The organism is Micromonospora sp. CPCC 205558, from assembly GCF_036902955.1.
In the GTDB taxonomy this organism is placed as follows: domain Bacteria; phylum Actinomycetota; class Actinomycetes; order Mycobacteriales; family Micromonosporaceae; genus Micromonospora.
Genome location: NZ_JBAKHR010000016.1, coordinates 113,931 through 171,345, shown reverse-complemented (window position 1 = coordinate 171,345; position 57,415 = coordinate 113,931). Strand labels below are relative to the sequence as shown.

The 57,415-nt window shown below is 72.1% G+C and carries 51 protein-coding genes, 5 tRNA genes and 1 pseudogene (2 of these 57 only partly in view); 31 read left to right on the top strand and 26 right to left on the bottom strand.

Annotation, left to right across the window (positions count from 1 at the left end; genetic code table 11):
- The 4 genes from V6U86_RS19710 to V6U86_RS19695 all read right to left on the bottom strand — a co-directional run.
- Nucleotides 1–467 carry the 5' portion of a sporulation protein gene (locus V6U86_RS19710; protein ID WP_334505305.1) on the bottom strand. It extends 484 nt beyond the left edge of the window, so the window shows 467 of its 951 coding nt (coding positions 1–467); its start codon is at nt 465–467; the stop codon falls past the left edge of the window.
- A 62-nt stretch (nt 468–529) separates the two neighbouring features.
- Nucleotides 530–1,024, bottom strand: coding sequence for a hypothetical protein (locus tag V6U86_RS19705; RefSeq protein WP_334505304.1), 495 nt, complete (start codon nt 1,022–1,024; stop codon nt 530–532).
- A gap of 39 nt (nt 1,025–1,063) precedes the next feature.
- Nucleotides 1,064–1,840: a DeoR/GlpR family DNA-binding transcription regulator gene (locus V6U86_RS19700; protein ID WP_334505327.1), complete on the bottom strand. Its 777-nt coding sequence runs from the start codon at nt 1,838–1,840 to the stop codon at nt 1,064–1,066.
- Between the two features lie 37 nt (nt 1,841–1,877).
- The gene (locus V6U86_RS19695) at nt 1,878–3,869 is read right to left on the bottom strand and encodes a beta-galactosidase (protein WP_334505303.1); all 1,992 of its coding nucleotides are present in this window, start codon (nt 3,867–3,869) and stop codon (nt 1,878–1,880) included.
- A gap of 283 nt (nt 3,870–4,152) precedes the next feature.
- On the opposite strand from V6U86_RS19695, the gene V6U86_RS19690 reads away from it, so the two are divergent.
- From V6U86_RS19690 to V6U86_RS19660, 7 genes are all read left to right on the top strand, one after another.
- The gene (locus V6U86_RS19690) at nt 4,153–5,481 is read left to right on the top strand and encodes an ABC transporter substrate-binding protein (protein WP_334505302.1); all 1,329 of its coding nucleotides are present in this window, start codon (nt 4,153–4,155) and stop codon (nt 5,479–5,481) included.
- A gap of 21 nt (nt 5,482–5,502) precedes the next feature.
- The gene (locus V6U86_RS19685) at nt 5,503–6,459 is read left to right on the top strand and encodes a carbohydrate ABC transporter permease (protein ID WP_334505301.1); all 957 of its coding nucleotides are present in this window, start codon (nt 5,503–5,505) and stop codon (nt 6,457–6,459) included.
- Complete coding sequence (locus V6U86_RS19680) at nt 6,456–7,370, top strand: carbohydrate ABC transporter permease (protein ID WP_334505300.1); 915 nt, start codon at nt 6,456–6,458, stop codon at nt 7,368–7,370. The genes V6U86_RS19685 and V6U86_RS19680 overlap by 4 nt, the downstream gene beginning before the upstream one ends.
- The gene (locus tag V6U86_RS19675; protein ID WP_334505299.1) at nt 7,367–9,502 is read left to right on the top strand and encodes an alpha-galactosidase; all 2,136 of its coding nucleotides are present in this window, start codon (nt 7,367–7,369) and stop codon (nt 9,500–9,502) included. The genes V6U86_RS19680 and V6U86_RS19675 overlap by 4 nt, the downstream gene beginning before the upstream one ends.
- A gap of 105 nt (nt 9,503–9,607) precedes the next feature.
- Nucleotides 9,608–10,009: a YciI family protein gene (locus tag V6U86_RS19670; protein WP_334505298.1), complete on the top strand. Its 402-nt coding sequence runs from the start codon at nt 9,608–9,610 to the stop codon at nt 10,007–10,009.
- A gap of 3 nt (nt 10,010–10,012) precedes the next feature.
- Nucleotides 10,013–11,275 (top strand): RNA polymerase sigma factor, encoded by a 1,263-nt coding sequence (locus V6U86_RS19665; RefSeq protein ID WP_442934974.1) that lies wholly within the window; start codon nt 10,013–10,015, stop codon nt 11,273–11,275.
- A 934-nt stretch (nt 11,276–12,209) separates the two neighbouring features.
- Nucleotides 12,210–12,530, top strand: a complete 321-nt coding sequence (locus V6U86_RS19660; protein WP_334505296.1) for a DMT family transporter — start codon at nt 12,210–12,212, stop codon at nt 12,528–12,530.
- Between the two features lie 55 nt (nt 12,531–12,585).
- Here V6U86_RS19660 and V6U86_RS19655 read toward each other — a convergent pair whose 3' ends face one another.
- Nucleotides 12,586–13,962, bottom strand: coding sequence for a cellulase family glycosylhydrolase (locus V6U86_RS19655; RefSeq protein ID WP_334505294.1), 1,377 nt, complete (start codon nt 13,960–13,962; stop codon nt 12,586–12,588).
- A gap of 379 nt (nt 13,963–14,341) precedes the next feature.
- Here V6U86_RS19655 and V6U86_RS19650 point away from each other — a divergent pair, with 379 nt between their 5' ends.
- From V6U86_RS19650 to V6U86_RS19640, 3 genes are read left to right on the top strand one after another with little or no spacing between them, the layout of a single operon-like run.
- Complete coding sequence (locus tag V6U86_RS19650; RefSeq protein ID WP_334505292.1) at nt 14,342–15,304, top strand: TIGR03557 family F420-dependent LLM class oxidoreductase; 963 nt, start codon at nt 14,342–14,344, stop codon at nt 15,302–15,304.
- Nucleotides 15,301–15,522, top strand: coding sequence for an alpha/beta fold hydrolase (locus tag V6U86_RS19645; protein WP_334505290.1), 222 nt, complete (start codon nt 15,301–15,303; stop codon nt 15,520–15,522). The genes V6U86_RS19650 and V6U86_RS19645 overlap by 4 nt, the downstream gene beginning before the upstream one ends.
- The gene (locus V6U86_RS19640; RefSeq protein ID WP_256443305.1) at nt 15,519–15,647 is read left to right on the top strand and encodes a hypothetical protein; all 129 of its coding nucleotides are present in this window, start codon (nt 15,519–15,521) and stop codon (nt 15,645–15,647) included. Before V6U86_RS19645 ends, V6U86_RS19640 begins: the two co-directional genes overlap by 4 nt.
- Nucleotides 15,648–15,660: 13 nt before the next feature.
- On the opposite strand, the gene V6U86_RS19635 is transcribed toward V6U86_RS19640, so the two are convergent.
- From V6U86_RS19635 to soxR, 7 genes are all read right to left on the bottom strand, one after another.
- A complete protein-coding gene (locus V6U86_RS19635) occupies nt 15,661–16,470 on the bottom strand; it encodes an endonuclease/exonuclease/phosphatase family protein (RefSeq protein WP_334505288.1) in 810 nt (269 codons plus the stop codon).
- A gap of 11 nt (nt 16,471–16,481) precedes the next feature.
- The gene (locus V6U86_RS19630; RefSeq protein WP_334505286.1) at nt 16,482–17,972 is read right to left on the bottom strand and encodes a phosphatase PAP2 family protein; all 1,491 of its coding nucleotides are present in this window, start codon (nt 17,970–17,972) and stop codon (nt 16,482–16,484) included.
- Nucleotides 17,973–18,086: 114 nt separating this feature from the next.
- Nucleotides 18,087–19,088, bottom strand: a complete 1,002-nt coding sequence (locus tag V6U86_RS19625) for a YihY/virulence factor BrkB family protein (RefSeq protein WP_334505283.1) — start codon at nt 19,086–19,088, stop codon at nt 18,087–18,089.
- Nucleotides 19,081–20,085, bottom strand: a complete 1,005-nt coding sequence (locus tag V6U86_RS19620) for a diacylglycerol/lipid kinase family protein (RefSeq protein ID WP_334505281.1) — start codon at nt 20,083–20,085, stop codon at nt 19,081–19,083. Before V6U86_RS19620 ends, V6U86_RS19625 begins: the two co-directional genes overlap by 8 nt.
- A 93-nt stretch (nt 20,086–20,178) precedes the next feature.
- Complete coding sequence (locus V6U86_RS19615) at nt 20,179–20,754, bottom strand: Clp protease N-terminal domain-containing protein (RefSeq protein WP_334505325.1); 576 nt, start codon at nt 20,752–20,754, stop codon at nt 20,179–20,181.
- Nucleotides 20,754–20,990, bottom strand: a complete 237-nt coding sequence (locus V6U86_RS19610) for an HTH domain-containing protein (protein WP_030336062.1) — start codon at nt 20,988–20,990, stop codon at nt 20,754–20,756. Before V6U86_RS19610 ends, V6U86_RS19615 begins: the two co-directional genes overlap by 1 nt.
- 32 nt (nt 20,991–21,022) lie before the next feature.
- Nucleotides 21,023–21,502 (bottom strand): redox-sensitive transcriptional activator SoxR, encoded by a 480-nt coding sequence (gene soxR, locus V6U86_RS19605; protein WP_334505278.1) that lies wholly within the window; start codon nt 21,500–21,502, stop codon nt 21,023–21,025.
- Between the two features lie 83 nt (nt 21,503–21,585).
- On the opposite strand from soxR, the gene V6U86_RS19600 reads away from it, so the two are divergent.
- From V6U86_RS19600 to V6U86_RS19585, 4 genes are all read left to right on the top strand, one after another.
- Nucleotides 21,586–22,473, top strand: coding sequence for an NmrA/HSCARG family protein (locus tag V6U86_RS19600; RefSeq protein WP_334505276.1), 888 nt, complete (start codon nt 21,586–21,588; stop codon nt 22,471–22,473).
- 233 nt (nt 22,474–22,706) lie between these two features.
- Nucleotides 22,707–23,567, top strand: coding sequence for a universal stress protein (locus V6U86_RS19595; RefSeq protein WP_334505274.1), 861 nt, complete (start codon nt 22,707–22,709; stop codon nt 23,565–23,567).
- A gap of 67 nt (nt 23,568–23,634) precedes the next feature.
- Nucleotides 23,635–26,028 (top strand): phosphoketolase family protein, encoded by a 2,394-nt coding sequence (locus V6U86_RS19590; RefSeq protein WP_334505324.1) that lies wholly within the window; start codon nt 23,635–23,637, stop codon nt 26,026–26,028.
- An 11-nt stretch (nt 26,029–26,039) separates the two neighbouring features.
- On the top strand, nt 26,040–26,897 hold the full coding sequence (locus tag V6U86_RS19585; RefSeq protein WP_334505273.1) for a universal stress protein: 858 nt from the start codon (nt 26,040–26,042) through the stop codon (nt 26,895–26,897).
- A gap of 49 nt (nt 26,898–26,946) precedes the next feature.
- Here V6U86_RS19585 and V6U86_RS19580 read toward each other — a convergent pair whose 3' ends face one another.
- Nucleotides 26,947–29,292: a heavy metal translocating P-type ATPase gene (locus V6U86_RS19580; protein ID WP_334505272.1), complete on the bottom strand. Its 2,346-nt coding sequence runs from the start codon at nt 29,290–29,292 to the stop codon at nt 26,947–26,949.
- A 228-nt stretch (nt 29,293–29,520) separates the two neighbouring features.
- Between V6U86_RS19580 and V6U86_RS19575 the strand changes: the two genes are divergently transcribed.
- The gene (locus tag V6U86_RS19575) at nt 29,521–30,504 is read left to right on the top strand and encodes an Acg family FMN-binding oxidoreductase (protein WP_442934971.1); all 984 of its coding nucleotides are present in this window, start codon (nt 29,521–29,523) and stop codon (nt 30,502–30,504) included.
- Between the two features lie 98 nt (nt 30,505–30,602).
- A complete protein-coding gene (locus V6U86_RS19570) occupies nt 30,603–32,276 on the top strand; it encodes a GAF domain-containing protein (RefSeq protein ID WP_442934973.1) in 1,674 nt (557 codons plus the stop codon).
- A 15-nt stretch (nt 32,277–32,291) separates the two neighbouring features.
- Here V6U86_RS19570 and V6U86_RS19565 read toward each other — a convergent pair whose 3' ends face one another.
- On the bottom strand, nt 32,292–32,930 hold the full coding sequence (locus V6U86_RS19565) for a response regulator (protein ID WP_030336079.1): 639 nt from the start codon (nt 32,928–32,930) through the stop codon (nt 32,292–32,294).
- 195 nt (nt 32,931–33,125) lie between these two features.
- On the opposite strand from V6U86_RS19565, the gene V6U86_RS19560 reads away from it, so the two are divergent.
- Entirely contained in the window at nt 33,126–34,100 is a 975-nt protein-coding gene (locus V6U86_RS19560; protein ID WP_334505269.1) for an Acg family FMN-binding oxidoreductase, read from the top strand.
- 16 nt (nt 34,101–34,116) lie between these two features.
- Here the strand turns inward: V6U86_RS19560 and V6U86_RS19555 are convergent.
- From V6U86_RS19555 to V6U86_RS19545, 3 genes and pseudogenes are all read right to left on the bottom strand, one after another.
- Nucleotides 34,117–34,921: pseudogene (locus V6U86_RS19555) on the bottom strand (reductase).
- A 131-nt stretch (nt 34,922–35,052) separates the two neighbouring features.
- Complete coding sequence (locus V6U86_RS19550) at nt 35,053–35,517, bottom strand: hypothetical protein (protein ID WP_334505268.1); 465 nt, start codon at nt 35,515–35,517, stop codon at nt 35,053–35,055.
- A complete protein-coding gene (locus V6U86_RS19545) occupies nt 35,514–36,032 on the bottom strand; it encodes an RNA polymerase sigma factor (RefSeq protein WP_334505266.1) in 519 nt (172 codons plus the stop codon). Before V6U86_RS19545 ends, V6U86_RS19550 begins: the two co-directional genes overlap by 4 nt.
- 193 nt (nt 36,033–36,225) lie before the next feature.
- Between V6U86_RS19545 and V6U86_RS19540 the strand changes: the two genes are divergently transcribed.
- The 4 genes from V6U86_RS19540 to V6U86_RS19525 are packed head-to-tail and all read left to right on the top strand — an operon-like array spanning nt 36,226 to nt 43,811.
- Nucleotides 36,226–37,158: an ABC transporter ATP-binding protein gene (locus V6U86_RS19540; RefSeq protein WP_334505264.1), complete on the top strand. Its 933-nt coding sequence runs from the start codon at nt 36,226–36,228 to the stop codon at nt 37,156–37,158.
- Nucleotides 37,155–37,877: an ABC transporter ATP-binding protein gene (locus V6U86_RS19535; RefSeq protein ID WP_334505262.1), complete on the top strand. Its 723-nt coding sequence runs from the start codon at nt 37,155–37,157 to the stop codon at nt 37,875–37,877. The genes V6U86_RS19540 and V6U86_RS19535 overlap by 4 nt, the downstream gene beginning before the upstream one ends.
- A gap of 7 nt (nt 37,878–37,884) precedes the next feature.
- Nucleotides 37,885–41,061, top strand: coding sequence for an FtsX-like permease family protein (locus V6U86_RS19530; RefSeq protein ID WP_334505260.1), 3,177 nt, complete (start codon nt 37,885–37,887; stop codon nt 41,059–41,061).
- The gene (locus V6U86_RS19525; RefSeq protein WP_334505258.1) at nt 41,058–43,811 is read left to right on the top strand and encodes an FtsX-like permease family protein; all 2,754 of its coding nucleotides are present in this window, start codon (nt 41,058–41,060) and stop codon (nt 43,809–43,811) included. The genes V6U86_RS19530 and V6U86_RS19525 overlap by 4 nt, the downstream gene beginning before the upstream one ends.
- 67 nt (nt 43,812–43,878) lie before the next feature.
- On the opposite strand, the gene V6U86_RS19520 is transcribed toward V6U86_RS19525, so the two are convergent.
- A tRNA-Val gene (locus V6U86_RS19520) sits at nt 43,879–43,953 on the bottom strand.
- Nucleotides 43,954–44,001: 48 nt separating this feature from the next.
- Nucleotides 44,002–44,074 (bottom strand) — tRNA-Gly (locus V6U86_RS19515).
- Between the two features lie 148 nt (nt 44,075–44,222).
- Between V6U86_RS19515 and V6U86_RS19510 the strand changes: the two genes are divergently transcribed.
- Nucleotides 44,223–44,465, top strand: coding sequence for a DUF6458 family protein (locus tag V6U86_RS19510; protein ID WP_334505257.1), 243 nt, complete (start codon nt 44,223–44,225; stop codon nt 44,463–44,465).
- Between the two features lie 169 nt (nt 44,466–44,634).
- On the opposite strand, the gene V6U86_RS19505 is transcribed toward V6U86_RS19510, so the two are convergent.
- A complete protein-coding gene (locus V6U86_RS19505) occupies nt 44,635–45,591 on the bottom strand; it encodes an NADP-dependent oxidoreductase (protein ID WP_334505255.1) in 957 nt (318 codons plus the stop codon).
- 45 nt (nt 45,592–45,636) lie between these two features.
- Nucleotides 45,637–46,218, bottom strand: coding sequence for a TetR/AcrR family transcriptional regulator (locus V6U86_RS19500; protein WP_334505253.1), 582 nt, complete (start codon nt 46,216–46,218; stop codon nt 45,637–45,639).
- A 117-nt stretch (nt 46,219–46,335) separates the two neighbouring features.
- Here V6U86_RS19500 and V6U86_RS19495 point away from each other — a divergent pair, with 117 nt between their 5' ends.
- Entirely contained in the window at nt 46,336–47,070 is a 735-nt protein-coding gene (locus tag V6U86_RS19495; protein WP_334505252.1) for a GNAT family N-acetyltransferase, read from the top strand.
- Nucleotides 47,071–47,176: 106 nt separating this feature from the next.
- Nucleotides 47,177–47,668: a winged helix-turn-helix domain-containing protein gene (locus tag V6U86_RS19490; RefSeq protein ID WP_442934972.1), complete on the top strand. Its 492-nt coding sequence runs from the start codon at nt 47,177–47,179 to the stop codon at nt 47,666–47,668.
- A 64-nt stretch (nt 47,669–47,732) separates the two neighbouring features.
- On the opposite strand, the gene V6U86_RS19485 is transcribed toward V6U86_RS19490, so the two are convergent.
- From V6U86_RS19485 to V6U86_RS19475, 3 genes are all read right to left on the bottom strand, one after another.
- A tRNA-Val gene (locus tag V6U86_RS19485) sits at nt 47,733–47,807 on the bottom strand.
- A gap of 13 nt (nt 47,808–47,820) precedes the next feature.
- Nucleotides 47,821–47,891: transfer RNA gene (locus tag V6U86_RS19480), tRNA-Cys, on the bottom strand.
- A 34-nt stretch (nt 47,892–47,925) separates the two neighbouring features.
- Nucleotides 47,926–47,998 (bottom strand) — tRNA-Gly (locus tag V6U86_RS19475).
- 387 nt (nt 47,999–48,385) lie between these two features.
- On the opposite strand from V6U86_RS19475, the gene V6U86_RS19470 reads away from it, so the two are divergent.
- From V6U86_RS19470 to V6U86_RS19460, 3 genes are all read left to right on the top strand, one after another.
- Complete coding sequence (locus tag V6U86_RS19470; protein ID WP_334505251.1) at nt 48,386–48,988, top strand: TetR/AcrR family transcriptional regulator; 603 nt, start codon at nt 48,386–48,388, stop codon at nt 48,986–48,988.
- 82 nt (nt 48,989–49,070) lie between these two features.
- Nucleotides 49,071–49,652 carry a TIGR03086 family metal-binding protein gene (locus V6U86_RS19465; RefSeq protein WP_334505250.1) on the top strand — a complete coding sequence of 194 codons (582 nt, stop codon included), beginning with the start codon at nt 49,071–49,073 and terminating at the stop codon, nt 49,650–49,652.
- Nucleotides 49,653–49,792: 140 nt separating this feature from the next.
- On the top strand, nt 49,793–52,723 hold the full coding sequence (locus V6U86_RS19460; protein ID WP_334505249.1) for a M36 family metallopeptidase: 2,931 nt from the start codon (nt 49,793–49,795) through the stop codon (nt 52,721–52,723).
- A gap of 109 nt (nt 52,724–52,832) precedes the next feature.
- On the opposite strand, the gene V6U86_RS19455 is transcribed toward V6U86_RS19460, so the two are convergent.
- Together V6U86_RS19455 and V6U86_RS19450 are read right to left on the bottom strand one after the other, a co-directional pair.
- Nucleotides 52,833–53,702 (bottom strand): hypothetical protein, encoded by an 870-nt coding sequence (locus V6U86_RS19455; RefSeq protein WP_334505247.1) that lies wholly within the window; start codon nt 53,700–53,702, stop codon nt 52,833–52,835.
- A gap of 152 nt (nt 53,703–53,854) precedes the next feature.
- Nucleotides 53,855–54,043 carry a hypothetical protein gene (locus V6U86_RS19450; RefSeq protein ID WP_334505245.1) on the bottom strand — a complete coding sequence of 63 codons (189 nt, stop codon included), beginning with the start codon at nt 54,041–54,043 and terminating at the stop codon, nt 53,855–53,857.
- A gap of 277 nt (nt 54,044–54,320) precedes the next feature.
- Between V6U86_RS19450 and V6U86_RS19445 the strand changes: the two genes are divergently transcribed.
- The 4 genes from V6U86_RS19445 to V6U86_RS19430 all read left to right on the top strand — a co-directional run.
- Entirely contained in the window at nt 54,321–54,989 is a 669-nt protein-coding gene (locus V6U86_RS19445) for a class I SAM-dependent methyltransferase (RefSeq protein WP_334505244.1), read from the top strand.
- A gap of 9 nt (nt 54,990–54,998) precedes the next feature.
- Nucleotides 54,999–56,177, top strand: coding sequence for a cytochrome P450 (locus V6U86_RS19440; RefSeq protein ID WP_334505243.1), 1,179 nt, complete (start codon nt 54,999–55,001; stop codon nt 56,175–56,177).
- 35 nt (nt 56,178–56,212) lie between these two features.
- Nucleotides 56,213–57,061: a polysaccharide deacetylase family protein gene (locus V6U86_RS19435; protein WP_334505242.1), complete on the top strand. Its 849-nt coding sequence runs from the start codon at nt 56,213–56,215 to the stop codon at nt 57,059–57,061.
- Nucleotides 57,062–57,150: 89 nt separating this feature from the next.
- Nucleotides 57,151–57,415, top strand: the 5' portion of a protein-coding gene (locus tag V6U86_RS19430) for an ABC transporter ATP-binding protein (RefSeq protein WP_334505240.1). Its footprint extends 668 nt past the window's final position; 265 of the gene's 933 nt are visible here — the first part of the coding sequence; it begins with the start codon at nt 57,151–57,153; the stop codon falls past the right edge of the window.

Here is a 57,415-nt window from a genome sequence, read left to right as displayed (position 1 = left end):
CCGAGCCGCTGGAACGCCTCCAGGATCCGCTCGTGCACCGGCAGCGGGTGCACGGCCACCTGGTCCAGGTCGGTCTTGTCGACCGCCCGGGCGATCGCCAACTCGGTGCGCAGGCCCATCGTCATGCCGTGCAGGCGCTGGCCGTACACGTCGGTGATCGGGGTTTCCCACGGCACCGGCATCTGGAACGGGATCGAGAGCTGCTGCTTCGGGGCGAGCTGGAGCGGACCGCTGACCGCCATGCGGTGGAACTCCATCGTGCCCGCGTACTCGGTGTCGTGTCCTTCGACCTCGACCCGGGTGACCAGGCCGATCACCACCTGCTCGATGGCTGCCTCAGCGTCGCCACCGACGAGGTTGACCTGCCCGTCGAGGGTCAGGCCGGGCCGGGTGTTGGGGTTGGTCAGCACGGTGTCCACGCTGGGACCGCCCACACCGAACGCGCTCAACATCTTCTTGAAGACCATCGGAACTCCTGTGCGACGCCGACCGCTCCAGGTTGGAGTCGGACGTTGACTCGGACGGCACCCTATCGAGAACCCCTGTGAGATGGCTGTGAAGCGCGGCCGCGCCGGCAGCCCCGACTCTCCTTGACCGTCGCGGTAATCAGCCAGGCGAGCGCGGCCAACAGCGCCACGAGGCCGGCGGGGACCACACCCCAGGGCAGGGCACGCGGCGACAACGTCCATGCCTGCCGGTTGTCGGCGAGTACGCGTGGCTGTCGAGCCGAGGCCGGGACGGCCACCTCCCACTCGTACGCGCTGCTGGGCTCGTCGTCGATGATCTTCCAGGACTCCTGGACGTCGACGCCGTGGATCGGCCCCTGCCGCCCCCGGCCGCCGCGGGTCCAGTTGCCGACGCACCGACTGTGCATGGCCTCCAGCCGGTCGTGGGTCACATAGCAGTGATCGACGGTCGCCCGGCTCTGGTCGGCGGGCCACGAGCCGGACACCCAACTCAGCATTCCGACGAGGGCCAGGCCCACGACGACGATCGCCGCGAGTCGCACCTTGACCGCAGTCATGACCGTGCTCCTCTCACTCAAGGCGCCGGGACCGCGCCACTAATCGGGTTCCACGATGATCAGCTCGCCGACCTGTTCGCCGATCGTGGTGCGCGCCTCGGCTGGCAGCCCACGGTCGGTGATCAGCACGTCGGCGGCCTCCAGCGGGGCGATCGTGGCGATGCCGATCGTCTCCCACTTGGTGTGGTCGGCGAGCACCACGAGCCGGCGGGCCGCGCCGATGAGGCACCGGTTGACCCCGGCCTCCAGCAGGTTGGGCGTGGTGAAGCCGGTGCGTGGGCTGAGGCCGTGCACACCGAGGAACAGCAGGTCGACGTTGAGCGCGCTGATCGCCGCCTCGGCCACCGGCCCGGTCAACGCATCCGACGGGGTACGGATGCCGCCGGTCAACACGACGGTCTGGTCGGCGCGCGGGTTCTGGTAGAGCGCGTCGGCCACCGGGATCGAGTTGGTCACCACGGTCAGCCCGCGTACGTCGGAGAGGAGCGTGGCCAACGCGGCGGTGGTGGTCCCGGCGGAGAGCGCGATGGCCATCCCCGGTTCCACCATTGTCGCGGCCCGCTCCGCGATGGCCCGCTTCTCCGCCTGCTGGCGGATCGACTTCGCCGCGAAGCCGGGTTCCTCGGCGGAGCCCGGCCCGGCGAGGGTCGCGCCGCCGTGCACCTTGTCGACCAGGCCGCGCTCGGCCAACACCTCCAGGTCACGCCGGATCGTCATGTCGGACACGCCGAACCGGCTGACCAGGTGACTCACCCGCACCCCGCCACTTTGGCGGATCAGATCGAGGATGGCGGTCTGCCGCTGCTGGGCGAGCATGTGGGGAACCTCCTTCGCGCCGTGGCTGTCGTCGGAATCAGGCCCGATCCTCACGGACGACCGCCACCTCACCCGCCGGCAGCGTCAGCTCACCGGCGCAACGTCCGCCGGTGAGCAGGTCGACGCCGTGCACCGGCAGGCGTACCTCGGTGTCAGTGTGGTTGATCGCGAACAGCCAGGTCCGGTCGTCGTCGCGGCGGCGGACCACCTCCACCCCGGACGGCGCCGACGCCGCCGGGCGGACGCCGGCCTCGGCGACCAGCCGGGCGACGAGCCGATCCGTGGCGGGCTCGTCCAGGCGGGTGCCGACATACCAGGCCGCGCCGTCGCCCACCTGGTGCCGGGTCAGCGCCGGCACGCCCGGCAGGGGCCCATCGGTGTACGACGCGAGCACCTCCGCGCCGTCGACGTGCAGCCACTCGGTCCACACGTCGGCGGTGCCGCCGTCGTCGAGATGGACCTGCTCACCCTCGCGCAGCGGGAAGAACTCCTCGGTCCGGACGCCGAGCAACTCCCGGAACGCGCCCGGGTAGCCGCCCAGCCGGATGTGGTCGTTGGCGTCGACGATGCCGCTGAAGTAGGTGACCGCCGTCGTGCCGCCGGCCTCGACGTAGCGGTGCAGCGCGTCGGCGTCGGCGTCCCGGACCAGGTAGAGGGTCGGCACGAGAACCAGCCGGTAGCCGCTGAGGTCGGCCGACGGGTGGACGATGTCGGCGGTCACGCCGGCCCGCCAGAGCGAGCCGTACAGGGCGTTCAGCCGGTCGGCGTAGGTGACGTCGACGCTGGGGTGCGAATCCAACTCGACGCCCCACCACGCCTCCCAGTCGAACAGGATCGCCACGTCGGCGTCCACCCGACTGCCGCGTACCTCCGCGAGGGCCTTGAGGTCCGCGCCGAGCTGGCAGACCTCGCGGAACACCTTGGTGTCCGGCCCGGCGTGCGGCACCAGCGCGGAGTGGAACTTCTCCGCGCCGGCCCGGGAGGCCCGCCACTGGAAGAAGAGCACCCCGTCGGCGCCGCGGGCCACGTGCGCGAGGCTGTTGCGGCGCAGCTGCCCGGGCAGTTTGGCCACGTTGCGCGGCTGCCAGTTGACCGCGCTGGTGGAGTGCTCCATGAGCAGCCACGGTTCGCCGCCGGCGACGCCCCGGGTGTGATCGGCGGCGAGCGCCAGCCCGAGGTGCGCCTGCGGGTCGGCGGCGGTGAGGTAGTGGTCGTTGGAGACCAGGTCCACGTCGGCGGCCCAGGAGTGGTAGTCCATGTGCTTGACGCCCAAGCCGATCATGAAGTTGGTGGTGACGGGCTGCCGGACCATCGTCGTCAGCACCTCGCGCTCGGCGCGCAGTTGGGCGCGCTGCTCGTCGGAGGAGAACCGCAGGAAGTCCAACTGCTGCGTGGGGTTGGCGAAGGTCGGCGCGGTGCGCGGCGGGTTGATCTCGGCCCAGTCTCCGTAGCGCTGGCTCCAGAACGCGGTGCCCCACGCGTCGTTGAGCCGGTCCAGGTCGCCGTAGCGTTCGCGCAGCCAACCGCGGAACGCCTCGGCGCTGACGTCGCAGTAGCAGTGCACGTTGTGGCAGCCCAGCTCGTTGGAGACGTGCCACATGACCACGGCGGGATGCTCGGCGTACCGGCCGGCCACCGCGCGCACCAGCTCCAGCGAGCGCTCGCGGAACACCGGTGAGCTGGGGCAGTACGCCTGTCGTCCACCCGGATGGAGGATCGCGCCGTCGGCGCGGCGGGGCAGCGTCTCCGGGTGCGCGCGGGCCAACCACGGCGGTGGGCTGGCCGTGGCGGTGGCCAGGTCGACCTGGATGCCGCCGTCGTGCAGCAGGTCCAGCACCCGGTCCAGCCAGCCGAACTCGAAGCGCGCGGCGCTGGGCTCCAGCAGGGCCCAGGAGAAGATGCCGACGGAGACCAGGTTGACCCCGGCCCGGCGCATCAGGTCGATGTCCTCCGACCAGGATTCCTCGGGCCACTGCTCGGGGTTGTAGTCGCCACCGAAATAGATGCTGTCACCCTGCCATCGCCGCATGACAGCTGAGGGTGCACCCGCTGGTGCACGGAAGTCAACAGGTTCCAACATCGAGCTTCTTTCCAACGTTTACCTGGTAACGGCCGTGTCACGACTGGGTTATCAGAGGCGAACAGCCCTCTTGACAGCGCCTGACCGCAGGGTAGCTTGAGGCCCCAATGGCCGTTCGTGTTCGCCAATGTGGATTCTCGGTGGATCTCAATGTGTGATCACGGCGCCGGACCTGCCTTCACCACCCTGACGGCCCTTGGGCGTAGCACCTCTTCATCCGCAGGAGGCACAGATGTCCCGTCCCCAATCCCAAGCCGAGTACCTGGCTCGGCTCGTACCGCCCTCAGTCGCCGGCATCAACCGACGATCGTTGTTGGCCGGAGCGGCCGGCACGGGCGCGCTGCTCGGCACCGGCCTGCTCGCCGGCTGTGGCGACGACTCCGGCTCCGGCGGGTCCAGCAAGGACGTGTCGCTCGGCTCGAACCAGTCCGACCCGAAGCCGAAGGACGTCCTCGTCAAGGTCACTGACGGCTTCAAGACCTCGTCCGGGGTGCAGGTCGCGGTCAACACGGTCGACCACAACACGTTCCAGGAAAACATCAACAATTACCTACAGGGCAAGCCGGACGACGTGTTCACCTGGTTCGCCGGCTACCGGATGCGCTTCTTCGCGCAGAAGGGCCTGGCCAGCGACATCAGCGACGTGTGGGGCAAGCTCTCCGGCTACTCCGACGCCTTCAAGAAGGCATCCACCGGCGACGACGGCAAGCAGTACTTCGTACCGGCGACGTATTACCCGTGGGCGGTCTTCTACCGCAAGTCGGTGTGGCAGCAGCACGGCTACCAGGTCCCCACCACCCTGGACCAGTTCACCGCACTCGGCGAGCAGATGAAGAAGGACGGCCTGACCCCGATCGCCTTCGCCGACAAGGACGGCTGGCCGGCGATGGGCACCTTCGACATCCTCAACCTGCGCATCAACGGCTACCAGTTCCACATCGACCTGATGGCCGGCAAGGAGGCCTGGACCTCCGACAAGGTCAAGAAGGTCTTCGACACCTGGGCCGGTCTGCTCCCCCTGCACCAGCCGGACAGCCTCGGCCGCACCTGGCAGGAGGCCGCGCAGTCGTTGCAGCAGAAGAAGAGCGGCATGTACCTGCTCGGCCTCTTCGTCGGTCAGCAGTTCAGCAACGACGAGCAGGACGACCTCGACTTCTTCACCTTCCCGGAGATCGACCCGGCCATCGGCGCCAAGGCGCTGGACGCCCCGATCGACGGCTACATGATGGCGCGCAAGCCCAAGAACGAGGACAACGCGCGCAAGCTGCTGGAGTACTTCGGTGGCAAGGCCGCTGCGGACATCAACCTCAAGAACGACCCGGCCGTCCTCGTCGCCAACAGTGGCGCTGACGTCGGCGGCTACACCGCGCTGCAGAAGAAGGCCGCAGAACTGGTCGGCTCGGCCACCGAGATCGCCCAGTTCCTCGACCGGGACACCCGGCCGGACTTCGCCTCCACGGTGATGATCCCGGCGATCCAGCAGTTCATCAAGAACCCCAAGGACATCGACGGGCTCACGTCGTCCATTGAGAACCAGAAGAAGTCGATCTTCACTGACTGACGGCGGAAGGGGGAGGACATCGTGTCCGACCTGCCCCTGATCCAAGCGGATCGCGCCGTGCCGCCGCCGGCGACGACCACCTCAACCGGTGGCCGTCGCCGGCGGCTACGGCTCCTGTCCCGCACCGACCGCGTGGTCATCACGCTGATGGTGCTCGTCCCGCTGCTGCTCGTCACCGGGTTCGTCTGGTTGCCGGCGGCAGCCACCGTGCTGCTCTCCGGCACCAACTGGGACGGCATCGGCCCACTCAACGAGATCGAGTTCGTCGGCGCGCGCAACTACAGCGACGTGGTGAACATCTACCCGCCGTTCGTGCCGGCGATCCAGCACAACCTGCTCTGGCTGGCGGTGCTCTTCCTGGTCGCCAGCCCGTTCGGCATGTTCCTGGCCGTGCTGCTGGACAAGGAATTGCGTGGCAGCCGCTTCTACCAGACCGCGCTCTACCTGCCGGTGGTGCTCTCGCTGGCGCTCATCGGCTTCGTCTGGCAGTTGCTCTACTCCCGCGACCAGGGGCTGATCAACGCCGTCTTCGGCAGCAGCATCGACTGGTACGGCGACTCGAACGTCAACATCTGGGCGGTCATGGTCGCCTCCGGGTGGCGGCACGTCGGGTACATCATGCTGCTCTACCTGGCCGGCCTGAAGGGTGTCGATCCATCGTTGCGCGAGGCCGCAGCGGTCGACGGCGCCTCGGAGAGCCGGACGTTCTTCCGGGTGGTGTTCCCGGTGCTGCGGCCGATCAACATCATCGTGCTGGTGGTGACCGTGATCGAGTCGCTGCGCGCGTTCGACCTGGTCTGGGTGGTCAACAAGGGCCGCAACGGGCTGGAGCTGATCTCCGCGCTGGTCACCCAGAACGTGGTGGGCGAGGCGAGCCGGATCGGCTTCGGCTCCGCACTGGCAACGATCATGCTGGTCGTCTCGCTGGTCTTCATCACCATCTACCTGGCGACCGTGATGAGGGAGAACCGGGAATGAGCACCGCGACCATCACCCGGCGTACCGAGGGTGAGCCCGACGCGCCGCCGCGGCGCCGCAAGCTGACCCCGATGCGGATGCTGCTGCACGGCTTCCTCATCGTCGTCTCGTTGGCCTGGCTCTTCCCGATCGCCTGGGCGGTGCTGACCTCGCTGCGCTCGTACGACTACACCGCCCAGCACGGCTACGTCTCGTTCGGCGGCTGGACCTTCGACAACTACCTCACCGCCTGGCGGACGGCGGAGTTCGGGCAGCACTTCCTCAACTCGGTGTACATCACCGTGCCCGCGGTGCTGCTGACCCTCTTCCTCGCCTCCTGCGTGGCGTTCGTCATCGCCCGGTTCAGTTGGAAGCTCAACCTCGTACTGCTGGGGGTCTTCACAGCGGCCAACCTGCTGCCCCAGCAGGCGCTGCTCATCCCGCTGTTCCGGCTGTTCACCGAGGTGCCGCTGCCGGAGTTCATGAGCGACTCGGAGCTGCTCTACGACAGCTACTGGGGCCTGATCCTGATCAATGTTGCCTTCCAGTGCGGCTTCTGCGTCTTCGTGCTCAGCAACTACATGAAGGCGCTGCCCCGTGACCTGTACGAGGCTGCGATGGTCGACGGGGCGAGCATCTGGCGGCAGTACTGGCAGGTCACCATGCCGCTGTGCCGGCCGGCCCTGGCCGCGCTGGCGACGCTGGAGGTGACCTGGATCTACAACGAGTTCTTCTGGGCCACCGTCCTCATGCGCACCGGTGACAAGTTCCCGGTGACCAGCTCACTCAACAACCTGCGCGGTGAGTTCTTCACCGACAACAACCTGGTCTCGGCGGGCAGCGTGCTCGTCGCGATCCCCACCCTGGTGATCTTCTTTATGCTCCAGCGGCACTTCGTTCGGGGCCTGACCTTGGGAGCCTCCAAAGGATGACGATCCTGCACCTGCGCCGCGCGCGGACCAGCCTGGTGCTCGACGCGCGCGGCCCGGGGCTGCCCCGGGTCGTGCACTGGGGCGGCGACGTCGGCGACCTCGACGACGACGGCCTGCGCCAGCTCACCGACGCGACAGTGCCGCCGGTGGTGCCGAGCAGCTTCGACGAGCCGACCGTGCTGTCCCTGCTGCCGGAGGCGAGCGCCGGTTGGAGCGGCCGACCGGGGTTGGCCGGGCACCGCGACGGACGAGACTGGTCCACCTCCTTCCGCCTCGACGGGATGGACGTGCGCGACACCGACCCCGACGCGGCGCTACTGACGGTGCGGGCCTCGGATTCGGCCGCCGGGCTGACAGTGACCATCGAGATCACCCTCGACCCGTACGGCCTGCTGACCGTTCGGCACCGGCTGCGCAACGACGGCGACAGCGCGTACGAGCTGCGGGAGCTGACGCCGGTGCTCCCGGTGCCGGCGGTCGCCACCGAACTGCTCGACCTGACCGGCCGGTGGTGTCGGGAACGGTCCCCGCAGCGGCACCCGTGGCAGCACGGCACCTGGGTCCGCGAGGGCCGGCACGGCCGCACCGGGCATGACGCCACACTCCTACTGGTGGCCGGCACCACCGGCTTCGACTTCGGTCACGGCGAGGTCTGGGCGGTGCACACCGCGTGGAGTGGCGACCACGTCACGTTCGCCGAGCGTCGACCCACCGGCGAGTCGACAGTCGGTGGCGGCGAGCTGCTGGCCGCCGGGGAGATCCGGCTCGGCCCCGGCGAGTCGTACGAAACGCCCCTGCTCTACGCGGTCTGGTCCGACGCCGGGCTGGACGGGCTCAGCGACGTGCTGCACAGCCACCTCCGGGCCCGCCCCGGGCACCCGCGCTCCCCGCGCCCGGTGACACTCAACGTCTGGGAAGCGGTCTACTTCGACCACGACCTGGACCGCCTGCGGGCGCTCGCCGACCGGGCCGCGCAGATCGGCGTGGAGCGGTTCGTGCTCGACGACGGCTGGTTCCGCGGTCGGCGCGACGACACCGCCGGGCTCGGCGACTGGTACGTCGACGAGGGCGTCTGGCCGGACGGCCTGCAACCGCTGATCGACCACGTCACCGGCCAGGGCCTTCAGTTCGGCCTCTGGGTCGAGCCGGAGATGGTCAACCCCGACTCGGACCTGTTCCGCGCGCACCCCGACTGGCTGCTCGCCGTGCCGGGGCGGCTGCCGCCGGCCTGGCGTCACCAGCAGGTGCTCGACCTGGGCCGCCCCGAGGCGTACGACTATGTGCTGGCACGCCTCGACGCGCTGCTCACCGACCACCCCGGCATCCGGTATCTCAAGTGGGACCAGAACCGGGACCTCAGCGAGGCCGGGCATCAGGGCCGTCCCGGGATGCACGGGCAGACCCTGGCGGTCTACCGGCTCCTCGACGAGTTGCGCGCTCGCCACCCGGGCGTGGAGATCGAAAGCTGTTCGTCCGGTGGGGCCCGGGTGGACCTGGCCATTCTGGCGCGCACCGACCGGGTCTGGGCCAGCGACTGCAACGACGCCCTGGAGCGGCTCAGCATCCAGCGCTGGACGGGGCTGCTGCTGCCACCGGAGCTGATCGGCACCCACGTCGGCCCGGAACGCTCGCACACCACCAAGCGCGTACACGACCTGGGCTTCCGGGCGGCGACGGCGCTCTTCGGCCACCACGGCATCGAGTGGGACATCGCCTCGGTCAGCGCCGCCGAGCAGACCGAACTGGCCGCCTGGGTGGCACTGCACAAGCGGCTACGCCCGCTGCTGCACGCCGGTCGGGTGGTCCGGGTCGATCACCCGGACCCGGCCGTCTGGGCGCACGGCGTTGTCGATCACGACAACACCCGAGCGGTGTACGCGGTGGCCCGGCTGACCACCTCGGTGTCGCAGGTACCTGGCGCGGTACGGCTGCCCGGCCTCGAACCGGGCCGGCGGTACCGGGTGCGGCCGGTGTCGGGCGTCCCCGCCCCGGCGACCATCGACCTGTCCGCGCCCACCTGGCTGGCTGGCGGTGTGACCCTCAGTGGGGCGGCGCTGGCCCGGGTGGGTGTGCAGCTGCCCGCCCTGCACCCGGAGCAGAGCCTGGTGCTGGAGGTCGAGGCCGTCGACTGACAAGATTTTGGGAAAATTTTCGGCCGGGGTGTCGAGAACGGCAGGGCCTGCTTCTACCTCAGTGTGAGAGCACCGACGAGGGTGCGCGGGCGTGAGGAGCCAACCATGAAGTACATGCTGCTGATGCAGTTCAGCGCCGCCGGGGCGGACTTCCCGAGCATCGACACCTGGACCCAGGACGAGGTCCGGGCGCACATCGCCTTCATGGGCGAGGTCAACGACAAACTCACCGCCGCCGGCGAGTGGGTCGACGCCCAGGGCCTCGGCGGCCCGCAGCAGGCCCGGATCGTCCGGGCTGGTGAGGGCGGGACGCCGGTCGTCACCGAGGGGCCGTTCGCCGAGACGAAGGAGTTCCTGGCCGGCTTCTGGATCGTCGACTGCGAGAGCCCGCAGCGGGCCGTGGAGTTGGCCGCGAACATCTCCACGGCACCCGGCCCCGGCGGTCGGCCGCTGAATATGCCGATCGAGGTGCACCCGGTGATGTCCGCGCCGCCAGCGGAGCTGTGAGGGCTGAACACCGATCTCCGCATCGAGGACCTGCTGCGCGAGCTGGCGCCGCAGGTCCTCGGCGTGCTCAGCCGCCGCTTCGGTGACTTCGCCACCGCCGAGGACGCGGTGCAGGAGGCGCTGCTGGCCGCTGCCACCCAGTGGCCGACCGAGGGGCTGCCGGTGAACCCCCGGGGCTGGCTGATCCAAATCGGTTACCGCCGGATGATCGAGCTGGTCCGCGGTGAGCAGGCCCGACGCCGCCGGGAGGACCTGGTCGCCCGCCGGGACCCGGACGACCGGCGGTACGCGCCGACCCCGGACGAGCAGTTGACCGCCGAGCGGGACGACACGCTGGTCCTGCTCTTCCTCTGCTGCCACCCGGCGCTCGCGCCGACGTCGGCGGTGGCGCTGACCCTGCGCGCTGTCGGTGGGTTGAGCACCGCCGAGATCGCCCGCGCGTTCCTGGTGCCCGAGGCGACGATGGCGCAGCGGATCAGCCGGGCCAAGCAGCGCATCCGGGCATCCGGGCTGCCGTTCCGGATGCCCGAGCCAGCGGAGCGGGCGGACCGGTTGATCGCCGTCCGGCAGGTGCTCTACCTGATCTTCACCGAGGGGCACACCAGCACCAGCGGCCCGCACCTGCGCCGGGTCGACCTCGCGGCGGAGGCGATCCGGCTGACCCGCGCGCTGCACACGCTGCTGCCCGACGACAGCGAGTCAGCCGGGTTGCTGGCGTTGATGCTGCTCACCGAGGCACGCGGACCAGCGCGCACCGGCGCCTCCGGCGAGCTGATCTCACTGGCCGATCAGGACCGCAGCCGCTGGGACGCGGCGGCGATCGCCGAGGGCATCACCCTGGTCACCCGGGCCCTGCCGCGTGGGCCGGTCGGCCCGTACCAGGTGCAGGCCGCCATCGCCGCCCTGCACGACGAGGCGCCGAGCACCGAGCGGACCGACTGGCCGCAGATCCTGGCGCTCTACCAGGTGCTGGAACGGCTGGCCGCCAGCCCGGTGGTGGCCCTCAACCGGGCCGTGGCGACGGCCATGGTGCACGGACCCGCCGCCGGCCTGGCCGCCCTCGACGCGCTGGCCAACGACCCGCAGTTGACCGGACACCACCGGCTGGCCGCCGCCCGCGCCTACCTGCACGAAATGGCCGGCAACCAGACCCAGGCGATCGCCGACTACCGGGCCGCCGCCGCCCGCACGAGCAGCCGCCCCGAACAGCTCTACCTGACCATGCGGGCAGCCCGACTGGCCGCCGAACCCGGCGCTCCCCCGTGACCAACCGCTCCCACGCCGCCCCACGGACGGCCCACCGCCGGCCCACCGCCCGCCCACGGCCGGCCCACCGCCGGCCCACCGCCGGCCCACCGCCGGCCCACGGCCGGCCCACGGTTGTCAATCTTGGACAGTTTCCGTTAGCCCCGAACGGAAACTGTCCAAGATCTACGCTGCCATGCCCGGGGGCGAGCGTGATGGGCGAGGCTGCCCACGGCGAGCCGACACCGGAGGCGACAGCACGAGGACGCGGCGGCCCGGACCAGGCCAGGGGCACGGACCAGGCCGGCGCGGACCGGCAGCGGCGCGGACCAGGGGCAGCGCGGACCAGGGGCAGCGCGGACCAGGGGCAGCGCGGACCAGGGGCAGCGCGGACCAGGGGCAGCGCGGACCAGGGGCAGCGCGGACCAGGGGCAGCGCGGACCAGGGGCAGCGCGGACCAGGGCGGGCTCGTGTCCCGAGCCGCCTTTGGAGCTGATGCCGTAAACGATTCATCCATCGGGGCGCACGGGTGCCGGGGCCCTGCGCATCCGATTCGTTTGTGACATCAGCTCCAAAGGGGTCCTGTGACAGATGTTGGGGCCGCACGGATGCTGGGGCCGTCGGATGTTGGGCCGCACGCACGCTGGCACCGCACGCACGCTGGCACAGCACACACGCTGGCACCGCACACACGCATGCCGGCACCGCACACACGCTGGCACCGCACACACGCACGCTGGCGCCGCACACACGCACGCTGGCGCCGCACGCACGCTGGCGCCGCACGGACGTCACGCCGGCGGGTCGCGCGGACGTCGGCATCGCCGACACCGGTGCCTGTTCCATTAGGACTGGCAGGCCTGCGGCGGGCCCGGCTCGGCTCGACCGCCCTTGTGAAACGAGCACTAGCCTGGGCAGCGTTGGGTTCGTCGACGACGAAGGACCAAGGGGACGCATGGCGTACGTGCTGCTGGGGATCGCCATCCTCGCCGAGGTGCTGGCGACCAGCCTGATCAAAAGCACCGCCGGGTTCACCCGCCTCTGGCCGACGGTGGCGTGCCTCGGCGGTTACGCGTTGGCCTTCGTCCTGCTGGCCCAGGCCGTCAAGGAGATCCCCGTGGGTGTGGCGTACGCCCTCTGGTCGGGTCTGGGCACGGCGACCATCGTGGCGATCGGGGCGGTGTTCCTGGGCGAGTCGGTGGGGCTGGCCAAGCTCACCGGCATCGCACTGATCATCGCCGGGGTGGTCATCGTGAACCTGGCTGGGGAGCACTGACCAGGGTGGATTCCGGTGGTCGGGCCCGACGTGGACCCGACCACCGGCCCGACGGTCAGCTCGCCGTGCAGCTCAGCGCCGGCAGGCTGTTGGTGCCGGTCCAACTGCCGAGGAAGCCGAAGGTGGCACTGGCCCCGGCGGCCAGCCGCCCGTTGTAGTCGGCATTGCGGGCGGTCACCGTGGTTCCGCTGCTGGTGAGGGTCACATTCCAGGACTGGGTGACACGCTGGCCGTTGGCGAAGGTCCACCCGGCGGTCCAGCCGGTGATCGCCCTCGCGCCGGCGGTCACCCGTACCTCAGCCTGGAAACCACCCTGCCACTGGTTGGTCACCGTGTACGTCGCCGTGCAACCACCGGCGGGCGGGGGCGTGGTCGGCGGGGGCGTCGTGGGCGGAGGTGTCGTCGGTGGTGGCGTGGTCGGTGGTGGCGTGGTCGGCGGGGGGATGCTGTCGAAGATGCTGGCCTGCCGGGCGGTCTGCCGGATGCCGTTGGCGCCGTTGAAGATCCGCTGACCCCAGCTGGTCAGGTTGGCCGGGTTGAAGTTGGTGGCCATGTCGAGGTACTCCACCCCACCGCCGTTGCCGCTCCACGACCAACCCAGCCAGCCGATCCCGTTGGCCTGGCTGTAGGAGAGGATGGTGTCCTCGTCCGGGTCGCCGTCGGAGTGGTTGAAGCCGAACTCGCCGACCACGATGGGCAGGCCGGCGGTACGGAACCGGCCCAGGTAATCGCTGATCTCCGCGGCGGTGTCGAAGACGCCGTACATGTGGATGGAGAAGATCGTGTTGCGGGCGGGGTCGGCGGCGAAGACCGACGCGGCGTTGTCGCGCATGGTGAACGACCAGTCCTGCCCCCAGTTCGGGGCGTCCACCATGATCGTGTGGGTCAAGCCGCCGGTACGCAGACGCTTGATCGCATCGGCGTTGTCGGTGGCCCACGAGGCGTAGTTCTGGTTGCCGTACGGCTCGTTGCCGATGTTGACGATGACGTACTTCTCCTGGCCGGCGAGGACGTCGGCGAGGCTGAGCCAGTAGTCGACGGCGCGGGCCAGGGTGATCGCACCGCTCTGCTCGCCGTACCCGGTGGTGTCGTGCACCTCCAGCACGCAGATCAGCCGGTTGGCCTTGCAGAGCGAGATGACGTTGGCAACGTCGGCGTTGGTGTTGCGGGTCCAGCGGTCACCGCTGGAGAGCACCACCCGCACAGTGTTCGCGCCGAGCGCCTTGACGTCGGCGAACGAGCTGGTCTGCTGCGGATACCAGGTGTGCGCGTGGTTGACGCCGCGCATGATGAATTCGGCGCCGTTGGCGTCGTACAACTTGCCGCCAGCGACGGAGAAACCGGCCGCGGCGTGCGCCGGCTGGCCGAACGCCAGCACGGTGACGAGCAACGCGAGCAGTGTCGCGCCTGCGGCGGAGAGTCGAGTCTTCATGGCCTTCCTCAGGGAGGACCCCCGGTGCCCGACAGGGGTGGGGATGTGACAGGGGAAGGCGGCTGCAGCCCGGCAGCCGCGCCCGGCTCCCCGGCGCAGGCATCAGCGTAGGACGATGGAATGGCCATCGCAACCGGTTCAGTTCACGGCCCCGATGCCCCGGACAGCCGCAACGGCCCACGCGGACGCGGGCCGTCACGGGGCGGTCATCCCCACCACAGGATGTGCGCCACACCCCGGCTCTTAACCGGTTAAGACCGACGGTAGGCAGGTGACTGACGATCCGTCAAGCACCGCGGCGGCCGAACCGGACGAGAGGGTTGACCGCCTCGCACCGGGGTACTCCGGGAACGATCCGTCGGCGAGAGGGGATACCAGGATGGTCAGCGTCGGCTACACCCTGATGAGCGAGCAGGCCGGGCCCAAGCAACTGGTGGACCACGCGGTACGGGCGGAGGCGGCCGGTTTCGACCAACTGGTGGTGTCCGACCACTACTACCCCTGGCTGGACTCCCAGGGCCACTCCCCGTACGCCTGGTCCGTGCTCGGTGCGGTCGCCCACGCCACCTCCCGCGCGCAACTGATGTCCTTCGTGACCTGCCCGATCCGCCGCTACCACCCGGCCGTGGTCGCCCAGAAGGCCAGCACGATCGGGGCGCTCTCGGACGGCAGGTTCACCCTCGGGCTGGGCGCCGGGGAGAACCTGAACGAACACGTGGTCGGCGGCTGGCCGCACGTCCAGCAGCGGCACGAGATGTTCGAGGAGGCGTTGCAGATCATCCGGCCGCTGCTCAACGGGGAGACGCTGACCTTCTCCGGCAACCACTTCGACGTGCCCGACGCCTACGTCTGGGACCGCCCGGAACGGCCGGTGCCGATGGCCGTCGCCGCGTCCGGTCGACAGTCCGCGACACTGGCCGCCGAGTACGGCAACGGCCTCATCTCCACCGAACCCGACCGGCACATCATCGAGATGTACGACGACGCCGGGGGTGCCGGCCAGCCCCGCTACGGCCAGGTGGCCATCTGCTACGGCCCGGACGAGGCCGAGTGCCGCAAGATCGTGCACGACCAGTTCCGCTGGTTCGGGATGGGTTGGAAGGTCAACGCCGACCTGCCCAGCCCGGACTCCTTCGCCGCCGCCACCCAGTTCGTCCGCGAGGAGGACGTCGCCGAGGGCGTCTCCTGCGGTCCGGACGTGGACGCGCACGTCGAGGCGTTCGCCAAGTTCGTCGACGCCGGCTTCACCCACGTGGCGATCATCCAGGTCGGCGGGGAGACCCAGCCGATGTTCCTGGACTGGGCGCAGGAGCAACTGCTGCCCCGGTTGCGCGAGCTGTGACCCGAGACGTCGCCGACCGGCCGCCCGGGTCGCCCCGCCGCACCGCCGTCGGCCGGTTCGGGCTGGCCGCGTACCAATTGCCGCCGGTCTGCCTGCTGGGGCACTCGTTCGGCGCGGAGGTGGCCGCCGCCGTCGCCGCGACCCACGCCGATGCGGTCGGCGCGCTGGTGTTGGCCGGGCCGACAAGTGACCCTCAACCCGCACTCTCGGACAGGTGACCATCATGCGCTTCGGCAACACGGAGATCCGCCCGCTCGGCGGTGGCCTCGGCTGCCTCCTGATGATCCTCTTCTCGATCGTGGCGTCGGTGGTGCTGACCGTCCTGTTGAATCTGGTGCTCTGAGGACCAGACGGCCTCAGTCGGCGGACAACTCCAGCGTGGCGAGCAGCGGATAGTGGTCGGAGGCGGTGGCCGCCGCGCCACCGCGGATCACCCGACAGTCGTGCGCGCGCTGCGCCACCGCCGGGCTGCCGAGCAGGTAGTCCAACCGCATTCCGGCGAACTCGGCCCCGCCGAGCCGGGTGGGCACGGTGTGGCCCTCGGTCTCCGGCGCGTCGATGTTGCCGGACGGCCAGAGGTCCACCAGGCCGGCCGCGAGCAGCCGGGCGATCGCGCGGGTGTCCACGGCGCCGCCGGAGCGACGCAGGTGCCGCCGCCGGTAGAGGGTGGGCATGCCAGCCAGCCGAGCGGTGTGGTCGACGGTCGGGTCGAGCGAGTTGAGGTCACCGGTGACCAGTGCCAGCGGCCCCTCGTCGCGGCGCATGGCCGCGACCAACCAGTCGACCTCCATCCGCCGCCGGCCCCCGGAGTACGGGTTGAGGTGGGTGCCCAGCACGGTGAACGGGCCGGCGGAGGTGGCCACCACGACGCGGGCGGCGGCGTGGTGGAACGGGCGACGCACCGACCCCGTGTCGACGACCCGGTACGGCGGCCGGACCAGCACGGCCACCGGCTGCCCGAAGCAGGACCGGGCCAGGTGGGGCGTCATCCCCACCCGGCCCGCCACGGTGGCCATCAGCCCGTCCCGGTCGAAGCCGCGCAGCTCCTGTAGGGCCAGCACGTCCGGCGCCTGCTCGTCGATGACCTGCACCACCTGATCCAGCCGGTCGGGGCCGCCGCGATCCCGCCCGCCGGTGCGGATGTTCCAGGTCATCACCCGCAGCACGACGGCGACGCCTAGTCGGCTCGGCCGGCCCGCGCCAGCTCGTCGTCGAGGGTGTCCACGTCCTCCGACTCGATGGCCGGCTGGTTGCCTTCCTTCAGGTCCTCGTTCGGGCGGATCACCAGGTAGAGCAACCCGATCCAGAGCGCGGACAGCAGGATCGCGCCCATGAAGTCGGTCGGGTGGTGCATCCCCCGGTACATCCGGGAGGTGGCCACCCCGACCGGCATGAGCACGGCCAGCGCCACGAAGACCCAACGCCACCACCGGTCGGTACGCGGAAAGACGATGAGGGTGATCGCCAACCAGACGCAGATCGTGGCCGCGATGTGCCCGGACGGGAACGACGAGGTGGGCATCTGCCCATCCAGGTTCTCCACCGGGGGGCGTGGCCGGTCGACCACGTGAGCCGACGCGAGGAACAGGGTCAGCTCACCCACCATCGCCAGTGCCACGAACAGCACCGGGCGCCAGCGCCGCCACACCGCCAGCACCAGCGGGCAGAACACCAACGAGATCAGCAGGATGGCGTGGGTGTCACCGAACTTGCTCCACCACCAGCTGACCTCGGTCAGCACCTCGGTGTGCCGCTCGGCGAACCACTGCGGCACCTCGGTGTCGAGGGTGTCGAGGAAGGTGCCCTTGGCGTGGTAGCTGACGTACGTGCCGAAGCCGTACAGCGCCCCGAACACGATCACCCAGCCGACCAGCAGTTCGGCCACCGCCGAGCGGGGATGGGCCAACACGTGTTCCTCGGCCGGGGCGGGGGCGATGTCGTGCCCCGCCTCCGGCTCCAGGCCCTCGGTCAACGGCGGCACCGGCCTCCCCCGCTCCCGCCGCCACAGCCGGAAGGCGTACGCGGTGACGCCCAGCCACGCCGCGCCGAGCAGCCAGGCGGCCAGCACGTCGGAGACGAAGTGCACGCCCAGCGCGATCCGGGTCAGGCCGACCAGTGCCACCAGCACACCGACGCCGACGATGGCCGGCTTGCGCCAGCGCGGCGCCATCGCCGGAAGGAACACCAGCAGCAGCGCTCCGTACGCGACGAACGAGCCGAGCGCGTGCCCGCTCGGGAAGCTGTTGCCGGGCGCGCTGGCGATCGGTACGTCAACGATCGGGCGGAGCCGGCCGACCAGCGTCTTCAGCGACGGGTCGAGGATCAGGCCACCGACCCCGGTGATGATCAGATAGACGGCGAGTCGGGGCTGCCGCCGGATCAGCAGCCCGACGACGGCGATGGTGACCAGCCAGATGAGGATCGGCCGGCCGCCCAGGTCCGTCACCGCCTGGAGGACCGTGACCAGCGCGTGGTGCGGGGCGACGAGCCCGTTGAACCACTCGGCGAGCGCGTGGTCGGCGTCCTGCAGAGGACTCCACCGCACCCGGACGAGTAACACCAGCAGCCCGAAGGCCACACCGGCACCGGTGACGGCCAGCAGGCCGGCGATGCTCCGCTCGGCGAAATGACCGATCGGACGGCGTGCCACCTCTTTGAGCGCGGTCACCCCGCACCTCCTTTGTCGCTCCTGGCGAGGCGCAGTACCCGATTCGCGGTCGTCGTACACGCCGGGTACCGCCAAGGCCCGCGTCGAAGCCCCCGGACCGATCTGACGCCGGCTTCAGAGCGCCGACATGTCCCCGGTGTCGTACAGCTCGGCGCGGTCCGGGTCGGGCTCCCACAGGTCCGGTTGGGCGGGCTCCTGCACACCGATGCGCAGCGCCTCCAGTTGGGCGGCGAAGGCCAGCCCACCGAAGAGCGCCATCCCGGTCAGGTTGGCCCAGAGCAGCAGCGCCATCATGCCGGTCAAGGCGCCGTAGGTCTGCCCGAAACCGTCACTGAACCGCACGTACGCGGCGAGCAGCAGGCTGGCCAGCCACCACAACGCCGTGGCGATGCCGGCGCCGAACAACAGCCAGGACAGCCCGGGCTGGTTGCGGCGCGGCGCGTGTCGGAACAGCACGGCGACGGCGACGACGGTCAGCCCGAGGCTCAGCGGGAAGCGGATCACGTCCCAGATGCCGTTGGCGACCGCGCCCCACTCGTAGTGTCTGCGCACCGAGTCACCCATCGCGCCGCCGCCGACCAGGATCAGGAAGCCGGCGAGCGCGGGCAGGCCGGCGGTGACGGCCAGGACCGCTGCCCGCAGGTATTTCCGCAGCGCCGGGCGGTCCCGCTCGACGCCGTAGATGCGGTTGGCGCCCCGCTCGATCTGGGCCATCGTGGTGGTGAGCGCGAACAGGCCGGTGAGCAGACCGAGGGTGAGCGCCAGCTCCCCCGCGTCCTCGACGCGTTCGCCCTCCCCGAGCAGCTCGGCGACCATCTGTGCGCTCTGCCCGGGGGTGAGCGCCAGCACGGTGTCGGCGACCACCTGGCCGCCCTCTTCGACGCCCAGCTCACTGATCAGACCGGTGAGGGCGATCAGGAACGGCACCACGGCGAGGCAGAGTTGCAGCGCGAAGGCCCGGGAGTGGCTGAACCCGTCGCCGTAGCGGAACCGGATGAACGCGTCCCGCAGCAGGTGCCAGCCGCCCTGCCGGCGCAGCGTGTGCCAGGCGTCGTCGGCGGAGAGTTCCTCGTCGGCCATCAGCCGGGTCTCCGGCACGATTCGGGTGCTACTCACGGCGTGCTTCCTCGATCAGCTGCTCGCCTCGCTCCCCGGCGCTCTGCACGTCGACGGCCAGGTCCGGGGCGTCCTCGGGCTGGGGGACGCAGAGCCAGAGGGCCTGGGGCCGGACCTCCGCCCGCAGCTGCCGGCCCGGGGAGATCAGGTCGCCGTCCAACTCCCGAGGCTGCGCCCGGTTGCTGGTGATCACCACACGCCGGCCCCGGAACACCTCCAGCTGCGGCACCTGGCCGCGGCGGCGGAGCACCGCCCAGCCGAGTGCGAGCCAGTGCCGCAGGTTGCGCGGGGTGAGCACGGCGACGTCGAGCCAGCCGTCGTCCGGCTCGGCCTCGGTCAGCAGGGTCAGGCCGCCCTGCAACCGGCCGACGTTGGCGATCAGGACCGACCGGGCCCGGCGGCGCACCGGCGGCCGGTCGTCGATGCGGATCTGCACCCGCATCGGCCGGTCACGCAGGTGGCGGGCGGCGCCCATCACGTACGCCGGCCAGCCGATGCGGGCCTTGGTGGTCTCGGAGGTGGCGGCGAGCATCTGGGCGTCGAAGCCCATGCCGGCCATCACTGTGAAGTATTGGTCCTCGACAGCGCCGACGTCGAGCAGCCGTCGGCCGCGTTCGACAGCGACCTGCAACCCGGCGGCCAGGTCGGTGGAGAGCCCCAGGTTGGCGGCGAGCAGGTTGCCGGTGCCCTGCGGCAGCACGGCGAGGGCCACGTCGGTGCCGACCAACCCGCTGACGCAGGACATCACGGTGCCGTCACCGCCACAGGCGAAGACCAGGTCGACGCCGGCCTTGACGGCCTGCTCGGTCTGACCGCGACCGGGGTCGTCGACTGTCGTCTCGTACCACCGGGGGGCGGGCCAACCGGCCGCGGTCAGGGCGTCGTCGACGGTACGGCGCAACTCGTCGAGGTCGTCGACCTTGACTGGGTTGACCACCACGGCGGAGCGCAACCCGCCGTCGCCGCCTGCGGGCCGCCTGTCCTGTCCAGCATCCACGGCGCCAGTGTGCAGCACCCGGACGGCTTCAGCGACCCGGCGAACGGCCGGCGTCGGAAGTGCCACAGACAGGTTTCAGAACGGCTCCACCCGTCAGGCCGCGGCGCGCAGCGCGACCTCCACCCGCCGGCGCAGATCGTCGAGGTCGACCCCGGACTCGGTGAGCACCAACGCGCCCAGCCCGTTCCCCTCCCGCAGCACCCCGAGCAGGATGTGCTCGGTGCCGATGTGGCGGTGGCGCAGGCGCAGGGCCTCCCGCAGGGACAGCTCAAGCGCCTTCTTGGAGCGGGGCGAGAACGGGCCGCCGAAGTAGCGCTTACGCCCCCAGCGGCGGCGCGGCGCCGGCACCGCCTCCCGTAGGGCGTCCGGGCCGAAGGACTGCTCGATGCGGGCCACGATCGCGGCCAGGTCGATGCCGATCTCCCGCAGGGCCGCCGCGTCCGCTTCGCCCAGGCCGACGCCGCTGGCGGTGTGCCGACGGACGCGTTCGCGCAGGTCGTCGGCGCGTACCCCGGCTTCGGCAAGCACCCGGCTGGCCAGCCCGGCGTCGTCGGCGAGCAGGGCGAGCAGCAGATGCTCGGTGCCGACCGGCCGCTGGCCTTCGGCCCGGGCCTCCTCCAGGGCCCGTCGGACCACGTCGCGTGCCCGGTCGGTGAACCGTTCGAACATCACGCCTCCCAGGATGAGTTGACCGCCGGTCGCCCGGCGTGCTTCTTGTGCACTGCCTGTCGGCTGACCTCGAGCGTGTCGGCGATCTCCTGCCAGGACCAGCCCTGTCGTCGGGCGTTGTCCACCTGGACCACCTCGAGCCGCTCGAGCAGCCGGCGCAGCGCGCGGACGGCGCGCAGCCCGACCCGGGGGTCGGTGCTGCCGGCTGCCGCCGCGAGTTCTGTCGCCTGACTCATGCTGTCAACATACGTTGACAGCCCTTCCCGTGTCAACCCTGGTTGACATGATCGGTCCGCAGTGACAGCAACCGGCGCGCCCCGGCGCCCTCACGACCGAGCACGTCACGCGGATTGGTCAGATGGCAGGCCCGCAACGACAGGCAACCGCAGCCGATGCAATCGGTGAGGTCGTCCCGGAGCGCCTGCAGCTGCGCGATGCGCGCGTCGAGCTCAGTACGCCAGGCCGCCGACAGCCGGGCCCAGTCGTCCGGGGTCGGGGTGCGTTCGCTGGGCAGCTGGTCCAGGGCTTCGCGGATCGCCGTCAGCGAGATGCCGACGTGCTGGGAGGCCCGGATGAACGCGACCCGCCGCAGGGTGTCACGGCTGTACCGGCGCTGGTTGCTCGCCGTCCGAGTGCTGCGGATCAGGCCCTTGCGCTCGTAGAAGTGCAGCGCGGAGATGGCGACACCGCTTCGATCGGCGACCTGCCCGACCGTGAGTTCGTGAAACGTGGTTCGGGGCCGTGGCATGGATCGACAGTACCCCTTGACCTCAACCATGGTTGAGGCCAGAGGATCAGCGTCGTCCACAACCCGCGACCAAGGAGCCTTCCGTGACCACCGTTCTCGTCATCGGCGCCACCGGGCAGCAGGGCGGCGCCGTCGCCGATCTACTGCTCCAGCACGGCCACGACGTCAGCGCCTACGTGCGCGCACCCGAGTCGCCACCGGCCCAGGCGCTGTCCGTCGCCGGAGCACGGCTCATCACCGGCGACCTGGGCGACCCGGTCGCGCTCGCCGTCGCCACCCACGGCGTCGACGCGATCTTCGGGCTGTCCGTGCCGTTCGCATCCGGTGGGAAGGACGAGGAGATCAGCCAGGGTCGCCTTCTGGTCGACGCGGCGGCACGGGCCGAGGCTCACCTCGTCTACTCCTCGCTACGCGGCGCCGACCGGATGGTCGAGACCGACATGGACCACGCCGACAGCAAACAGCACATCGAGGCGTACCTGTGGAAGCAGCCGGTCCGCGCGACCGTCCTCGGACCGGTGTACTTCATGGAGAACGCCCTGAACACCGGGTTCAGCCGCCTCACCGAAGGCATCCTGGCCAACCCGCTCTCCGCGGGCAAACCGCTGGACCAGGTCACCGTCCGGGACATCGCCGGCCTCGCCGTGCACGCCATCGAGCACCCCGAGCGGTTCGTCGGCGAGCGGATTGACATCGCCTCCGACCGGGTGACCGGCGAAGAGGCGGCCCGCATCCTCAGCGACGTGCTCGGCCGCGAAATCCCGTACCAGCAACTGCCGTTGGACCAGGTTCGGCAGTGGGCCGGCGACGAGATCGCCGACATGTTCCAGCGCTTCGAGGACAACACCGACTTCGTCGACGTCGACGCGCTGCACGCTGCGCACCCCGGGGTCGCCTGGCACCGCTACGCCGACTGGGCCCGTACCGTCGACTGGGACCGGGTCCTCTCCAGCCCGGCGGCCGGGCGATGACGCAAGACGCGATCCATCAGCCGCGGTGACCCAGTTCCTCAAGGGGGCCGCGCCGTGAGGCTACGGAGCATCCATCCCCACAGCTGACCCACCGCTCGCAGGCCGAACGCGCTTCGACCGCATACCCATCTGCCGACACCCACCGATCCGGCCCGCCACCGTGGCCACCCGACTACCCTCGGTCAGGGGACAGCTTGGTCGTGCCGGGCGCGACGCCCGGGAGGTGATATCGGATGGCCGCACCCGCCGACGCAGCGGTGCTGGTCGGCCTCGGGTCGGATCTCGACCTCCCGGTCGTCGAACAGGCCGCACAGGAGGCCGCCGGACAAGGCCGGCCACTGCACCTGCTGCACACCTTCGACTGGCACGCGGCCTTCACCGCGGACAGCGTCGCGGCACCACGCGACCACGCCGAAAAGCTGATCACCCGCGCCGCCCAGCTCGCCCACCAGACCGAGCCGGGGCTGACCGTACGCGGCGAGATCGTCGAAGGCTCCATGCTGCCCACCCTCATCCGCCGCTCGGCGACCAGCTTCCTGCTGGCGGTCGGCGACAGCGGCATGGCGGGCAGCGGCCAGTGCATTCCGGCGGAGACGACAGCCGTGCAGTTGGCCGCCCAGGCCGGCTGCCCCCTGTTGGTGGTCCGGCGTGAGCCGCCGCCGCAGGGCCCGGTGCTGGTGGGGGTGGACGGTTCGCCCAGCTCACACCTCGCCCTGCAATGGGCCATGCAGAGCGCGGCCCGCCGAGGCGCCCGACTGCTGGCGCTGCGGGTGGTCGAGTACGACGAGGACACCGACGCGGTCACCGAGCAGCTCGGCGAGGCACTGGCCCGGCACACCGACCGCCACAGCGCGGTGCCGACCGAGTGCCGCGTGGTACGCGGTGACCCGGCCGAGGTGCTGATCGACACGTCCCGTAACACGCAGGTGACGCTGATCGCCGCCCGCGGCGACGAACCGGGCCGGGCCATGCTGGGCGCGGTCGCCCAGTCCCTGCTGTACCACTCACCGGCCCCGGTCGTCGTCGTCCGCGGCCTGGCCGAGGCGCCACTGACCGGGCCTGGCGCCCACCCGACGCGGGACCAACGGCCCTGACCTCGGAGCGCCCACAGCGACCACGCTGAACCCCGGACGCCCACACCTACCCGCGAGAGGCAGCATGATGGACACCGCTCTCGACGTGCACCGCGCCCTCACCGACGACGAGCTGCGCCGGCTGGACGCCTACTGGCGCGCCGCGAACTACCTCACCGTCGGGCAGATCTACCTGCTGGACAATCCGCTGCTGCGCGAGCCGCTGACCCCCGACGACATCAAACCTCGCCTGCTCGGGCACTGGGGCACCAGCCCCGGCCTCAACCTGATCTACGCCCACCTCAACCGGGTGATCGTGGCGCGCGACCTCAACGCCATGCTGATCACCGGCCCCGGCCACGGCGGCCCGGCCATCGTGGCCAACACCTGGCTGGAGGGCACCTGGTCGGAGCGCTACCACGACGTGGCACGCGACGAGGTCGGGATGTCCCGGCTCTTCCGCCAGTTCTCCTTCCCCGGCGGCATCCCCAGTCACGTGGCGGCGGACGTGCCGGGTTCGATCCACGAGGGCGGCGAGCTGGGGTACGCGTTGAGCCACGCCTACGGCGCCGCGTTCGACCACCCGGACCTCCTGGTGGCCTGCGTGATCGGCGACGGCGAGGCGGAGACCGGGCCGCTGGCCGGCAGTTGGCTCTCCAACGTGTTCCTCAACCCGGCCCGCGACGGCGCGGTGCTGCCCATCCTGCACCTCAACGGCTACAAGATCGCCAACCCGACCGTGCTGTCCCGGATCCCCGAGACCGACCTGCTCGATTTCCTGCGCGGATCGGGCTACCAGCCGTACGTGGTGGCCGGTGACGAGCCCGCCCGGGTGCACCGGACCCTCGCCGCGACGCTGGACCGTGTGCTGGGCGAGATCGCCGAGATCCAGCGGCGGGCCCGCTCCGGAGGCGTCGTCGAACGCCCCCGCTGGCCGATGATCATTCTGCGGACGCCGAAGGGCTGGACCGGCCCGAGTGAGGTCGACGGCACCCAGGTGGAGGGCACCTACCGCGCCCACCAGGTGCCGCTGTCGGGCGTACGCGACAACCCGGCGCACCGGGCCGAACTGGAGCGCTGGCTGCGCAGCTACCGGCCGGAGGAGCTGTTCGACGCGACCGGGGCGCCGGTGGAGGAACTGCTGACCCTGCCGCCGCGCGGTGACCGGCGGATGAGCGCCAACCCGGTCACCAACGGTGGCGTGGTACTGCGTGACCTGACCCTGCCGGACTTTCGCGACTACGGCGTGGAGGTTCCCGAACCGGGTACGCCGATCGCCGGCGCGACCGGGGTGCTCGGCCCGTGGATCCGCGACGTCATCAGCGCCAACCCGGAGACGTTCCGGCTGTTCGGCCCGGACGAGGTCGCCTCCAACCGGCTGGGTGCGGCGTTCGAGGTGACCGACCGGGCCTGGGTGGCCGCCACCGTGCCCGGCGACGACCACCTCTCGCCCGACGGGCGGGTCATGGAGGTGCTCTCCGAGCACCTGTGCCAGGGCTGGCTGGAGGGCTACCTGCTGACCGGCCGGCACGGCGTCTTCACCAGCTACGAGGCGTTCATCCACATCGTCGACTCGATGCTCAACCAGCACGCCAAGTGGCTGAAGGTGACCCGGGCCATCCCCTGGCGCCAGCCGATCGCCTCGCTGAACTACCTGCTGTCCAGCCACGTCTGGCGGCAGGACCACAACGGCTTCTCCCACCAGGACCCGGGCTTCATCGACCACGTCGTCAACAAGAAGGCCGAGGTGGTGCGGGTCTACCTGCCGCCGGACGCGAACACGCTGCTCGCCACGATGGACCACTGCCTGCGCAGCCGGCACTACATCAACGTGGTGGTGGCCGGTAAGCAGGCGGCGCCGAACTGGCTGACGATGACCGAGGCGATCCAGCACACCCGGCGTGGCCTGGGCATCTGGGGATGGGCCAGCAACGACGGCGGCACCGAGCCGGACGTGGTGCTCGCCTGCTGCGGAGACGTGCCCACCCTGGAGACGTTGGCCGCCGTCGAGCTGCTGCGCCAGAACCTCCCGGAGTTGAAGGTGCGGCTGGTCAACATCGTCGACCTGATGCGACTCCAGCCGGACACCGAGCACCCGCACGGCCTGACCGACAGGGAGTTCGACACCATCTTCACCGAGGACCGGCCGATCATCTTCGCGTACCACGGTTATCCGTGGCTGATCCACCGACTCACCTACCGCCGCACCAACCACGAGAACCTGCACGTGCGTGGCTACAAGGAGGAGGGCACCACCACCACCCCGTTCGACATGGTGATGCTCAACGACCTGGACCGCTTCCACCTGGTCATCGACGTCATCGACCGGGTGCCCGGGCTGGCCGCCAGCGCCGCGCACCTGCGCCAACGGATGGTCGACGCCCGGCAGGCCGCCCGCGACTACACCCGCCAGTACGGCGAGGACGACCCCGAGGTCGCCGAGTGGCGCTGGATCCGCGAAACCGACCCGACCACCCCCTGAAGGAGAACGACGTGCGCGACGCGGAGATCCTGGTCGGCTACGACGGCTCCACCGACGCCTCGGTGGCCCTGAACTGGGCGGTGGAGGAGGCGCGGCACAGCGGCCAGCCGGTGCGGCTGGCGTACGTCTTCGAATGGCTGACCGTGGCCAGCTGGGTCGGCCCGGGGGTGGCGCCCGGCGTGTGGCCCGACGACACCGCCCGCCGGCAGGTCGACCAGTTGGTCCGCACCGCCGCGGCGGACGCCGCCACGGCCAACCCCGGGCTGCAGATCACCGGCGAGGTGTACGACGGGCCGCCCACCCTGGTGTTGCAGGAACGATCGGCCGAGGCCGGCTTGCTGGTGCTCGGCAGCCGAGGCCACGGTGGATTCGGCGGCCTGCTCGCCGGGTCGACGGCGGTGTCGGTCACCGCGCACGCCCACTGCCCGGTCGTGGTGGTTCGGGACGGGGCCGGCAGCGCCGCGACCGACACGTCGAGCCGCCCGGTCGCGGTCGGGGTGGACGGCTCGGAATCCTCGCTGGTGGCGCTGGGTTTCGCGGCCGAACGGGCGACGCAGCGTCGGGTGCCGTTGCGCGTCCTGCACGCCTGGACGCCGGGCCCCGGCGGGGCGGCCGGGGTGCCCGACGAGCGGGCCGCCGTGGAGCAGGCGCTGGAGCCGTGGCGACGGACGTTCCCCGAGCTGCCGATGACCGTCGACCTGGTGTCGACCAGCCCGGCGGCGATGCTGATCGAGGCGAGTCGGGACGCGCGGCTGGTCGTGGTCGGCAGTCGGGGCCGGGGTGGGCTGGCCGGCATGCTGCTCGGCTCGGTCAGCCAGCAGCTCATCCAACACGCCAACTGCCCCGTCGCGGTGGTCCGCGAACGCTGACCTTCGCCGGTCGGGGCCGCACCCGTGGGCGGCGGCCCCGACCCGGGGGTCACCGCCGCGCGGTCGTCGGGTCGGACGGGTCGAGGGAGAAGAACTCCTCCTCTTCCTGAGCCAGGTGCAGGCGCAGCACCGCGTCCAACCCGTAGAGGGTGGCCAGCAGGTCGGGAACCTGGTCGGGGCGCAGCCGACCGTCGGCGGCCTGGGTGAGTTGGGCGCCGAGCAGGTCCACCTGGCGGCGGATCTCCACGTGGGCCCGACTCATCGTCGCCGTGGCCTCCCCGCTGCCCAGTGGGGAGGCCAGCGCGGGATAGAGCTGCCGCTCCTCGGCGGTCTCGTGCGGCAGCACGCGTTCGGTCAACCGGCGGTGCGTCTCGCGTACAGCCGGCAGGCACCTCGGCGAGGCCGGATCGGTGGCGACCAGGTCGGCGGTGTCCCGCAACCCGGCCAGCACGTCGCGGACCGCGTGGTGTTCCGCCGCGTAGCGGGCGAGCATCTCCCGGGTACGCGGCGAGACGTCACGCTGGCGCAGCCCTCCGCGCAGGGCCCGCAGCGCGTTGAGGATCACCAGCACGTCGATGCCCTCCTGGAGGAACGCGCCGGCGACCGGGGGCAGCCGACCGATCGCCGCCACGAACATCGCCAGCACGGCCAACCCCATTCCGACGGTGGCGCTCTGCACGGCGATCCGCCGGGCGTACCGGGCGATCTCCACGGCGTCGGCGAGCCGGTCCAGCCGGTCCACGGTGAGCACCGCGTCCGCCACGTCCGCCGAAGCGCTCGCGCCGGTCGCTCCCATCGCCACGCCCACGTGTGCCTCAGCCAGCGCAGGAGCATCGTTGACCCCGTCGCCGACCATCACGGTGACCGCCCGCTCAGCCTCCGCCCGGATTCTGTTCACCTTCTCCTGCGGCGTGCACCGGGCAACCACGTCGTCCACCCCGACCATCGCCGCGACCTGCTCGGCGATGGTCGGTCGGTCACCCGTGACCAGGACGATCCGCCGCAACCCCGCCGCACGCAGCCGACGTACGGTGCGGCGCGCGTCGGGGCGCACCGGGTCCTCCAGCAGGATCGCGCCGAGCGGTCCACCCTCGTCGCTGACCCACACCGCGGACCAACCGGCCAACTCGGTGCGGACCCGCGCCCGGTCCGCCCACTCGGGCAGCTGCCCGGAGACCTGACCGACCCGGACCAGGCGCCCGTCGACCCGGCCGCTGACCCCCTGTCCCGGCTCCTCGGTCACGCCGGTCGGCTCGGTCAGTGTCAGCCCTCGATCGCGAGCCTGCCGGACCAGCGCGGTTGCCAGCACGTGCGGTGACAACTGCTCGACCGAGGCGGCGAGGCGCAACACCTCGTCACGATCACCACCCGGGGCGACGACCGTCTCGGCGGCGCGCGGACGGCCAGCGGTCAGCGTTCCGGTCTTGTCCACCAGCAGGGTCCGTGCCCGGCCGAGCAGCTCCAGCGCGCCACCGTCGCGGACCAGGACCCCGCGCCGGGCCACCCGGGACAGGCCGGACACGATCGCAATCGGGGTGGCCAGCAGCAGCGGGCAGGGGGTGGCTACCACCAGCACCGCCACCGCCCGGACCACGTCGCCGGAGAGCAGCCAGCCCAGCCCGGCCAGGACCAGCGTGAACGGCACGAAGGCGGCGGCGTACCGGTCGGCCAGCCGCACCATCGGGGCCTTGTGGGCGGTCGCCTCCTGGGCCAACCGAACGATCCCGGCGTACGTGCTCTGCGCCGCGTTCTTCGTCGCCCGCATGCCGAACCCCGCGCCAGCGTTGACCACGCCGCTGGCCACCGCCTCCCCAGCGGCACGCTGGACCAGCCGCGACTCCCCGGTCACCACCGACTCGTCCAGCGTGGCCGCCTCGTCGACGGTCCCGTCGACCGGCACCACGTCACCTGGGCCGACCAGCAGCCGGTCCGACACCGCCACCCGGTCCAGCGGCACCACCTCGATCGCGCCGCCGGGCCCACGCCGACGGGCGGTACGCGGAGCACGTGCCAGCAATGCCCGCAGGTCGCGGGTCGCCCGGCGCTGCGCGTACGACTCCAACGACCGCCCGGTCGCCAACATCACGGCGATGACCGCCCCGGCCAGGTACTCCCCGACGCCGAGCGCACCGGCCAGCGCCAGCACCGCTATCACGTCCACGCCGAACTGCCGGTGCCACAAGGAGCGCAGCATCGACCACGCCGCCGGCACCAGCGCGGCCACCGTGACGGCCGCCCAGATCAGGTTGGCCGCGTTCGGCCGGTCGGCGATCCGCAGCGCCGCGCCGACCAGCACCCCGAGGCCGAGCCCGAACAGCGGCGCCCACGCCCACCACCGCCGCACGCGTCGGCGGACCGGCTGCTCCGGTACGCACTCGCTCGGCTCGGCCCCCACTTGCGCATCGTCGCAGCCGGTGGGGGCCAACTGCGGACACTCGGCGTTTCGCCCGGTGGACGGATGTGGTGGCGGTGCCGGTACCTGGCCGGGCGGGCGTAACGACCCGGCGAGGTCGGGACCTGCGGCCCCTGCGGGTGTACCGCCGGATGACACAGGATGAGGCGGCAAACCCGGCACAGCGGCGCGTCGTACGGCACGATGAGCAGAGACGGAAAGGTCGTGACCATGAGTCAGGAGAGCCAGCTGACCACCGCGCTGGCGGCGGCCGCCGCCACCGCCGGCCACGCTCCCTCGGTGCACAACACCCAGCCGTGGCGCTGGAGGGTGCTGCCCGACGCGTTGGAGCTGCGCTCCGTCGCCGACCGACAGCTCGCCGCCAGCGACCCCGAGGGGCGACTGCTCGCGGTCAGCTGCGGCACCGCCCTGCACCACGCCCGGGTGGCGCTGGCCGCCGAGGGGTGGCACGCCGTGGTGCAACGGCTGCCCGACCCGAACGACGGCGAGCTGCTGGCTCGGCTGACCGACCTGCGCCGCACCACGGCCGACCCGGACGCCATGCGCATGGTGCAGTGCATGCGGGTGCGCCACACCGACCGGCGGCCGGTCAGCGACGAGCCGGTTCCGCCCACAGCGATCGAGGAGATCACCCGGGCGGTCAGCGCGGAAGGCTGCCGGTTGCAGATCCTCGACCGCGACCAGGTGCTGGAGGTGGCCGCCACCGCCGGGCACGCCGACACGGTCGAGGCCGAGGACCCGGAGGTGCGTACCGAGCTGGCGTACTGGACCAGCCGGGCCGACTCGGGCACCGGCCTGCCGGCGGAGGTGCTGCCCGAGCAGCCCGCGCAGACCACCGTGCCGGGCCGCGACTTCGGCCGTCCCGGCAGCCTGCCGATAGGTCCGGGCCACGACCGGATGGCGGTGTACGCGATGCTGCACGGCGACGAGGACGAACGGGACAGCTGGTTGCGCGCCGGTGAGGCGCTCTCCGCGGGTTGGTTGACCGCCACCCGGCTCGGCGTGTCCGTGGTGCCGCTCAGCGCGGCGGTGGAGGTGCCGGGCACCCGGCAGACCCTGCGGCAGTTGCTCTCCGGGCTCGGTTTCCCGTACCTCGTGCTGCGGTTGGGCATCGCGGACCCGTCGCGTTCCGGCCCGCCGCACACCCCAAGGTTGACCACCGCGCAGGTGGTCGACACCTCAGCCGTCCGCTGACGGGGCCTGACGACGAGCGGCGCCGGCGCTACCATCCCCCGGTGACCAGCAGCGTGCCGTCGCCCCGTCCCGAACCGTCCACGGCGCCGTCGCTCGGGCTGAGCCCGCTGTCCCGGGTCCGTCTCGACGAACTGCTGCAGGAGATGCTGGTCCGGGTCGGTGAGGTGGTCACCAGCCGGGAACGGCTGCGGGCCCTGCTCGACGCGGTGGTCGGCATCGGCACCAACCTGGATCTGCGCACCACCCTGCAACGCATCGTGCAGGCGGCCTGCGAGCTGGTCGGCGCCCGGTACGGCGCGCTCGGCGTGGTCGGCCCGGACCGGCTGCTGCACGACTTCATCGTGCACGGCATCACCGCCGAACAGCACGAGCAGATCGGCGACCTGCCGCATGGGCGGGGCGTGCTCGGTCTGCTCATCGACGACCCCCGGCCGCTGCGGATGCCCGACATCACCCAGCACCCCCGCTCCTACGGCTTCCCGGCCAACCACCCGCCCATGCACAGCTTCCTGGGCGTGCCGGTCCTCATCCGCGACCAGGTCTTCGGCAACCTCTACCTGGCGGAGAAGCAGGGCGGCGCGCAGTTCAGCGAGGACGACGAGGAGATCGTCGTCGCGCTCGCCGCCGCCGCTGGCGTGGCCATCGAGAACGCCCGCCTGTACGCCCTGGCGCACCAGCGGCAACGCTGGCTCGCCGCCACCGCCGAGATCACCACGGTGCTGCTCGGCGAGGTACGCCGTACCGACGCGTTGGCGTTGGTCGCCCGCCGGGCCCGCGAGGTCGCCGCGGCCGAACTGGCGCTGGTGCTGCTCTACGACAGCGACACCGAACACTTCTCCGTCGAGGTTGTCGACGGCGCCGATCAGCAGGCCCACCCGCTCATCGGCGCGGTCCTGCCCGCCGTCGACACCAGCTTCGGCGCGGCCGTCGCCGAGGGCCGGCACCACCAGGTGGACGATCTGGCGCACGCCGCGCCGTGGCCGGCGCTGCTGCACACCGGCCCGGCGATGATCTCACCACTGGCCACCGCCGAAACCGTGCACGGCGTGCTGATCGTGGCGCACCGGCCGGAGCGCGGCGGGAGCGCCAGCGAGGAGGATCTGGCGCTGCTGGGCAGCTTCGCGGGGCAGGCCGCGCTGGCGATGGAACGGGCGCGAGGCCAGGAGGAACGGGAACTGCTGGTGGTCCTGGAGGACCGGGAGCGGATCGCCCGCGACCTGCACGACGTCGTGATCCAACGGCTCTTCGCCACCGGCCTGCAACTACAGAGCGCCGCGCCGATGGCCCGCCCGGAGGTGGCCAAGCGGGTCAACGCCGCCGTGGACGATCTCGACGCCACCATCCGGGACATCCGCCGGACCATCTTCGAGCTGCGTACGCCGATGACCTCGGAGCTGCGCACCGAGATCCGTGCGGCGATCGAGGCCGCCGCCGAGTCGCTGGGGTTCAAACCACACCTGGAGCTGACCGGGCCCGTGGACAGCGCCGTGCCGGACGCCATCCGTCCCGACCTCACCGCCGTGCTGCGCGAGGCGCTGTCCAACGTGGTCCGCCACGCGCGGTGCAGCCGCGTCGACGTGGCCGTACGCGTCGACGCCGGCCAGGTCACCGTGACGGTCAGCGACGACGGGGTGGGCTGCGACCCGGCCGCCGCCCGGGGTGGCCTGGTCAACCTGCGGGAACGCGCCAGCCGTCTCGCCGGCACCTTCACGATCCTCGGCGTCGAGCCGCACGGCACCGAGCTGCGCTGGACCGTGCCGCTGCGCGACTGACCTGCGCGACTCGGGTCAGGGAGTCTTGCCGAGCAGGCGGGTGGCCAGGACGGCGGCCTGTGTGCGGCGCTCCAGGCCCAATTTGGCCAGCACGCTGGAGACGTAGTTCTTCACCGTCTTCTCCGCCAGGAACATCCGACCGGCGATCTCCCGGTTGGTCAGCCCTTCCGCCACGTACTCCAGGATCCGCCGCTCCTGCTCGGTGAGCGACTTCAGCTCGCGCGGCTGCTCGACGCCGTTGCGGATGCGCTCCAACACCCGGGTGGTGATCGCCGGGTCGAGCAGCGACTGCCCGGCCGCGACCCGGCGCACCGCGTCGACCAGGTCCGTGCCCCGGATCTGCTTGAGCACGTACCCGGCGGCGCCGGCCATGATCGCCGCGAACAGCGCCTCGTCGTCCTCGTAGGAGGTGAGGATCAGCCCCTTGATGGACGAGTCGACGGCGCGGACGTCCCGGCACACGTCGATGCCGTTGCCGTCGGGCAGTCGCGCGTCGAGGATCGCCACGTCGGGCCGCAACGCCGGGATGCGACGGGCCGCCTCCTGCGCCGAGCCGGACTCGCCGACCACCTCGATGTCACCGCTGCTCTGCAGCAGGTCGGCCAGGCCACGGCGGACGACCTCATGGTCGTCGAGGAGGAACACACGGATCATCCCCTGTTTCTACCCGCTGCCGGTGGCCCACCGCACGGGCCGAAGGTCCCGACCGGCCCGGAGCGATTGGGCGCTCGGACCCGACCGGTCGGGACGTCCGGCCCTGCTCGGCGACCACCGAACGATGGACCGTGAAGGTACGCCGGCCACCGTGGCACCCGCTGCCGCCGGCCGCACCGGGAGAGGAGCACCGCCATGGAGATCGGCTACACCGCGACCCAGCTGCGGACCGCCGCCGTGGACGCGGTTCGGGCACCGTCGCTGCACAACACCCAGCCGTGGCGGCTACGGCTGCGCGACGGCGGCATCGAGGTGCTGGCCGACCCCGGCCGCCGGCTGCCGGCTACCGACCCGAGCGGGTGGGGGGTCCGGGTCGCCTGCGGCGCGGCGCTGTTCAACCTGCGGATCGCCCTGGCGGTCGCCGGCATCCCGGCCCAGGTGTGGCTACGCCCCGACCCGGCCGAGCCGGACCTGCTGGCCCGGCTGGTGCCGGACGTCGCGCGCCGGCCCACCCCCGCCGAACAGAGCCTGTACGGGGCCATCCCCCGCCGGTTCAGCAACCGGCTGCCGTTCTGGCCGGACCCGGTGCCCGCCGACGCCCGGTGGCGCCTCGGCGAGGCAGCCCGGGCCGAACAGTGCTGGTTGGAGCTGCTGATCGGGGTGAGCGCGGTCTCCGCGTTCGGCGAGATCGCGCGCGGCGCGCACCGGGTGTTGGAGCGCGACCCCGCGTACCGGGCCGAGCGCGAACGGTGGCTGCGTCGCGAGTACGCCCCGGACGGCGTACCCAGCTCGGCCGGAGGCCCGCAGGGCGAACCGCAGGACGTCCTGCCGGCCCGCGGCTACGGTGGGCGCGACCGTGCCCCCGGGCGGGACTTCGAACCGGAACCCCTGGTCGGGGTGCTGGGCTCGGTGGGCAACACCGCCGTGGACCAGGTGATCGCCGGGCAGGCCCTGCAACGCCTGCTGCTCACCGCCACGGACGCCGGGCTCAGCGTGTCGATGCTCTCCCAACCGATCGAGGTGCCCTCGGCGCGGGAGCAGCTGCGGCGGGCACTGGGCCGGTTCGGCACGCCACAGATGGTGCTGCGGATCGGCTACGGCCAACCGGGCCGACCGACCCCCCGACGCGGCGTCGACGAGGTGCTGGACCTGCCGGTGGTGCCCGCCTGACCCGGGCCGGGCCGGGTCAGGCGGCCAGGACGGCGGCCTCCCGGGCTGGGTCCAGCCCGATCGAGCTGTGCAGCGGTCGCCCGGCGCGCGGCGGAACCGTACCGACCTCGCGCAGCCAACGCCAGGTGTCCTCGACGGTCTCGGCCACCGGCCGGCAGGTCAACCCGGCGGCCAGCGCTCGGGTGACGTCCCGTTCCAACAACCCCCGGTACGGGTGGCCGCGCGGCAGCCAGATCGGCAGGTCGCTCCACGGCTGCACGCCGGTGGCGAGGATCGACGCCGGGTCGGTCCAGCGCAGCCGGGCGTCGGCACCGGTGGCGGTCACGCACGCGTCGAGCAGCTCGCCCATCGTGGTCTGCCCCGGCCGACCGACAGCGTTGAACGTACCGCCCACCCGGCGGGCACCCGCGTCCAACATCCACCCCGCCAGGTCGCGGGCGTCGACGTACTGCACCGGCAGGTCGGCCGGCCCGGGGGCGAGCACGTCCCCGCCCCGCTCGACCCGCCGCAGCCACCAGGGCAGCCGGCCGATGTCCTCCCCCGGGCCCAGGATCAGGCCGGCCCGGGCAATCAGCGCGGGCGGCGTCGCCGGCGGCCCGCGGGGCACCGTCCCAGGTGTCCACCACAAGGTCCCACTCACCGCCGGCCAGCGCGGCCAGGCCGTCCGGCGCGGTGCGGTCACCCCGCAACCGGTGTACGCCGGGCGGCACCGCGCCGTGCAGCCCCCGGTTGAACACCGTCACCGACCAGTTGCGGCGCACCGCCTCGGTGACTGTCGCCCCGCCCACGAAACCCGTACCGCCCAGCACCAGCAGTCGCATGCGCTAAACCCTGCCGGCCCGGGTCGACCCGGGACACCCCTGTTCACCGGTAGCGGATCTGCCCGTGGCAGAACCGCCAGGCGCGCACCGGCCGTGCGATCCCGGTGAGGTCGCGGGGGTACGGCGTTCACCTACTCACCCGTCGTCGTTGCGGCCAGCGCGTTCCGGCGACGCACCAGCGCCGCCCGCGCCCGACGGGCCACCCGCAGGTTCAGGGCAGCCAGCGCGCCGAGCAGGAGCACAACGCCCAGCAGCGCCGGTTCCCGTTCGTGCCGCAGCAGGCTGATGACCAGCGCGCCGACGCTGAACGCCAACCACGCAGCGACGCCGAGCCAGCCGGCGACCACCCGGTCCCGGGCGAACAGCGGAGTCCGGCGGGTCACCGCCCAGCCACCGAACGCGGCCCAGCCCAGACCGATCGCCACCAGGACGCCGAAGGCCACGCTCGTACGCGTCGGCAACCCGGGCTCGGTGACCCAGAGCAGGCCGATCAGCGCGCTCCCGGTGAGACCGGCGAAGGCCACGGCCAGGTAGAAGACCCGCCTGCGCAGCGACAACGGCGCGTCCAGTCGCGCCAACACCTCTTCCGGAGTCATGCCTCGTACCCCTTCCGCACCAGTTCGTGGCGCAACAACCTGCGGGCCCGGTTGAGCCGCGACTTGACAGTGCCGACGGGTACGCCGCAGATCTGCGCGCAGGCGTCCAGCGGCTGGTCCTCAAGGTGGAACAGCAGAAGGACCTCCCGTTCCCGGGCGGGAAGCGCCGCCAACGCCCCGGCCAACGTCTCCCGGTTGACGACACCCTCGGCCTCGTCGTCGCCCGGCAGGTCGACGATCGGTTCGGGTTCCGGGCGGGCGTACGCGTCCCGCAGCCGGTTCATCACCGCCCGGCGGGCGATGGTGAACAGCCACGGGGTGAAACGGTCCGGTTGCCGCAACGTCGGCAGCCCGTTGAAGACCGCCAACCAGATTTCCTGCACCACATCGTCGTCGGACCCGCCGAGCATCCGCCCTACGTACCGCTCGACCGCCGGATGCCAGCCCTGCACCAGTTCGGTGAACGCCTCCCGTTCACCCAACTGGCAGCGGACCACCAGCAACTCATCGCTCATCGGACCTCCTTCGCCTGTTCAGTCGGCGTGGGAGCCCGGCAGGTTCACGACCCGCACAGGGAAAACCGGCCTCGGCAGGTGAACGGTCCCCAGCGGAGCCTCGTCCAGAATGCAGGAAAGCCCCCCAGGGCATGGTCAACAGAGCCGCCGATTGCGAAACTGCTTCAATCGGCCCGACCCGGACGGAGAGGGAATGTCCAGCACACCGCTGTCCCTGCCGCGGCCATCCGCGCGGGCGCCCGAGTTCGGCCGGGACGCGCTCATCGTCTGCGAAAACCTGGTGCGGATCTACCAGACCGGTTCGATCGAGGTGCAGGCACTGCAGGGACTGGACCTGGCCGTGCAGAGCGGTGAGCTGGTCGCCGTCGTCGGCGCCTCCGGGTCGGGCAAGTCGACACTGCTCTCCATTCTGGCCGGCATCGACGCCCCCACCGCCGGACGGGTCCGGGTCGACAAGTGGAATCTGCTGGCGATGTCCCGCGCGGACCGGGTCGCCTACCGGCGGCACACCGTCGGGTTCGTCCGGCAGCAGACGGCGAGCAACCTGATCCCCTACCTGACCGCACGGGAGATGGTGGACCTGCCAATGAGGGCGGCCCGCACCGCGAAGGAGGAACGCCGGCAACGCGCGGCCGAGCTGCTGGACAGCCTCGGCGTCGCCGACTGCGCCGATCGGCGCCCCGGGCAACTCTCCGGAGGGCAGCAGATGCGGGTCGCGATCGCGGTGGCGCTGGCCAACCAGCCGCAGGTCCTGCTCGCCGACGAACCGACCGGCGAGCTGGACGCCGCCACGTCCGCGGAGGTCTTCGGCGTGCTGCGGGACGTCAACCGGCGTTACGGCGTCACCGTTGTCGTGGTGACCCACGACCCGGAGGTCAGCGGCCAGGTCGAGCGGACCGTCGCAATCCGGGACGGGCGCACCAGCAGCGAGGTGCTGCGCCGCAGCACCACCGACGCGGCGGGCGACACGCACATGATCGCCGAGGAGTACGCCGTGATGGACCGGGCCGGGCGGGTCCAGGTGCCCCGCGAGTTCCGCCAGGCGCTGGCGCTGACCAGACGGGTCCGGCTCGCCCTGGAGCCCGACCACATCACGATCCACCCCGATTCGGGGGGCGACGAATGAGTGGCGAGCCGCTGCTGCGCGTCCGCGGCGTACACCGGCGCTTCGGCACCGGGCCGACAGTCGTACACGCCCTGCGCGGGGTGTCGTTCGACGTGGCCGCCGGTTCCATGGTGGCGCTCGTCGGCCGGTCCGGCTCGGGCAAGACCACCCTGCTCAACGTCATCGGCGGCCTGGACCGACCGGACGCCGGCACCGTGCACGTCAACGACACCGACGTCACCGCGCTCGACGAGGATGGCCTGTCCCTGCTGCGGCGCGAGAAGGTGTCGTACGTCTTCCAGAGCTTCGGGTTGATCCCGGTGCTGTCGGCGGCGGAGAACGTCGCCGCCCCGCTGCGGCTGGCCCGCGTCGCCCCGGCCCAGCGCGAGCGGCGGGTCGAGTTGCTGCTGGAGCTGGTCGGCCTGGCCGACCACGCCGGGCAGCGGCCGGCCGAGCTGTCCGGCGGCCAGCAGCAGCGGGTGGCGATCGCCCGCGCGCTGGCTGCCTCGCCCCGGTTACTGCTCGCCGACGAGCCCACCGGGCAACTGGACGCCGAGACAGGCCTGTCGGTGATGGCCCTGCTGCGCGGGATTGTGGAATCCGAAGGCGTCACCGTCCTGGTGTCGACGCACGACGCGGTGATGATGGCCCTGGCCGACCGGGTGATCCGCATCCACGACGGGCACCTGCACGAACAGGCGGCCGGGCAGCCGTACGAGCCCGTGCCGGACGTCAGGTGACGCGACGATGCTGAGGCTGGTCAGCCGGCGTGCCCGCGCGCAGTGGCCGTTGCTGGCAGCCCTCCTCGGGGTCGTCACGATCGGCGCGACCCTGCTGGGCACCTGCACGCTGCTGGTCACCCGCACCGCCGAGCGGGCGCTGGAGGTCGCCATGGCCCGCGCCGCACCCGCCGCCGTCGACGTGACCGTCTACACCGGCACGGTCGAGGGCCGGGACGCGTCGTCCGTCGCCGACGACACCCGCACCGTGGTGACCTCCGCGCTCGCACCGTTCCCGGTGACGACATCCGCGCGGGCGTCGACAGTGCTGCGGGCGCTGCCGCCCGAACTCGCCCCGGGCACCACCGTTCCGGCCCAGGCGTACCTGTCGGGCCTGGACGACCTGCCGGCCCGAGCGGAGCTGGTCACCGGGCGCTGGCCACAGCAGCCGGGCGACGCGGTGCTGCTGGACTCCACCGCCCGACTGCTCGACCTGGCCCCCGGGCACCGGGTACGCCTCGGCGCCGAACTGGCCCACGCGCCCGTCCCGGCCATCGACGTGACAGTCGTCGGTGTGGTACGCGCGCTGCCGGGGCGCGGCTGGGACCGCGACCCGCTGTCCGCGGAGGGCTCCGTCATCGGCTACCGGGACGGCCGCTTCATGCAGCCGGTCAACGCCTACGGCCCGTTCATCGTCGACCTCGCCGACCTGGTCACCACAGGGGCCACAGTGGACCGGATGGAGGTCAGCGCCCATCCGGATCTGTCCCGCAACAACCGCCGTGACCTGGATACCGTTGCCGCGGCCGTCCGGGATGCCGACGGCCGGCTGGCCGCTGCCCTCGTCGACCGCGTCCAGCTCGCCCGGGTCGCCTCCGAGCTGCCGCTGACCCTGCGGGCCGCCGACGACCAACGGCAGGTCACCGCCGCCGTCGTACTCGCCATCGCCGTCCTCTGCGGTGTCCTGGCCGTGACGGCGCTCGTCCTCGCCGGTCGGCTGACCGCGGGCATCCGCGCCGACGAGACGGCCCTGCGGTCCGCCCTGGGCACCAGCCGTCGCCAACTCGCCGCCACCGCGACACTCGAGGGCGGCCTCGTCACCGCCGTCGCCGCCGCGCTCGCGATACCGGCCTCGTCGGCCCTGCACGCCAGCCTGACCCGCCTGCCGCCGTTGGACGGCGCCGGCCTGACCACCCGGCCGACCATCACCGGTGTCCAGGTCCTCGCCGTCGCCGGCGGGGCACTGCTGCTCGCCGCCGTCCTCACCGTCCTGGCGATCCGGGCCGTCCCGGCAGCCGGCGACCGGCGCACCCGCCGCGAACTGCTGGCCCGCTCCGGCGTCGACCTGTTGCTCGCGGCATTCGCCGTCGCCGGCTGGTGGCAGTTGTACGCGCAGCCCACCGACGCCAGCCCACACGCCGACGCGGCCCGGGTGCTCGCACCGGCGCTGCTGCTCACCGCGGGGGCCGCCCTGGCGCTGCGGGTGGTACTGCCCGCCCTGCGCGGTGCCGACCGGCTGGCGTACCGGGCCCGCGGGCTGGCTCTCCCGCTGGCGGTGGCCGAGGCCGCCCGCCGGCCACAGGCGGTCGCCGCGGGGCTGCTCGTCGGGCTGGCCTGCGCGGCCGGAACCTTCGGCCTCGCCGTCGACAGCACGTGGCACCAGTCGCAACGCGACCAGGCCGCGCTCTCCGTCGGCACCGACCTGGCCCTGACCCTCAGCACGGCGCCGGCGGCCGGAGACGGCGCGCTGCTCAGCGCGGCCACCGCGGGGGCGGTGAGTCCGGCCCTCAACCGTGGTACCACGGTCGGCCAGTGGCTCGGCACCGCCGGCAAGGCGCCCCGCTTGGTCGCCGTCGACGCCACCCGTGCCGACGCGCTGCTGCGCGGGCGGCTGGACAACGATCGCGTTTGGGTGGACGTGGGTGCCACGCTGGCACCGCGCACCCGGGTCGCCGGCCTCCCCGTCCCCACCGGTGCCCCGCTCGTGTTGAGCGGGACCACCGACGGCGACAGTCCGCTCACCGTGACGCCCCGGCTGCTCCTGCAGGACGCCACCGGCCTCCGCACGTCCTGCGACGGTCCCGACGTCCTGCTCGACGGCCAGGAGATTCAGCTGCCCGACTGCGCGGCGGCTGACGGGCTGCGCCTCGTCGCGGTCGCCCTGCCGGTCACCGCCGGACCCGACACGGTCACCGCCGGACCCGTCGCCGTCGCCGTCACGCTCACCATCCCTCCCGCCGGGTCGGCGGAGAGGTCCACCGACGGATCGGACTGGACCGCCACGTCCGCGCCGCCGATCCCGAACAAGGTGCGCGACCCGACAGTCACGTTGTCCGGCGCGCCGACGGGAACCTCGCTGCGGATGGCCGCGACCGTCGAACTCGGCGGCGCCGACGAAGCCGCCCGGACCCTCGTCGCGACCGCCTTCCCGGACCCCGGCCCGGTGCCCGTCGCCGTCTCCGAGAGCTTCGCCAGCGAGGTCGGCACCGACCGTGGCAGCCGACTCAGCGTCACGGTCGGCACCACGCCCGTCCCGATCATCGTCACCGAGGTCGTGCCGACCGTACCGTCCGCCCCCGACGCCTTCGCCATCCTCGCCGACCTGGACACACTGTCACGAGCACGCGCCGTCCAAGCCGACCTGACGTTCCCGGTCGACGCCTGGTGGGTCGGCCACCCGGCCGGCGCTGGCGCCGCCGAGCGGGCCGACGCCCTGCACCTGGGCACCGTCACGACCCGCGAGGCGGAGACCGCCCGCCTCACCGGCGGCCCGCTGCGCGCCGGGCTGCCGGCCGCACTCCGGCTCATCGTCCCGGCCGCGGTCCTGCTGCTGCTCGCCGGCGTCGCCCTGCACGTGACCTGCGATCTCCAGGTTCGCGCGGTCGAGGTGGCCCGGCTACGCGGCCTGGGGATGTCCCGGCGCGACATCCGGGCCGTGCTGCTCGGCCAGCACGCCGGCGTTCTGCTGCCCCTGCTCGCGGCGGGTGCGGCCGTCGGCGCGCTGGCCACCGGCGTCGTCGCCCCGCTGCTCGTACGCTCCGACACCGGGGCCGCGCCCGTCCCGGCCGCCCAGCCACACTGGCCGTGGCCGGCCGAGGCCGCACTACTCGCCGTGCTGCTGGCCGGATGCCTGCTGGCGGTCACCGTCGTGGTCACCGTCCAGGTCCGCCGGGCCGACGCCGCGCACCTGCGGGTGGCGCCGTGAAGCGGTGGCTGTTCCGCCGGTGGCCGGCGCCGCACTGGCCCAGCGTTCGCGGCCGTGGCCGTACCGACGCCGGACCGCTGCTGCTCACCGCCGCTGTCATCGCTGCCGTCGCGCTGCTCGCCGGGGCCGTACCGGCGCTGCTGCGGGCCGCCGCCGACGCGGCGATCCAGGACACGGTCCGCCGCTCCGATGCGGATGCGAACGTCCTCGCACTCGCCCACTGGGACCGCGACGACGGGCAGACTGGCGGACGGGCCCGGATAGCCCGCCTCGCCGAGGACGTCGACAACTTCCGCGCCCGGGCGACCTACGCGCTCGGGCCCGAACTGGACGCCGCGCTGCTCCCGCCCGTCGTCGTCGTCAACGGTCCGATCCTCACCATCACCGACAGCACGGTGCCGCGTACCTTCCAGTTCACCTACCTGTCTGATGACGGCGGCGGCCCCGACGTGACCTGGATCGCCGGCAGCGCCCCTGGCCCCGTCACCCGCGATGAATACGTCGAGATCCCCTCCGACGGACCGCCCTGGCCGGTGCAGGTCGGCCTCACCAAGGCGGACGCCGCCGCACTCGACCTCGGCCCCGGCGATCGGATCCCGGTCAAGGACGGCCAGGGTCATGACCGGGACGTCCGGATCAGCGGGATCTACCAACCCGTGGACAGCGCCGACCCCGCCTGGCGACTCGCCCCGGCGCTGCTGCGTGCCGTCCCCGGCGCCGACGGCGTGGGGACCACCCGGTTCGGTGGTCTGCTGTCGCGCGAGTCGTTACCGGACGCCCGAGTCGCCGTGGAAGAGGACCAGCTGCGGCGTACCGTGCACTTCGCCCCCGACCCCGACGTGCTCGCCTGGGACAGCACCGCGGCGCTCGCCGGCCAGGTGGTCAAGCTCAAGGCGATCTCCGGCTCGTCGAGCGCCCGAGACAGTTCGCTGAAGTGGGAATCGCAGCTCGACACCATCCTGCGCGACGCCAGTGCCCGCAACAGCGCCGCTGCCGCACAGGCCGCCGTCCTGCTCACCGGGGTGCTGACCGCCACGGTGCTGGTCCTGCTGCTCGCCGCCGACCTGCTGGTGCGCCGCCGCACCCCGGCGCTGAGCGCCGCACGGCAGCGCGGGGCTGCGCTACCCGACCTGGGTACGGAACTGGTCATCGAATCCACAGTGGTGTCCCTGTCGGCCGCCGCCCTCGGGCTCGCGCTCGCCCGCGCGGCCGCTCCGGACGTCTCCTGGACCTGGACCGTCCCCGTGGTCCTGGCCGGCGCCGCCGCCGGGCCGACGTTCGGCACCCTCGCCGCCGCCCGCGCCAGCCGTGACCGACGCCAACCCGCCAACCGGGCCGCCCGGCACTGGATCCGGGCCACCGGTCAGCTGCGCCGCACCGCCGTGGAGGCCGCTGTTCTGATCGCCGCGGTCGCCGCCTTCGTCGCCCTGCACCAACGCGGGCTCCTGCCCGTCGACGCCGACGGCGACACCGGTGCGGTGACCGGCGACCTGATCCTGCCGATCAGCGCCCTCACTCTGGGCGCGCTCGTCGGCGCGCTCGTCCTGCTCCGGCTGCTGCCCCTCGGGGCGCGGTTCGCGCTGCGACAGGCCCTGCGCTCGCGCCGCCCGCTGGCCGTGTTCGGTGCCGCCCAGACGGCCACCACGGCCGGGCGCGCGCTGCCGCTGCTGGTTCTGGTCAGCACCACGGCGCTCGCGTCGTTCGCGCTGATCCTCGGCCCCACCGTCAGCCGGGGTCTGACCGACGGCGCGTGGAGCACCGTCGGCGCCGACGCCCGCGTCGATGTCGGCGAAGACGCCGTGGCCGCCATGCCCGCACTCGCCGAGCGCATCGCCGCCGCACCGGGGGTGGAGCAGGTCGTCGTCGCGCAGATAGCCGCCTCGGCACCCGTCTTCACCGAATCGACTCTGCTCACCCCACGCCTGGTCATCGTGGACACCGCCGCGTTCCAGCGGCTGCTGGCCAGCACCCCGCTGCCCGACGCGCCGGCGCTGGCCCGGCTCACGGCACCCGGCACCGGGGACGTCCCCGCGCTGGTCCGGTCCAGCAACGGCGAGCTGCGGACCGGCATGCGGCTGAAGCTGCCCCGGGACGACGCCCCGGCGATCCGTCTGGCCGCGGTCGGTACCGCTCCCTCCGTCGGCGGCACCAACGACGTCGTCATCGTGGACGCCACGGCCCTCGGCGTCGCCGGGCTGCCCGCCGTGCCGAACACCGTCTGGGTGACCGGCCCCGGCGCGGCGCAGGCCGTGTCGAACACCGGCGTCGCCGCCGACGTCGTGCTGCGCGCTGACGTCCTGCGGGCGCAGCGAGCGGCTCCTCTGACCGCAGGGCTGTTACGGCTGGCGTGGACGGCCGCCGCGGTGCTGCTGGCGCTCGGGTTGCTCGGCCTCATGCTCGCCGCCGCCGCAGGTGCGTCGGAGCGGTGGCAGACCCTGACCCGGTTGCGGACCCTCGGCCTGCGGCCACGCGACGCCCGCTGGGTCGCTGCCGGAGAGCTGCTGCCGCCGGTCGTGGTCGTCGCGGTGTGCGGCCCGCTGCTCGGGGCCCTGCTCGCGCGCCTGACGCTCGGCCCGCTCGACCTGCGGTTGGTCACCGGCCAAGCCGCCGACCCGGCGGCGGTCCTGCCGTGGTGGCTGCTCGGCCTGGTGAGCGTGGTGCTGCTGGCGGCAGCCGTCGCGGTCGTACCTGTCGAGTCGGCGCTGCGGCGACGCGACCGGCTGAGTGAGGTACTGCGCGCCGGCGAGTGACCGGCTACAAAAAAACACACCAGATCGGACGTTGATCTTGTCCAACCTGGTGTGGATCAGTGATACATGGTGGGCGATACTGGGTTTGAACCAGTGACCTCTTCCGTGTCAGGGAAGCGCGCTCCCACTGCGCCAATCGCCCGTGGCGACCGCCGAACCCGGCAGCCAAGCCCCGATGGGGCAGATCGCGAGCGGACGACGGGATTCGAACCCGCGACCCTCACCTTGGCAAGGTGATGCGCTACCAGCTGCGCTACGTCCGCACGTCCCCGACTCGCGTCGGCGACAGGTGAACTCTACCCGATGCCAAGATCGCTTGGCACGGCACCCTCGGGCGGTGGCGATTGCGCCGGTCGGCAGCGGGGTACTGAACACCCTCGACAGCGCACCACACCCCCTAAGGAGGCTGTCGTGGGTATCGGCACCAGCATCTTCCTGATCGCGCTCGGCGCGATCCTCACCTTCGCAATGGACGCGAGCGTCGGCGGCATCAACCTCGACGTGGTCGGCTGGATCCTGATGGGCGCCGGCGTGCTCGGCCTGATCATGACCACGCTGATCTGGGGTCGCCGCCGCCAGGTCGTCAGCACCACGGAGCAGCCGGTGGAGTACCGACAGGTCGAGGAGCGGCGGGACATCGCGCCGCCGCTGTGACCCGACTGCGTCCAATCGCTGGCGGAGCCGGCGGATCACCGTGATTCCGGGCCGGCCGGCCGCCTCATCGAAGGCGGCCGGCCTGTCGCACCGGCGACCCAGCAGACGACGGGTAGGCATCGCCGCCCGTGAGTGAACCCGCCATGCTCCATTGGTGCCGGCGGCGGAATCAGAACTCGATGACCAACCGGCCGCGCACCCCTCCGGCTTCCAGGAGCTGATGCGCGCGGGCCGCCTCCTGCGGCGGAAACCGGCCGGCGACCCGCAGGGTCAGTGCACCCTCCTCGGCGAGTCGCCGAAGCAGGTCGAGCTTGTCGCGGCGCCCGTCGTACTCGTGCACGTACGCGGACACCATGTCGATCCCGCGCTGGTCGGCCTGCGCCCGCAGCACCGGATCGGGCCCGCCGCGCAGCAGCGCCACGGCACCGCCCTCGCGCACCGCGGGCAGCAAGGCGCCACCGAGCAACGCGGCGTCGACAGCGGCGTCCACCCCGTCCGGGGCATGCTCCCGGAAGCGGTCGGCGACACCCGGACCCCGGGTCACCGTCACGTCGGCACCGAGCGCGGCGACCAGTTCGGCGTCAGCGGGCGCCGCGTCGGCCAACACCCGGTGACCGGCGGCCTTGGCGAGCTGTACCGCGTACCCGCCGACGGCACCGGCCGCTCCGGTCACCGCAAGGGTGCTGCCGGGTGGCAGCCGCAACTGGTCCAGGGCGTGCAGGGCGGTCAGCCCGTTCAACGGCAGGGTGGCCGCCTCGGCGGGTGAGACGCCCGCCGGCGCGGACACCACCCAGTTCTCCGGGAGCACGACCCACTCGGCGTACCCACCGCCGGCCGCCCGGGTCGGATTGATCATGGCCATCACCGGGTCACCCGGGGCGAGTGCGCCACTGGTCCCCAAGCCCACCTCGTCGATGATGCCGGCGATGTCCTGGCCGGGCAGCAGCGGGTCGCTGCCGCGCAGTCGCACCGGTGTCATACCGGCCCGGATCAGGGTGTCCGCGGGGTTGACCGCCGCGGCGCGTACCCGGATGCGGACCTCGCCAGGGCCGGCGTGCGGCGTCGGAAGCTCGACCACCCGCAGCACCTCGGGCCCGCCGTAGCGCAGTAGTCCGACCGCTCTCATGCGTGACTCCTCATTCGGGTTACCGGGCGACACGTTGTCCGGCGGTCAGTCCAGGCAGGTGAGCGCGACCTCGGCGTACCGGGTCAGCGCCGCCCGGTCCGGGTTGATGGCGCCCATTACCCGCAGGCCCTGGAGGCTGGTCACCAGGAAGCCGGCCAGGTCGGTGGCGCTGCGGTCGGTGGTGATCTGACCGCGCAACTGGGCCTCGGCGAGCAGGTCGTAGAGCGCCAACTCCAGGGACTGGGTGGTCGAGCGGAGCCGCTCGGCGACCCGCACGTCCTGGTGCGCCCGTTCCATCGACGCCCCGACGATGAGGCAGGAGAGGTGCCGGCCGTCGCCGGTGATGTCGTCCACCGTGCCGATGAAGACCTCCCGGATGACCGCGCGCGCGTCGTTGCCGGAGCGCAGCAGATCGACCATCGGGGTGGCGTAGCGCTGCCGGTACAGGTCGAGCACCGCCAGGTAGAGGCCGTCCTTACTGCCGAACGCGGCGTAGATGGAGCCGCTGCCCAAACCGGTCGCCTCGGAGAGGTCACGCATGGAGGTGCCCTCGTAGCCCTTGCTCCGGAACACGTCCATGGCCGCGTTGACCGCGGCGTCGAGGTCGAACTCACGGGTACGGGCCATGACCGAACCCTACCCACTATCTGGAACGATCGACAAAGTATCGCCGGTCACAGCCGGCCGAAACGAGCCGTTTCCGCTGGCGAGGAGGGTTCCGACAGCCGAGTTAACATCCAGATCATGGAGCCTCTCGACACGGTGCTGACCGCGCACCGGGCGTACCTGCTCGGTTGGAACATTGGCGTCGCCGGGGGCTCAGACCTCCCGACCTACCGCAGTGACGTGCCGCACGCACCTCTCAACGGCGTGCTGCGGGTGGCCGGGCGCACGCCACAGGACGCGCTCGCCGAGGCCCGGCAGCGCCTGCACGGCGTACCCCGGGTCTGGTGGGTTGGCCCGGACAGCGACGCCGGCACCGCGGACGGCCTGGTCGCCCTCGGCGCCGTGCAGGTCGCCCGCATGCCGATCATGACCGTGGGGATCGGGGAGGCAGCCGACGTTCCGACTCCGGCCGGCCTGCACATCGCCGAGAGCACCGACCTCGCCACGTTCGTCACGGCCTACGCCCGGGTGTCCGGAATTCCGGCGGACGCCGTGCCGGCGACGATCGAACGAGAGAAGGCGTTCACTGGCGACGGCATGGTGCTTCGGCTGGTCGGCCACCTCGATGACGGTCGGGTCGTCGCCACGGCCGTCGCCTGGATCAGCCACGGTCTGGTCACGCTCTACTTCGTCGGCACCCAGCCGGAGCAGCGCCGCCGGGGCATCGGCGCGGCGATGACCCGGGCCGCGCTCGATCTGGCCGCTGAACGGGGCGTCCGCACCGCCGCCCTCACCTCGTCGGCGGTCGGTGAGTCGGTCTACCGCAGCCTCGGTTTCCAGCCGGTGGGCGAGTTCCGTCTGTTGACATTCTGAGGGCCAGCGCGCGCGGCACGCCAGAAACCATTGACTACGGGGTTCAGACAGCGTTGTCTTTACTGGCACCTGGGGAGGTACGACAGTGATCGACGATGTGTCTCTCGTGTTCTGTGTGACAGCTGACGTGGCGGTGCGCGAGCGGATGGTCCGACGCCTGAACGGCCTCGGCACTCTGGTGATCTGCACCGACCTCGCGGAGTTGCAGGCGATGATCGGCGGACCGATCATCGGTGGGCCGGCCCGGCTCCCCACCCCCGCGTCCACGCCCGCCGCCGCTCCACCTGTCGGCGCGGCCGGCCAGATCAGCCTCGGTGACCTCACCATCGACCCGCTTGAGCACCGGGTGACGTGGCGCGGGAAGCCGCTGGCCCTGACCCGACTCGAGCGCAACCTGCTCACCCAACTCGCCACCGCGCCGGTCGGGGTCTGGACGTACGAGCGCCTCTTCGAATCGGTCTGGGGCTGCGCGTTCCTCGGCGACACGTCGATCCTGCACTCGGCCGTGAAGCGGTTACGTCGCAAACTGCGCGCCGCCGACGACACCCTGCGCGTGCACACCGTGCGGGGAATCGGCTATCGACTCAGCGTCGACTGACGATCGTCGCGCCACAAGCGGAACGGCTCGTCACCGGGTCTTCCGGTAACGAGCCGTTCTCCTCTGGTGGGCGATACTGGGTTTGAACCAGTGACCTCTTCCGTGTCAAGGAAGCGCGCTCCCACTGCGCCAATCGCCCGTGCTTGTTGCCGAGGTGGGGACGGGATTTGAACCCGCGTACACGGCTTTGCAGGCCGTTGCCTCGCCTCTCGGCCACCCCACCGAGGTTGCCCCCGTCATGCGTGGCGGCAGCTCCGAGCGGACGACGGGATTCGAACCCGCGACCCTCACCTTGGCAAGGTGATGCGCTACCAGCTGCGCTACGTCCGCACGCCCCCGGACGTTCCCGGGTGACGGATGAGAACTTTAGCCGAGTAGGTGTTTGACTGCCAAATCGGGGTCGCCTCGGCGCGTCCCGGGTGGCCGGGGCTGGACCGGAGCCACCGCCGGTGAGCTTCCTAGGGGGCTGGCCTGATGTCTGATACCCACACCGACCGTCACCCTCCGACATCAGTAGGCAATGATCGTCATCGTCGCGTCGCACAACCGACCGTCGATGCCTGAGCACTCCAGCACTGGGCAGCAGACCTCGACGAACACTCCCATTGGAACGACCGAGGACGCTCGGAGGAAGTGTCCGGCTTCCGACTGTCACCGCGCGGATCGGCGCGTGGTGGTAACTGTTCGTGTTCAGTCGGATGGGCTACGGTAACGGTCGTGACGAGACGTGCGGCCGAGATCCGCCTGGATGCCCTGCTGCGCACCGCCTGTGACGTGATCGTCGAGCGCGGTCTGGCCAACACCCGGACGGCGGACGTGGCGAACGCCGCGGGCGTGAGTCAGGCGTTGGTTTTCTACCACTTCGCCACAAAGGAGCGGCTGCTCGCGCAGGCCTTCGCGTACGCGGTCGAACAGGACCTGGCCCGGCTGGACGCGGTGACCCGCTCCTCGGCCCCACCGCTGACCAAGCTCCGCCGGATCCTCAAGCTCTACACCCCGGCCGGGCGGGCGACCTCCTGGTCGATGTGGATCGACGGCTGGTCGGAGTCCCTGCGTACCCCCGAGTTGGAGAAGGTCTCCCGCCGGCTCGACCTGCGCTGGCGACAGGACCTGGCCGCGGTGATCAGCGCCGGGGTGGCCGACGGCACCTTCCAGTGCGCCGACCCCGACGGGGCCGCCTGGCGGATCAGCGCGGTGATGGACGGCCTCGCCGTCCAACTCGCCGTGCACGACCGGGTGATCTCCCGCCGACAGTTCGGCGAATGGGTCCGGCTGGTCACCGCCCGGGAGCTCGGCCTGGACCCGACCGACCTGGACTGATCTGCGCAACCAGCACCGATCACCCCCACCAGGCCGGGCAAAACGGGCTCGAACCGCCCCTCCGACCGGAACAATCGGCGGCATGGATCCCCTGGAGGCGTACCGCCGGAGCCTGGCCGAATTCGTCGACCGGGTGGAGCAGATCGCGCCCGCCCAGTGGTCCGACCCGACACCCTGCTCGGACTGGGACGTCCGCACCCTGGTCAATCACGTGGTGACCGAGGACCGGTGGAGCGTTCCCCTGCTCGCCGGCCGGACCATCGACGAGGTCGGCGACCGGTTCGACGGTGACCAGCTCAGCGACGACCCGATCGCTGCCGCGCGGGAGGCCGCCGCGCAGGCCGAGATCGCCGCCACCCACCCCGGCACGATCGACCGCACCGTGCAGCTCTCCAGCGGCGAGGCCCCGGCCGCCGAGTACCTCCAGCAACTCCTCGCCGAGCACCTCGTGCACGGCTGGGACGTGGCGGTGGCGATCGGCGCGCAGCCGCGGCTCGACCCGGACGCGGTGCGCGCCGCCGCCCAGTGGTTCGCCGGCCAGATCGACGCCTACCAGCGCGACAACCTGGTCCGCACCGGGGTACGGGTACCCGACGACGCCGACGAACAGGACCGCCTGCTGGCCGCGTTCGGCCGCGACCCCGACTGGGCGCCGACCGACTGACCAAATCTCGATCTGTTGGCGCGATAGCGGCTCGGGACCTTGCCGTGACCTTGGGAGACTGATATCCACAGATGCGCATGCGTCACCGCGCATCTGTGGTCGGCGACTCGCCGGCCATCCCGCTCCCACGAGGAGGTCCCGTGCCACAACCGGAGTGGTCACCCCCGATGAGCCGGCGCCGACGCCGGCTCATCGCCATCCTGGCGACGACGGCGACGATCGCCGCGCTGCTCCCCAGCGGCGTGAGCACCGCGGCTCCCACCGGCGGCGTGGCGTCCGCCGAGCGCCGGTCCGGGCCGTTCGCCGAGGGGCACGCGCCCGCCGACGCCGACAACCGCACCGGTACGGCGGCACCCGACGCCCGCCAACGCGGCCTGGCCCGCGCCGTCGACCCCGACGTCCGGTGGAACCGACTCGGCACCCCGCAGGCGCTCGGCCCCGGTCGCACCCCCCTCGCCACCGGGCTGCCCACCGACCCGGAGGCCGCCGCCCGCGCCTACCTGGCCGCCAACCGCGACCTGTTCGGCATGGACGCCGCCGCGGTGGCCAGCATGGAACGGGTGCTGGTCCGGTCGATCGGCAGCGGCACCGTGGTCACCCTCCGGCAACGCTTCGGCGACCTGCCCGCCGGGCCGGACGGCCTGGTCACCCTCGCGGTCGCCGACGGCACGGTGCTCTCGGTCAGCTCCTCGCTGGCCCGCGACACCGGCACGCCGGCACCGGCCACCCACACCCCCGAGCAGGCGTACGCTGCCGCGCTCGCCGACGCCAAGCTGACCGCCGACGCGGTGGCCAGCCACACCATCCGCGCGGTGGCCGTGCCCACCCCGCTGGATGGGCCTCGGGCCGGCTACGAGGTGACCATGATCGGCGCGGACACCGAGCATCCGGCCGCGTTCACCAGCTATGTGGACGGCAGCACCGGCCAGGTGCTGGTCCGCGAGGATCTTGTCGACTTCGACTCGGACAACCCGAGCTGGGCGGTCTTCCCGGCCACCCCGCCGCGCGACCTCGGCCCCGGGCAGGACCCCCGGGTGCGCTGGTGCGGCGACCCCACCCCCGGCTGCCAGGCGGCCTTCCGCGACCCGGCCACCGGCCAACCGTGGGACGTCGACGCGGCCACCGGCACGCCGACCTTCACCTCACGCGGCAACTCGGCCAACACGGTGCTGTCCTGGGGTGCGAACACCCCGGTCGTGCCGGCGCCCACCAGCCCGGAACGCCGCTACGAGTACCCCTTCACCGACCAGTGGCACCAGGCCCGCTGCAACCCGGGGGTGTTCACCTCCGCCCAACGCAACGACGCGGACGCGTCGATCGCCAACCTGTTCGCCATGCACAACCGGATGCACGACTGGTCGTACCAGTTGGGCTTCACCGAGTCGGCGTGGAACCTCCAGGCGGTCAACCTCACCCCGTCCGGGCTGGGCGGTGACGCCGAGCAGGGCCGTGCCCAGCAGGGCGCGCTGAGCGGCAACCGGAACAACGCCAACCAGGGCACCCCGCGCGACGGGCTGCCGCCGACCACCAACATGTACCTCTGGCAGCCGCAGGCCGGCGGGCCGTACCCGCCGTGCGTGGACGGCGACTACGACATGACGGTCATCGGCCACGAGTACACCCACGCGATCACCAACCGGATGATCGCCGGCCCGGACAGCGGGATCAGCGGCCACCAGGGCGGGTCGATGGGTGAGTCGTGGGGCGACCTGCTCGCCGCCGAGTACCTCTTCCAGCACGGGCTGCGCGCGCCCGGCGAGACGCCCTTCATCACCGGCGGCTACGTCACCGGCAACCTGGTCAGCGGCATCCGCAACTACGACCTGAGCCGCAGCCCGCTCAACTACTCCGACATCGGTTACAACACCGCCGGCCCCGCCGTGCACGCGGACGGCGAGATCTGGGGCGCCACCAACTTCCGGGTCCGCTCCGCCCTGGTCAAGCGGTACGGCCTCGGCACACCGCAACGGCAGCTCGACTGCGCGCAGGGCAAGGTCGCGGCCGACAAGTGCCCGGGCAACCGGCGCTGGTCGCAGCTGGTCTTCGACTCGTTCCTGCTCCAGGCCGCCAGCCAGGTCAGCATGCTCGACATGCGGGACAACATGCTCACCGCCGACCTGCTCCGCTTCGGCGGCGCCAACCAGGACCTGATCTGGGCCGAGTTCGCCCGCTCCGGGATGGGCCGCGACGCCGCCACCAACGGCGCCGGCGACACCGACCCGACGCCCAGTTTCGCCTCGCCGCGCGGTGGCAACGCGACCCTCACCCTGCGTCCGCGCGGGGACAGCGCCGACGCGCCGATCCGGGTGTACGTGGGGGCGTACGAGGCGCGGGCCGTGCCGGTGGCCGACACCGACCCGGCGACGGCCATCCCGGACACCGTGGAGCTGGTGGCCGGCACGTACGACCTGTTGGCCGTGGCACCCGGCTTCGGGCACCAGCGGCTCGGCGTGGTCGCCAAGGCCGGTCAGGACGGGTACGTCGACCTGCGGATGAGCCGCAACCTCGCCTCCACCGCGTCCGGCGCCACCATCACCGGCGACGGGGTCAACCTGGACCGGGTCGTCGACGACACCGAGGCGACGAACTGGGCCTCCCTGGACGGGGTGGCCGGCCGGCAGCTCACCGTGGCGCTGCCAGGAGGCGCCCCGCAGACGGTCAAGCGGGTGAACGTCAGCGCCATGCTGCGCCCGGCGATCACCGGCGACGTCGACACCGGCGCACAGAACGCGCTCAGCGCGCTGCGCTCGTTCGCGGTGTCGGCGTGCAACGCGAAGACCACCGACTGCGCGGACCCGACGCGCTGGCAGCGCATCTACACCAGCGCGGCTGACGCGTTCCCCGGCGGGGCGTACCGGGCGTACAGCCGGGACATCAACCTCCGGACGTTCGCGGTGCCCACCACCCTCGCCACCCACCTGCGACTCGAGGTGCTGGCGAGCCAGTGCACCGGCGGCCCGCACTACGCGGGCGAGCAGGACGACGACCCGGCCACGACGACGGACTGCGCGACCGCCAGCCCGGCCCGGAGCCAGGTCAGGATCGCCGAGTTCCAGGCGTTCTCGAAGTGACACAGTGGGGCCGGCGGACACCCGCCGGCCCCACGGCCCTCGATCAGCGGTGCGCCGCCCGACGGCACCGGTCAGCTACCCCCGGACGGCTCCCAGCGCGGGCCCTCGATCAGCGGTGCGCCCGGGTCCAGGGGTCGGCGACGGCCGGGCGATCCCAGCGCCGGTCCACCGGTGGGTCGTCGCCCCCGTCGGCGTCCCCGGCCGCGGCCCGGGTCAGCTGCCGCAGCCGCAGCAGCAGCCCCACCCCGAGGAAGAGAAGCAGCCCGCCGAGCAGGAAGGCGAGCTGCACCACACCGAACGCGCCGGACTGCGCGACCGGGCGGCTGGCCGCCGGCGGCGCGGCGTCGGCCGGGTACTCCGCGACCGGCTCCTCCGTCGCCGTGGTCTCGCCCTCGGCCGGTGCGCTCGCGGATTCGGTGGGCTCCGGCGGGGTCCTCGTCGGCTTCGGCTTACTGGTCGGTGCACCGCCCACCCCCACCACCGAACGGGTGGCGGTCTGCCGGGCCAGCAGGCGCAGGTTGGCGTCGTACGCCTCGGCGGCGAGGGTGACCCGCCCCTGGGTGACGTCCTCGTCGAAGGCCACCCGGTAGCGGGCCGTGACCGTGCGGCCCGGGCAGAGCGTGCCCGGGTCGAGCTGCCTGTCGGTCAACCGGGCCACGTCACCCTCGGTACGGATCTCCAGCGGAAAGTCGCCGGTCTCCTCCACCCGGTCCATCTTCACCTGGTCGAGCCGCAGGCCCCCCTGCACGCTGAGCACCATCGACCAGCGCACCTTCGCGCACCTGGCGCGCCGATCCGTCTGGGAAACCACCGCGGAGATCGTCCGCACCTGCTCACCGGCGGTGAACCGTCCCGGCAGGCCGCTCATCTCGGTGGTGAAGGCCGCCTGTGCCGGGGCAGCCAGGGTCAGCACCGCCCCGGTCACGCCGGCAACCAACGCCCCGACCCGCAGCGCGTACCTCCACACGATCACCACCACCTCGCTTCTTCTCGTCGCTCCCGGGAAACGCTAGGAGGAAACGGGCGGGTCAGACAGAGGGGTGTCTTCGCACCGAACGCCAAGGACAACTGGTGATTTCACCGAGAGTGATGAACCGCTGACCCGTAGCGGTACTCCGCGACCCGGAGCTCTCAGCAGGTAGCTGGCCCATTCCACGAGATGAACCGTTCGAACATCTCGGCAGGCCCCGGTCCGGGGTTCGGGTTGAGTGCCAACAGGTCAACCGTCGCGCCGAACAGCATCCCCGCCATGTAGACCGCCAGCCCTGCCCGATCACCCCGGTACTCCATACCGAGCAGTAGCCGCGCAGGTCCCGGCACCCGGGATTCGTCACTCCAGAAACGCCCTACCAGCGCCGATCTTGCAGTTTGTGTCGCCGATATGCTCAGGATGCCCTCTTTTGTCGCAACAGTAAACGCAAGATCGCGGAGGAGGACAGCCCGATCCACCACAACCCCATGATCGACGAGGCAGTGCGGTTCACGAACGGTCGCTCGCCCTAACGCAACGTCGGTACATGCCGCGCTCATGCGGACCGGCGCTCCTCGACGCCCCTCCCTGCGGCGCCGGGGACTGCCGGTGCGCGAGAATCACCAGGTGTCCGAGCTCTCCAGCACGTTCGTCCGGCTGCACGCCCGGCTCGCCCCGGTCGCCTTCGTTCCCGAGGTGCGGCTGCACCAGGCGGACGAGCCGATCGGGCTGTGGGAGCTGACCGAGGGCGAGTTCTCCAGCGACCGGCCGCCGCCGTTCTGGGCGTTCGCCTGGGCCGGCGGGCAGGCCCTCGCCCGCTACGTGACCGACCACCCGGAGCTGGTCGCCGGCCGGCGGGTGCTCGACCTCGCCTCCGGCTCCGGCCTGGTGGCCATCGCCGCCGCCCGCGCCGGCGCGGCGTCCGTGCGGGCCGTGGAGGTGGACGAGCTGGCGGTGGCGGCGGTCGCCCTCAACGCCGAGGCCAACGGGGTACGCGTCGACGCCGAGTTCGGCGACATCCTCGACGGCGACGCCGGGGACGCCGAGGTGGTGCTCGCCGGCGACGTCTTCTACAGCGAGGCGATGGCCCGCCGGGTTCTGCGGTTCCTGCTGCGGGCCACCCGGGCCGGCGCTCCGGCGCTGGTCGGTGACCCCGGCCGGGCGTTCCTGCCCCGGGACCGCTTCGACGAGGTGGCGGCGTACGACGTGCCGGTGCCGGAGGCGCTGGAGAGCGTGCGGGTGAAGCGCACCACCGTGTGGCGGCTGCGGGCCGGGCTGCCGGGGGCCGCCAGCTAGCGTGTCCGGGTGCTGTTCCGCAGCTGGGCGCAGGTGGCCGACCCCGCATGGCCGGACGTGGCCCGGGTGCCGGACCACATCGGCGGCACCCACCTGGTCGTGACCCGGCACGCGCTGGTCCGCCAGGTCCTCGCCGACCCGGTCACCTACCGGCCGGACAACGCGCTGGACGCGGTGACGCCGATGCCGGTGAACGCGCTGCGGGTGCTCGCCGGACACCGGTTCCGGCTGCCGCCGACCCTGGCGAACAACTCGGGCGCCAGCCACCCGCAGATCCGGGCGATCGTCGCCGACGCGTTGCATCCCGCCCGGGTCGCCGCGCAGCGGCCCTGGCTCACCGCGCTGGTCCGGGACCGGGTGGCCCGGCTCGACGCCGCGCTGGACACCGGTGCGCCGGTCGACCTGTACGCGGACCTCGCCGCCGACCTGCCGCTGCTGGTGCTGGCCCGGCTGGTCGAGTTGCCGGACGCGCCGGTCGGCGCGGTCAAGGAGTTCGCCCGCGCCGCGCTGGAGTTGTTCTGGGCGCCACTGGACGCCGACCGGCAGGTGGCGCTCGCCGCCGAGGTGGGCCGGTTCCACCGCGTACTGCGGGACTTCGCGGCCGTCGGTGGCGGCTTGGCCGGGGAGCTGCGCGCGGCCGGGCACCCGCCGGACGTGGTGGTCGGCGCGCTCTTCTTCCTGTTGGTCGCCGGGCAGGAGACCACCTCGCAGTTCCTCACCCTGCTGCTGCACCGGCTGGCCGGCGAGCCCGGGGTACGGGCCGGGCTGCGCACCGGCGAGGTCGCGGTGGCCGATGTGGTGGAAGAGGGACTGCGGCTGGAACCACCAATCGTCACCTGGCGGCGGGTGGCCGCGACGGAGAGCACGCTGGGCGGGACGGAGGTGCGGGCGGGCAGCAGCCTGGTGCTGTGGCTGGGCCGCGCCGGTCGGGACCCGGCGGTCGTGGAGTCGCCCGACGAGTTCCGGCCGGGTCAGCGTGGGTCACGCCGACACCTGGCGTTCGGGGCGGGCGCGCACCGCTGCGTCGGGGACGTGTTGGCCCGGATGGAGGCGGCCGTGGTGGTGGCCGAGGCAGCGCCGCTGCTGGACGGGGTGACCGTGCTCCGCCCGCCGTGGTGCCCGGACAATCTCACCTTCCGGATGCCGGACGCGTTCGTGGTCAGTCGTTCCCCGGGGTCACCGGGCTGACCGGATCCTGACATCGGCTCGGTATGTTTCCGGGCGTGTCAGCCACCACCACCCGTCGGATCCCTGTCGTCGTAACGCTTCTGGCCCTGCTGGCGCTGAGCGCCTGCACAGCCGGCCGGGGCCACCCGGCCCACGCCCGGCAGGTCGCCGCGGCCGAGGCGACCCCGTCCGCGTCGGCTCCGACCCCGTCGGCGTCGCCGTCGGCGACCACGAAACCCGCGTTCAAGAGCCTGGCCTGGTACGTGTCCCAGGTGCCGACGTTTCCCGAAGCCCCGCTGCCGCAGCCGGTGCAGCTACCCACGACCGGTTCGGCCCCGTTCTGGCACCGCCTGCCGACCGACCAGAAGGTCGCCTTCATCACCATCGACGACGGTGGCCTGGCCCGCCCCCCGGGCGTGATCGACTTCATCTGGGAGGCGCGTATCCCGGTCACCATGTTCCTCAACTCACCGGCGGCGGCGGAGCACACCGACTACTTCCGGCAGATCGAGGCGGTGGGCGGGGTCGTGGAGAACCACACCGTCGCGCACAATTCGCTGGCCGGCCGGTCGTACGCCTATCAGAAGCAGGAGATCTGCGGTGGCGCCGACAGGCTGGAGGGGCTGTTCGGCAAGCGACCCACCCTGTTCCGGCCACCGTTCGGCGAGCATGACAGCACCACGCTGAAGGCCGCTCACGACTGCGGCGCGAAGGCGGTCTTCCACTGGACCGAGACGGTCCACGAGGGAAAGGTGCGCTACCAGACCCCGGAGAAGGTGGTCCAACCTGGCGACGTGCTGCTGATGCACTTCCGGCCGGCGCTGATGGACGACCTGCTCGCGGCGTTGAAGGCGATCCACCGGGCCGGGCTCACCCCGGCGCTGCTGGAACAGTACGTACAGTGATCAGCCCGCCACCGACCTGACGAAAGTCGGGGGCAGGTGGTGCCGTTCGGGCGCGGTGAGGCACCGAGCCGCTCGCCTAGCGTCAGCGCATGATCACATTACGTGGGTTGACGAAACGGTTCGGGTCGACAGTCGCGGTCGACGCGTTGACCGTCGACATCGCGCCCGGCCGGGTCACCGGCTTTCTCGGCCCCAACGGCGCCGGCAAGTCCACCACCATGCGAATGATCCTCGGGCTGGACCGTCCCACCGCCGGGCAGGCCCTGGTCGGCGGGCGCGCGTACCGGGAGTTGCGCCGGCCCCTGCACGAGGTGGGCGCGCTGCTCGACGCCCGGGCCATCCACCCGGCCCGGT

Bases quoted from the DNA above. Each gene is read 5' to 3' on its own strand.
- V6U86_RS19705 (WP_334505304.1), bottom strand. From the start codon at position 1,024: ATGACTGCGGTCAAGGTGCGACTCGCGGCGATCGTCGTCGTGGGCCTG.
- V6U86_RS19700 (WP_334505327.1), bottom strand. From the start codon at position 1,840: ATGCTCGCCCAGCAGCGGCAGACCGCCATCCTCGATCTGATCCGCCAA.
- V6U86_RS19695 (WP_334505303.1), bottom strand. From the start codon at position 3,869: ATGCGGCGATGGCAGGGTGACAGCATCTATTTCGGTGGCGACTACAAC.
- V6U86_RS19690 (WP_334505302.1), top strand. From the start codon at position 4,153: ATGTCCCGTCCCCAATCCCAAGCCGAGTACCTGGCTCGGCTCGTACCG.
- V6U86_RS19680 (WP_334505300.1), top strand. From the start codon at position 6,456: ATGAGCACCGCGACCATCACCCGGCGTACCGAGGGTGAGCCCGACGCG.
- V6U86_RS19675 (WP_334505299.1), top strand. From the start codon at position 7,367: ATGACGATCCTGCACCTGCGCCGCGCGCGGACCAGCCTGGTGCTCGAC.
- V6U86_RS19670 (WP_334505298.1), top strand. From the start codon at position 9,608: ATGAAGTACATGCTGCTGATGCAGTTCAGCGCCGCCGGGGCGGACTTC.
- V6U86_RS19660 (WP_334505296.1), top strand. From the start codon at position 12,210: ATGGCGTACGTGCTGCTGGGGATCGCCATCCTCGCCGAGGTGCTGGCG.
- V6U86_RS19655 (WP_334505294.1), bottom strand. From the start codon at position 13,962: ATGAAGACTCGACTCTCCGCCGCAGGCGCGACACTGCTCGCGTTGCTC.
- V6U86_RS19650 (WP_334505292.1), top strand. From the start codon at position 14,342: ATGGTCAGCGTCGGCTACACCCTGATGAGCGAGCAGGCCGGGCCCAAG.
- V6U86_RS19615 (WP_334505325.1), bottom strand. From the start codon at position 20,754: ATGTTCGAACGGTTCACCGACCGGGCACGCGACGTGGTCCGACGGGCC.
- V6U86_RS19610 (WP_030336062.1), bottom strand. From the start codon at position 20,990: ATGAGTCAGGCGACAGAACTCGCGGCGGCAGCCGGCAGCACCGACCCC.
- soxR (WP_334505278.1), bottom strand. From the start codon at position 21,502: ATGCCACGGCCCCGAACCACGTTTCACGAACTCACGGTCGGGCAGGTC.
- V6U86_RS19595 (WP_334505274.1), top strand. From the start codon at position 22,707: ATGGCCGCACCCGCCGACGCAGCGGTGCTGGTCGGCCTCGGGTCGGAT.
- V6U86_RS19590 (WP_334505324.1), top strand. From the start codon at position 23,635: ATGGACACCGCTCTCGACGTGCACCGCGCCCTCACCGACGACGAGCTG.
- V6U86_RS19575 (WP_442934971.1), top strand. From the start codon at position 29,521: ATGAGTCAGGAGAGCCAGCTGACCACCGCGCTGGCGGCGGCCGCCGCC.
- V6U86_RS19565 (WP_030336079.1), bottom strand. From the start codon at position 32,930: ATGATCCGTGTGTTCCTCCTCGACGACCATGAGGTCGTCCGCCGTGGC.
- V6U86_RS19560 (WP_334505269.1), top strand. From the start codon at position 33,126: ATGGAGATCGGCTACACCGCGACCCAGCTGCGGACCGCCGCCGTGGAC.
- V6U86_RS19550 (WP_334505268.1), bottom strand. From the start codon at position 35,517: ATGACTCCGGAAGAGGTGTTGGCGCGACTGGACGCGCCGTTGTCGCTG.
- V6U86_RS19545 (WP_334505266.1), bottom strand. From the start codon at position 36,032: ATGAGCGATGAGTTGCTGGTGGTCCGCTGCCAGTTGGGTGAACGGGAG.
- V6U86_RS19540 (WP_334505264.1), top strand. From the start codon at position 36,226: ATGTCCAGCACACCGCTGTCCCTGCCGCGGCCATCCGCGCGGGCGCCC.
- V6U86_RS19535 (WP_334505262.1), top strand. From the start codon at position 37,155: ATGAGTGGCGAGCCGCTGCTGCGCGTCCGCGGCGTACACCGGCGCTTC.
- V6U86_RS19530 (WP_334505260.1), top strand. From the start codon at position 37,885: ATGCTGAGGCTGGTCAGCCGGCGTGCCCGCGCGCAGTGGCCGTTGCTG.
- V6U86_RS19505 (WP_334505255.1), bottom strand. From the start codon at position 45,591: ATGAGAGCGGTCGGACTACTGCGCTACGGCGGGCCCGAGGTGCTGCGG.
- V6U86_RS19500 (WP_334505253.1), bottom strand. From the start codon at position 46,218: ATGGCCCGTACCCGTGAGTTCGACCTCGACGCCGCGGTCAACGCGGCC.
- V6U86_RS19495 (WP_334505252.1), top strand. From the start codon at position 46,336: ATGGAGCCTCTCGACACGGTGCTGACCGCGCACCGGGCGTACCTGCTC.
- V6U86_RS19465 (WP_334505250.1), top strand. From the start codon at position 49,071: ATGGATCCCCTGGAGGCGTACCGCCGGAGCCTGGCCGAATTCGTCGAC.